The organism is Hymenobacter sp. M1-2 (assembly GCF_057808495.1).
Genome location: NZ_JBTYZO010000005.1, coordinates 171,908 through 229,578, shown reverse-complemented (window position 1 = coordinate 229,578; position 57,671 = coordinate 171,908). Strand labels below are relative to the sequence as shown.

The 57,671-nt window shown below is 58.0% G+C and carries 40 protein-coding genes (2 of these 40 running past the window's edge); 28 read left to right on the top strand and 12 right to left on the bottom strand.

The window, feature by feature from the left end:
• On the top strand, nucleotides 1–993 hold the end of the coding sequence (locus tag ACYSMN_RS07195; protein ID WP_488923175.1) for a DEAD/DEAH box helicase. It extends 1,977 nt beyond the left edge of the window; only the last 993 of its 2,970 coding nucleotides appear in the window; its start codon lies off the left edge, out of view; its stop codon occupies nucleotides 991–993.
• A gap of 60 nt (nucleotides 994–1,053) precedes the next feature.
• Here ACYSMN_RS07195 and ACYSMN_RS07190 read toward each other — a convergent pair whose 3' ends face one another.
• The gene (locus tag ACYSMN_RS07190) at nucleotides 1,054–2,142 is read right to left on the bottom strand and encodes an aminotransferase class I/II-fold pyridoxal phosphate-dependent enzyme (RefSeq protein ID WP_488923174.1); all 1,089 of its coding nucleotides are present in this window, start codon (nucleotides 2,140–2,142) and stop codon (nucleotides 1,054–1,056) included.
• A 134-nt stretch (nucleotides 2,143–2,276) separates the two neighbouring features.
• Here ACYSMN_RS07190 and ACYSMN_RS07185 point away from each other — a divergent pair, with 134 nt between their 5' ends.
• Entirely contained in the window at nucleotides 2,277–2,729 is a 453-nt protein-coding gene (locus tag ACYSMN_RS07185) for an SRPBCC family protein (RefSeq protein WP_488923173.1), read from the top strand.
• A gap of 202 nt (nucleotides 2,730–2,931) precedes the next feature.
• Here the strand turns inward: ACYSMN_RS07185 and ACYSMN_RS07180 are convergent, their stop codons facing one another.
• Complete coding sequence (locus ACYSMN_RS07180; protein WP_488923172.1) at nucleotides 2,932–3,906, bottom strand: Na/Pi cotransporter family protein; 975 nt, start codon at nucleotides 3,904–3,906, stop codon at nucleotides 2,932–2,934.
• Between the two features lie 165 nt (nucleotides 3,907–4,071).
• Here ACYSMN_RS07180 and ACYSMN_RS07175 point away from each other — a divergent pair, with 165 nt between their 5' ends.
• The 3 genes from ACYSMN_RS07175 to ACYSMN_RS07165 all read left to right on the top strand — a co-directional run bounded on the left by ACYSMN_RS07175 (nucleotide 4,072) and on the right by ACYSMN_RS07165 (nucleotide 8,568).
• A complete protein-coding gene (locus ACYSMN_RS07175; RefSeq protein ID WP_488923171.1) occupies nucleotides 4,072–5,259 on the top strand; it encodes a class I SAM-dependent rRNA methyltransferase in 1,188 nt (395 codons plus the stop codon).
• A gap of 1,018 nt (nucleotides 5,260–6,277) precedes the next feature.
• Nucleotides 6,278–7,780 (top strand): 1-hydroxycarotenoid 3,4-desaturase CrtD, encoded by a 1,503-nt coding sequence (gene crtD, locus ACYSMN_RS07170; RefSeq protein ID WP_488923170.1) that lies wholly within the window; start codon nucleotides 6,278–6,280, stop codon nucleotides 7,778–7,780.
• Between the two features lie 98 nt (nucleotides 7,781–7,878).
• Nucleotides 7,879–8,568, top strand: a complete 690-nt coding sequence (locus tag ACYSMN_RS07165; protein ID WP_488923169.1) for a carotenoid biosynthesis protein — start codon at nucleotides 7,879–7,881, stop codon at nucleotides 8,566–8,568.
• A 202-nt stretch (nucleotides 8,569–8,770) separates the two neighbouring features.
• Here the strand turns inward: ACYSMN_RS07165 and ACYSMN_RS07160 are convergent, their stop codons facing one another.
• The 4 genes from ACYSMN_RS07160 to ACYSMN_RS07145 all read right to left on the bottom strand — a co-directional run bounded on the left by ACYSMN_RS07160 (nucleotide 8,771) and on the right by ACYSMN_RS07145 (nucleotide 12,196).
• The gene (locus tag ACYSMN_RS07160; protein ID WP_488923168.1) at nucleotides 8,771–9,013 is read right to left on the bottom strand and encodes a DUF6952 family protein; all 243 of its coding nucleotides are present in this window, start codon (nucleotides 9,011–9,013) and stop codon (nucleotides 8,771–8,773) included.
• Nucleotides 9,014–9,026: 13 nt separating this feature from the next.
• Complete coding sequence (locus ACYSMN_RS07155; RefSeq protein ID WP_488923167.1) at nucleotides 9,027–9,344, bottom strand: thioredoxin family protein; 318 nt, start codon at nucleotides 9,342–9,344, stop codon at nucleotides 9,027–9,029.
• A gap of 292 nt (nucleotides 9,345–9,636) precedes the next feature.
• Nucleotides 9,637–10,332, bottom strand: a complete 696-nt coding sequence (locus ACYSMN_RS07150; RefSeq protein ID WP_488923166.1) for a phage tail protein — start codon at nucleotides 10,330–10,332, stop codon at nucleotides 9,637–9,639.
• Between the two features lie 43 nt (nucleotides 10,333–10,375).
• Nucleotides 10,376–12,196, bottom strand: a complete 1,821-nt coding sequence (locus tag ACYSMN_RS07145; protein ID WP_488923165.1) for a hypothetical protein — start codon at nucleotides 12,194–12,196, stop codon at nucleotides 10,376–10,378.
• Nucleotides 12,197–12,506: 310 nt separating this feature from the next.
• On the opposite strand from ACYSMN_RS07145, the gene ACYSMN_RS07140 reads away from it, so the two are divergent.
• Entirely contained in the window at nucleotides 12,507–13,091 is a 585-nt protein-coding gene (locus ACYSMN_RS07140; protein ID WP_488923164.1) for an arylesterase, read from the top strand.
• Between the two features lie 170 nt (nucleotides 13,092–13,261).
• Here ACYSMN_RS07140 and glgP read toward each other — a convergent pair whose 3' ends face one another.
• On the bottom strand, nucleotides 13,262–14,911 hold the full coding sequence (gene glgP, locus ACYSMN_RS07135; protein ID WP_488923163.1) for an alpha-glucan family phosphorylase: 1,650 nt from the start codon (nucleotides 14,909–14,911) through the stop codon (nucleotides 13,262–13,264).
• Nucleotides 14,912–15,181: 270 nt separating this feature from the next.
• Entirely contained in the window at nucleotides 15,182–15,634 is a 453-nt protein-coding gene (locus ACYSMN_RS07130) for a PA2169 family four-helix-bundle protein (protein WP_488923162.1), read from the bottom strand.
• A 360-nt stretch (nucleotides 15,635–15,994) separates the two neighbouring features.
• Between ACYSMN_RS07130 and ACYSMN_RS07125 the strand changes: the two genes are divergently transcribed.
• A complete protein-coding gene (locus ACYSMN_RS07125) occupies nucleotides 15,995–17,440 on the top strand; it encodes a hydrolase (RefSeq protein WP_488923161.1) in 1,446 nt (481 codons plus the stop codon).
• A 351-nt stretch (nucleotides 17,441–17,791) separates the two neighbouring features.
• Here ACYSMN_RS07125 and ACYSMN_RS07120 read toward each other — a convergent pair whose 3' ends face one another.
• Complete coding sequence (locus ACYSMN_RS07120) at nucleotides 17,792–18,451, bottom strand: hypothetical protein (protein WP_488923160.1); 660 nt, start codon at nucleotides 18,449–18,451, stop codon at nucleotides 17,792–17,794.
• A gap of 214 nt (nucleotides 18,452–18,665) precedes the next feature.
• Between ACYSMN_RS07120 and ACYSMN_RS07115 the strand changes: the two genes are divergently transcribed.
• The 6 genes from ACYSMN_RS07115 to ACYSMN_RS07090 all read left to right on the top strand — a co-directional run bounded on the left by ACYSMN_RS07115 (nucleotide 18,666) and on the right by ACYSMN_RS07090 (nucleotide 26,682).
• Nucleotides 18,666–20,600 (top strand): glycoside hydrolase family 13 protein, encoded by a 1,935-nt coding sequence (locus tag ACYSMN_RS07115; protein WP_488923159.1) that lies wholly within the window; start codon nucleotides 18,666–18,668, stop codon nucleotides 20,598–20,600.
• Between the two features lie 44 nt (nucleotides 20,601–20,644).
• Entirely contained in the window at nucleotides 20,645–21,079 is a 435-nt protein-coding gene (locus tag ACYSMN_RS07110; protein ID WP_488923158.1) for a GxxExxY protein, read from the top strand.
• 17 nt (nucleotides 21,080–21,096) lie between these two features.
• Nucleotides 21,097–21,804, top strand: a complete 708-nt coding sequence (locus tag ACYSMN_RS07105) for an SDR family oxidoreductase (protein WP_488923157.1) — start codon at nucleotides 21,097–21,099, stop codon at nucleotides 21,802–21,804.
• 179 nt (nucleotides 21,805–21,983) lie between these two features.
• Nucleotides 21,984–23,840, top strand: a complete 1,857-nt coding sequence (locus tag ACYSMN_RS07100; protein WP_488923156.1) for an alpha-amylase family glycosyl hydrolase — start codon at nucleotides 21,984–21,986, stop codon at nucleotides 23,838–23,840.
• Between the two features lie 121 nt (nucleotides 23,841–23,961).
• Nucleotides 23,962–25,371, top strand: coding sequence for an MFS transporter (locus tag ACYSMN_RS07095; RefSeq protein WP_488923155.1), 1,410 nt, complete (start codon nucleotides 23,962–23,964; stop codon nucleotides 25,369–25,371).
• Between the two features lie 210 nt (nucleotides 25,372–25,581).
• Nucleotides 25,582–26,682: a glycosyltransferase gene (locus tag ACYSMN_RS07090; protein WP_488923154.1), complete on the top strand. Its 1,101-nt coding sequence runs from the start codon at nucleotides 25,582–25,584 to the stop codon at nucleotides 26,680–26,682.
• Nucleotides 26,683–27,160: 478 nt separating this feature from the next.
• Here the strand turns inward: ACYSMN_RS07090 and ACYSMN_RS07085 are convergent, their stop codons facing one another.
• Complete coding sequence (locus tag ACYSMN_RS07085) at nucleotides 27,161–27,571, bottom strand: hypothetical protein (RefSeq protein ID WP_488923153.1); 411 nt, start codon at nucleotides 27,569–27,571, stop codon at nucleotides 27,161–27,163.
• A gap of 158 nt (nucleotides 27,572–27,729) precedes the next feature.
• Here ACYSMN_RS07085 and ACYSMN_RS07080 point away from each other — a divergent pair, with 158 nt between their 5' ends.
• From ACYSMN_RS07080 to ACYSMN_RS07025, 12 genes are all read left to right on the top strand, one after another.
• Nucleotides 27,730–29,562 carry a family 10 glycosylhydrolase gene (locus tag ACYSMN_RS07080; protein ID WP_488923152.1) on the top strand — a complete coding sequence of 611 codons (1,833 nt, stop codon included), beginning with the start codon at nucleotides 27,730–27,732 and terminating at the stop codon, nucleotides 29,560–29,562.
• 357 nt (nucleotides 29,563–29,919) lie between these two features.
• Nucleotides 29,920–32,955 (top strand): M16 family metallopeptidase, encoded by a 3,036-nt coding sequence (locus ACYSMN_RS07075; RefSeq protein WP_488923151.1) that lies wholly within the window; start codon nucleotides 29,920–29,922, stop codon nucleotides 32,953–32,955.
• An 852-nt stretch (nucleotides 32,956–33,807) separates the two neighbouring features.
• Nucleotides 33,808–37,227, top strand: a complete 3,420-nt coding sequence (locus tag ACYSMN_RS07070; protein WP_488923150.1) for a DUF4175 family protein — start codon at nucleotides 33,808–33,810, stop codon at nucleotides 37,225–37,227.
• A gap of 43 nt (nucleotides 37,228–37,270) precedes the next feature.
• Nucleotides 37,271–37,723, top strand: coding sequence for an ATP-binding protein (locus ACYSMN_RS07065; protein WP_488923149.1), 453 nt, complete (start codon nucleotides 37,271–37,273; stop codon nucleotides 37,721–37,723).
• A gap of 18 nt (nucleotides 37,724–37,741) precedes the next feature.
• Complete coding sequence (gene ybeY, locus ACYSMN_RS07060; protein WP_488923148.1) at nucleotides 37,742–38,227, top strand: rRNA maturation RNase YbeY; 486 nt, start codon at nucleotides 37,742–37,744, stop codon at nucleotides 38,225–38,227.
• A gap of 693 nt (nucleotides 38,228–38,920) precedes the next feature.
• Nucleotides 38,921–39,646 carry a GNAT family N-acetyltransferase gene (locus tag ACYSMN_RS07055; RefSeq protein ID WP_488923147.1) on the top strand — a complete coding sequence of 242 codons (726 nt, stop codon included), beginning with the start codon at nucleotides 38,921–38,923 and terminating at the stop codon, nucleotides 39,644–39,646.
• A 280-nt stretch (nucleotides 39,647–39,926) separates the two neighbouring features.
• Nucleotides 39,927–40,196: a hypothetical protein gene (locus ACYSMN_RS07050; RefSeq protein ID WP_488923146.1), complete on the top strand. Its 270-nt coding sequence runs from the start codon at nucleotides 39,927–39,929 to the stop codon at nucleotides 40,194–40,196.
• A gap of 61 nt (nucleotides 40,197–40,257) precedes the next feature.
• On the top strand, nucleotides 40,258–42,126 hold the full coding sequence (mnmG, locus tag ACYSMN_RS07045) for a tRNA uridine-5-carboxymethylaminomethyl(34) synthesis enzyme MnmG (RefSeq protein ID WP_488923145.1): 1,869 nt from the start codon (nucleotides 40,258–40,260) through the stop codon (nucleotides 42,124–42,126).
• A 91-nt stretch (nucleotides 42,127–42,217) separates the two neighbouring features.
• Nucleotides 42,218–43,111, top strand: coding sequence for a class I SAM-dependent methyltransferase (locus tag ACYSMN_RS07040; protein WP_488923144.1), 894 nt, complete (start codon nucleotides 42,218–42,220; stop codon nucleotides 43,109–43,111).
• A 279-nt stretch (nucleotides 43,112–43,390) separates the two neighbouring features.
• The gene (locus tag ACYSMN_RS07035; protein ID WP_488923143.1) at nucleotides 43,391–45,019 is read left to right on the top strand and encodes an Ig-like domain-containing domain; all 1,629 of its coding nucleotides are present in this window, start codon (nucleotides 43,391–43,393) and stop codon (nucleotides 45,017–45,019) included.
• A 947-nt stretch (nucleotides 45,020–45,966) separates the two neighbouring features.
• A complete protein-coding gene (locus ACYSMN_RS07030; RefSeq protein ID WP_488923142.1) occupies nucleotides 45,967–46,458 on the top strand; it encodes a DUF4385 domain-containing protein in 492 nt (163 codons plus the stop codon).
• 166 nt (nucleotides 46,459–46,624) lie between these two features.
• The gene (locus ACYSMN_RS07025) at nucleotides 46,625–47,110 is read left to right on the top strand and encodes a hypothetical protein (protein WP_488923141.1); all 486 of its coding nucleotides are present in this window, start codon (nucleotides 46,625–46,627) and stop codon (nucleotides 47,108–47,110) included.
• A 216-nt stretch (nucleotides 47,111–47,326) separates the two neighbouring features.
• Here the strand turns inward: ACYSMN_RS07025 and ACYSMN_RS07020 are convergent, their stop codons facing one another.
• Nucleotides 47,327–48,730 (bottom strand): inorganic phosphate transporter, encoded by a 1,404-nt coding sequence (locus ACYSMN_RS07020; protein ID WP_488923140.1) that lies wholly within the window; start codon nucleotides 48,728–48,730, stop codon nucleotides 47,327–47,329.
• A 295-nt stretch (nucleotides 48,731–49,025) separates the two neighbouring features.
• Here ACYSMN_RS07020 and ACYSMN_RS07015 point away from each other — a divergent pair, with 295 nt between their 5' ends.
• A complete protein-coding gene (locus ACYSMN_RS07015) occupies nucleotides 49,026–50,546 on the top strand; it encodes a glycine--tRNA ligase (RefSeq protein ID WP_488923139.1) in 1,521 nt (506 codons plus the stop codon).
• A 111-nt stretch (nucleotides 50,547–50,657) separates the two neighbouring features.
• Here ACYSMN_RS07015 and ACYSMN_RS07010 read toward each other — a convergent pair whose 3' ends face one another.
• Complete coding sequence (locus ACYSMN_RS07010; RefSeq protein ID WP_488923138.1) at nucleotides 50,658–51,074, bottom strand: hypothetical protein; 417 nt, start codon at nucleotides 51,072–51,074, stop codon at nucleotides 50,658–50,660.
• Nucleotides 51,075–51,314: 240 nt separating this feature from the next.
• Between ACYSMN_RS07010 and ACYSMN_RS07005 the strand changes: the two genes are divergently transcribed.
• Together ACYSMN_RS07005 and ileS are read left to right on the top strand one after the other, a co-directional pair.
• Nucleotides 51,315–53,747 (top strand): efflux RND transporter permease subunit, encoded by a 2,433-nt coding sequence (locus tag ACYSMN_RS07005; RefSeq protein ID WP_488923137.1) that lies wholly within the window; start codon nucleotides 51,315–51,317, stop codon nucleotides 53,745–53,747.
• 176 nt (nucleotides 53,748–53,923) lie between these two features.
• Nucleotides 53,924–57,671, top strand: the 5' portion of a protein-coding gene (gene ileS / locus ACYSMN_RS07000; protein WP_488923136.1) for an isoleucine--tRNA ligase. It continues 59 nt past the right edge of the window; the window shows 3,748 of its 3,807 coding nt (coding positions 1–3,748); its start codon is at nucleotides 53,924–53,926; its stop codon lies beyond the right edge, outside the window.

Here is a 57,671-nt window from a genome sequence, read left to right as displayed (position 1 = left end):
AACCCCGGCTCCACCACTTCGCAGGCCGTGCGGGGCCTGCACTCGCGCCATCGTCTCATCCTGACCGGCACGCCCGTGGAAAACAGTACCATGGATTTATGGTCGCAGATGTCGTTCATCAATCCGGGCTTGCTGGGCACGCAGACGTTTTTCCGCAAGGAGTTTCTCAAGCCCATTGAAAAAGGCAAGGACGAAGGGCGCACACGCAAGCTGCACGCCCTCATCAAGCCCTTCATTTTGCGCCGGCACAAAGCCCAGGTGGCCCGCGAGTTGCCCGACAAGATTGAAAACCTTAGCTACTGCCCCATGACGGAGGAGCAGCAGCATTGCTACGAGGAAACCAAGAGCTATTACCGCAACAAGATCCTGCAAAACATTGAGGAGCACGGCACGGCCAGTACGCAGTTTATGCTCTTGCAGGGCCTCACCAAGCTGCGCCAGATTGCCAACCACCCGCGCATGGCCGACGAGGAGTACTTGCACGATTCGGGCAAGCTGCGCGAGGTGATTCGTATGATTAAGAGCGTAGTATCGGAAGGCCATAAGGTGCTTGTCTTTAGCCAGTTCGTCAAGCATCTCGACATTGTGCGGGCTTCGCTCGATGAGCGGGAAATTGACTACGCCTACCTCGACGGTAACACTCGGGACCGGCACAAAGTAGTGAGCCGCTTCCAGGAAGACGAGAAACTGCGCGTGTTCTTGATTTCGCTGAAAGCCGGCGGCGTTGGTCTTAACCTCACCGCCGCCGACTACGTGTTCATCCTCGACCCGTGGTGGAACCCCGCCGTGGAGGCGCAGGCCGTAGACCGCGCCCACCGCATCGGCCAGGAGCGAACCGTCTTCACCTACAAGTTCATCACCCAGAACACGGTAGAGGAGAAGATTTTGGCTCTGCAAAACAAGAAAATCCAGCTCGTCACGGACCTCATCACCACCGACGAGGCCATCATCAAAAGCCTGACGAAAGAGGATATTGAGGAGCTGCTAGGGTAGACATTTTGGACTGTTCTAGGCGCCGCAAGCAGGAAACGCACTGTGCTTGCGGCGCTCTTTTTAGGCCTTACCGTCGAGCGTTTCTGCAAACTCTTGCACCAGCGCCGCCACTTGCGCCATGTCTTTGGTGGTGTGCAGCGCTGATAGTACGATGCGCGTGATGGGAGCATCGGTGGGCGCGGGGTAGGGAAACGACGAAATCCAGATGCCGCGCTCCAATAGGAAGCTGGTCAGCTCATTGGCGGCCGTGTAGAACACCGGAAACCCATCGAAGGACTGTAACAGGCCCATGTCAGCAGTAGCTTGGGCAAAAAGAGTGACGTTGGCGGCAAGGCGCTGGCGAGCTTCGGCGTAGACCGGGGCAGCTTGCACATAGGCCTGCAAATAGGCGGGCACCACCGGCGAGCTGGCCGCGAAAAAGGCGCTGTGTTGCAGCCTGGCTATGAATTCCGCATCCGACGACAGTACCGCACCGCCCGGAATACCGCAGGCTTTGCCCAGGGACGTAACCACCACCAACCGCACACCATCCGGCACTTGTACTAGCGGAAAGATACCGGCCCCATCCGGCCTCGTCACACCGAAGCCGTGTGAGTCGTCGATGAGCAGCGTGAGGGGCCGGTTGGAGGGCAGTTGCTGAGTCCAGCTGAAATCGTGGTGCTGCACTCGTAGCGGGTCCAGGGAGTTGCTGACGATGACCAGCGGCGCGGGCGGCTCCTCGTGCAACCGTTCCAATAGCTGCGCGGCCCAGGTATTGAAGCTCAGCGCTGGTGGCGTGTGGGCCGGAGCCTCGGCGAGCCAAGCGGCGGGATGGGTACCGGGCGCGTACTCGAAGTGGCCGGCGCCTGCCAGCGCCTTCACGGCCATTTGCCCGGCCAAATAGCCCGATGATACCGTGAGGGCCGCGGCCGCACCCGTGTAGCGCGCCAGGTAGTCCTCGGCTTCGGCGTAGATGCGCAGGCGCAGATTGGAGTTGCGGGAGCTGCCGTAGTTGGTACCGTAGCGGGCCAGTCCCTCCAGCAGTAGCGCCGCGAAATCAGGGTTGTGCGCGATGCCTAGGTAGCCGGTGCCGCTGCAATAGAGGTAGCGGCGGCCTTCGTGGTGCAGCCAGCGACCGGGCAGCTGGTCGGTTTCCCAGGCGTGTTCCATGTTGGTTTTTGGTTGTTCGTTGTTCTTTGTTGGCGCTTGTTCAATGGTTCGCCCCAAACCCAATAGTGCTTCGAGTTTATGACCAAAAACCAACAACGAAAAACCAACAGCTACACGTTGCCTGTTTAGCTGCCATGCACCTCTACCTCCGCACGCATGTGGCGGCTTCTCCCGTCGATGTTTGGGCTGGCTTCACCAAGGAGCTTTTCTTGGCCTTAGCCCCACCGTTCCCGCCGTTTCGCCTGCTACGCTTCGATGGTTCCAAGACCGGCGACGAGGTGCATATCGAGCTAGGGGCCGGGCCGGCGCGCTTCCGGTGGACCTCGCTCATCACCGACCACGGCACCACGCAAGGCGGCGTCTATTATTTCGTGGATGAAGGCCGGCAGCTGCCCCCGCCGCTGCGCTACTGGCGGCACCGGCACCTCATGCAGCCCGCCCCCAATGGCGGCACCTACATCGTGGAAGACCTGGAATACCGCAGCCCATTCCCGTGGCTCGACGCGCTGCTTTACCCGGCCATGTGGGCGCAATTCGCCTGGCGCCGCCCCATTTACCGGCGCTGGTTCGGCAAACCTTCGTCTTGACAAAGCATGGACTTATCGAGATAGAATGAGGATATTGTTGTATTAACTGTTCCTTCATTATAAGGTCCTGCGCAAACTCAGGACGACCGGCAAGATACTTCTAAGCTGTGAGTCATTAGTACCAGGATGTTGGATAGAAGGCCTATGCTGTAGATAAGGCTTCTGTTGTCTCAATGCCAAATACTTAACACCCATTACCTGCTTAAGCGGGCGTAGGCACAGCTTTAGCGGCGGGCTTATCGGGCAGGGCGGCTTCGAGTAGGCGCTGGCAAAGCGGCAGCAGGGGCGCGAATAGTAGCACCCCGGCCACGTTGAACAGCACATGGGCATGCGCAATCTGCCGAGCTACCTCGGCGTGGCCGGCCAGCGCCAGAACGAGTGTCGTAAACGGTTTGATAAGCAAGAGGCCCAGCCCAATGCTTATCAGATTGAATCCCAAGTGAAACAGGCCCGTCCGCAGAGCCGGCCGGCCGCGCCCCACGGTAGCCAGCAGCGTATCGGAGCAGGTGCCTAACTCAGCACCCAACATCACCGCCACACCGGCGGGCAGCGTCAACAAGCCCTTGCCAGCCAGCTTAATAACCATGCCCAGCGTGGCCGAAGACGACTGCACGAGCAGTGTAATGAGAGCCCCGGCTCCGGCGCCTCGCACCGGGTTTTCGAGCTTGAGCAGCCACGCCTGCACCCCCTTATACTCTTTGAGCGGCGCGGCAGCTTCGCCAATCAGGTACAGACTAAAGAACAAGAGGCCAAAGCAAAACAGCGCCCGGCCCACCGTACGCCCGTTGCGCTTCTTGCTGAGCGAAAGCAGCAGCAAGCCCGGCAGCATGGCCAGCACCGCGTACTGCCCCAAATCAAAAGCGAAAAGCTGGCTGGAAATGGTGGTGCCAATGTTGGCGCCCAGCACCACGCCCAGCGAATTGCGAAACGGCAAGGCCCCGGCACTCACCAGCGCAATCACGAGAATGATAACCACCGACGACGAATCGAGCAGCGTGGTGACGACGGTGCCGGTGAGAATAGCGGCCGGAATGGATTTGGTGAAGCGGTGCAGGATGTCTTTGGTTCGCTCACCGGCCACGTGGCGCAAGGCCAGCGCCAAACGGCTCACAGCGTACAGAAACAGCACGAGGCCGGACGCAGCCAGTAGGCCAATAGAAAGCGGCGAAGAAGCCATGTTGAAAAGCTAAATCTTTCGTTATCAATACGAATCAATATTATCCATTCAACGCAGAGGCATAAGCCGACGGCAAGTTTGAGCCGTGAACAAATTGTTACGCCCCGCGGCCACCCGGCTTTGCCGTACCTTTGGGCATTCTCGTTTCGTTTGAATTTTTGCCTTATGCCCGCCATCATCACGCTCAAACCCGGTAAAGACCAGTCCCTTCGTCGCCGCCACCCGTGGGTGTTTTCGGGGGCTATTGGGCGGATGCAGGGCGAGGTGATAGAGGGTGAAGTGGTGACGGTGCAGGCGCCCAACGGCGAGGTGCTCGGCGTGGGCCATTACGCGCCGGGCTCCATTGCGGTGCGCATGCTGGATTTCGGCCCCGAGGCCCAACTACCCGACGCGGCTTTCTGGGAAGCCCGCCTCCGCAATGCCTACCAGCTCCGGCAGGGCCTGGGCCTCACCGGCACCGGCAACACCGACGTGTACCGCCTCACCCACGCCGAGGGCGACGGTCTGCCCGGTCTCATCATCGATGTGTATGGCTATACGGCCGTGGTACAGGCCCATAGCGCCGGCATGTATAAGGCTCGGCCGCTCATCGCGGCGGCCTTACAGGCAGTGGTGCCGGGTCTGCGCGCCATCTACGACAAGAGCGCCGAAACCGTGCCCGTCAAAGCCGCTCCCAGTGCGCAGAATGGCTATCTATTCGGTGAAAGCAGCGGGCAGGAACACGTGGTGCACGAAAATGGCCACCCGTTTGCGGTGGATTGGGAAACGGGCCAGAAAACCGGCTTCTTCATCGACCAGCGCGACAACCGCAGTCTGCTGGCCCGTTACGCGCCTGGCCGGCGCGTGCTCAATACGTTCTGCTACACGGGCGGCTTCAGCTCCTACGCCCTGCAAGCCGGCGCCGAGCTGGTGCATTCCGTTGATTCGAGCAAGAAGGCCATTGAACTGACCGAGCGTAACGCTGCTCTCACCGGCCTCGCCAGCAAGCACGCCGCCTATGCCGAAGACGTGTTCAGCTTCATGAAAGCCAGCCAAGAACAGTACGACCTCATCGTGCTCGACCCACCGGCCTTTGCCAAGCACCTTTCGGCCCGCCACAATGCCCTTATGGGTTACAAACGCCTCAACGCGGCTGGCATCCGGCAGATTGCACCAGGCGGATTGCTGTTTACCTTCAGCTGCTCACAAGTAGTTTCGGCCGAATTGTTTGAGGGCGCCGTGCTGGCCGCCGCCATCGAAGCTGGCCGCCCCGCCCGCATCCTGCACCGCCTCACCCAGCCCGCCGACCACCCGGTGAGTCTGTTCCACCCGGAAGGCGAATACCTGAAAGGGTTGGTGCTGGCGGTGGAGTAGGCGCCCGTAAAAGCGGCTATCCTCATTCAGCAGCGCTTTTCCGCAACACCTAGACTTGATCTTTGTCCTGCGCTCAGCTTACTTCACGCAAGCCCGCAGCCGCGTTCAGCCAGCACTACCAGATTTTGCGTGGTAGGGGCAGAGAGTACAAAGCTTCTTCGGCCAGATGATCGGCGACGTAGCCAGAACTCGGATATTTATAGTTCGGTACCCCTCGCTCACTGCGTTTCCAAACCACTTCACCGTTGGCCTGGTACAAGGTTAGGTCGACACTAAGCTCTTCCGTGTAGCCGGGCCCTAATGCCGCAGGAACAGTAACCACTGTGCCGGGTGCAGTGGCTTGTGCTACAACAGTTTGGCCTTGCTGTGCCCCCACAGTTGAATAGAATACTCGCTGGTGATACAAGTGCGTGATAAGTACTAGTTCGCACTGCTGGCTAGCCGCTAAAGCCCGCGCCCAAGCAGCATCGGACTCAGTGGGAGCAGCGGCTTTGGAAACTTGAGCAGGCAGCACCAAGCGAGTAGTGCGAGCATACCGTAGCAGCCATGTATGCAGCGTGTTATGGAGCTGACTGGCTTCCGCGGTGGCGACGGCAGCCTCAGGTGGCAGGGTAGAACCATCGGCTCTAACAGCTACGTAGGAGACAATGGGCTGGGGAAGAGCAAGTGTAGGCTCCTTTTTGTTGGCCACCGAAGACTGCGGCGTACGGACACAACCACTCAGCAGGGTTACGACCAGAAGAGTGGCTAGTAGTGGCGGGCACGTACAAGATGAAAACATAGGGCAGTTGGTAATGGTAGAACGATACGCCTATTTTCAGGCCTTACCGCCAGAATGATGCCAGTACTAGCCTTTTGCCTATAGCAACCACATTCTAATTGCTCTATTTGAAAGCGCCGTTCTCTCCCAAGCTGAGTTAACCATAATTGCCCTAGGGCTGGTTGGCAGGTGGATAGTAAGTTTGGGCGAATGGAAGGCCCGCAAAACTTTGTTTGGGTCTTTCGCGGTTATCTGCCCATGTCACGTTCCCAAACTGCTTCCTCCTCTATTCATCCTGCCGTCGCCGTCATCGGAGCGGGTATTGCGGGCATTGCTACGGCGGTGCGGCTGGCCGTGCGGGGGCACCGCGTCACGGTATTTGAGGCGCAGGAGAGCTTTGGGGGAAAAATGCACCAGCTGGAGCTGCCTGGCGGCTACCGTTTCGACGGCGGCCCTTCCTTATTCACGCTGCCCCACCTCGTGGATGAGCTGTTTGGGTTGGCGGGCCGCGAACCGCAGGACTACTTCCGCTACCAGCGCCTCGACCCTATCACGCAGTATTTTTTCGCTGATGGCACCCAGCTCACCGCTTGGGCTGATGAGGAGAAGTTCGCCGAAGAAATAGAGACCAAGCTGCGCGTACCCGCCGCCGATGTGCTGAAGTTTCTGCGGCGCAGCGGCCAAGCCTATGAAGCTACGGCGGGCACGTTTCTACAAAAATCCCTGCACAAAGCCAGCACCTACCTAAGCGCCGAGGTGCTGAAGGCGCTAACTGCCTTGCCCCAGCTTGGCCTCACCAGCACCATGCACCAGCGCCACGCCGCGGCCTTCCCGCAAGACCCGCGCCTCGTGCAACTCTTCGACCGATTCGCAACCTACAACGGCTCGGACCCCTACCAAGCCCCGGCCACGCTCAGCCTGATTCCGCACCTGGAGCACGGCCTGGGCGCCTATTACCCCGAAGGCGGCATCTACGCCATTGCGCAAAGCCTCGTGCGGCTGGCCGAAGAGCTGGGCGTGCAGTTCCGCTACCAGGAGCCCGTGGGGGAAATTCTGACCGCCGAGGGGCGCGTAACCGGCTTGCGCACAGCCCACGACGTGTACGACTTTGGTTTGATAGTGAGCAACATGGACGTGGTGCCCACTTACCGGCATCTGTTGCCCAAACAGCCCGCACCGGAACGCACTCTGGGCCAGCCTCGCTCGTCGTCGGCCCTCATTTTCTATTGGGGCATTGGTCGGCGCTTCCCGGAGCTGGGCGTGCACAATATCTTCTTCTCCGCCGACTACAAGCGCGAGTTCGAGGCCATCTTCCGGGAAAAAACTGTGGCCGACGACCCCACGGTGTACGTCAACATCACCTCCGGCCACACGCCTACTGATGCCCCGGCGGGCCACGAAAACTGGTTTGTGATGGTGAACGTACCCCACGACCAGGGACAGGACTGGCTGGCGCTAGTGGCGCGCACCCGCGCCGCCGTGTTAGGCCGTGTGAGCCAGGCGCTGGGCACCAACGTAGAAGCCCTTATTCGGGCCGAGCACGTGTGGGACCCGCCGGGCATTGCCGCGCGTACATCATCGTTTGGCGGAGCGCTGTACGGTAGCTCCAGCAACAACACGCTGGCAGCTTTCCTGCGACACCCCAACTTCTCGCAGAAGCTGGAAGGGCTGTACTTTTGCGGCGGCTCGGTGCACCCCGGCGGCGGCATTCCGCTCTGCCTGCTTTCCGCTCGTATTGTCTCTGACTTAATTAGTAAATGAGAATTAGTAATTAATAATTGGACCCTCCTGCCGCTGAATAACCAGGAGCAAACTAGGTCAGTCCTAATTATTAATTACTAATTGCTCATTCTTTCCCTATGCCCGAACCCACTCAACAACTTCCGGTAGAGCCTGCTACTGAATATGCGGCAGCAGTTCAGCGGCGGCGCCTGCGCGTGGCGCAGGGTATTCTCTTGCTATTCCATGTCACGGGCTTTCTGGGGCTAGGCTTTTCCGGCGACCCTGATTTCTACCTCCAGTTCGTGCCGCTCAACTTGCTGCTCACAGTGGGGCTGTTAGTGGCATTCCAGCCCGAGCGTACTCCTACTTTTTGGTGGTTCTGCCTCGTCACGATGGCTGTGGGTTTCCTCGTGGAAGTGGTGGGCATCCAGACTGGGCTGCTCTTCGGCTCTTATAAGTACGGCGCCACGCTAGGGCCTAAGTGGCTGGATGTGCCGCTGCTTATTGGCGTCAACTGGCTGATTCTCACGTACACTACCGGCGTACTGGTCCGCTACCTGCCGCTTCCCGATTTTGTGCGGGCCGTGCTGGCCGCCGTGCTCATGGTGGGCCTCGACGTATGCATAGAACCTATGGCCGTGCGCTACGACTTCTGGCAGTGGCAGTTCGATGTCATTCCGCTGCAAAACTTCAAGGGCTGGTTTGCAGTGGCTCTAATTTTGCAAGTATTCTTCAACCGCACCGATTTCGTGAAGCGCAACGCGTTGGCACCCTTCATCTTCATGCTCCAGCTACTGTTTTTCTTTGGGCTAGGCTTGCTGCGCTAGATAGAGAGAGGCAATACATTAGAAGTGAGCTAGATGTACAATTATCAGAAGCTTACATAACAGGGCCCGTATTTTACTTTTGCTCACCACTCACACCGAATTACTGCTCAGGCCAACATCAAAACGGCCCGGCTCCTAAAAGGAACCGGGCCGTTTGCTTGAAAAAGGCTGCACTATTGGTCGGCGACAGCCGAGCCCAGTGCTAGCTGATGGACACGCGCACTTTCTTGGTGTACTCGCGCAGGGCGGTTTTGAAATCGGAGCCCTGATCCTGCATGTGGTTGAGGATGAAGATAGCGGCAAACACGTGGGTGAGCTTTTCGCCTTCATCCTCGCCTTCTACTTCAAATGCCGGCTCTTGCTCTTCTAGCAAGGCTTCTTCGGCGGCTACCAGGGCTTCGAGCGTCTGCGTTTCTACGAGGCGCTTGATGACGGGCATCTTCATGAGGCGCGGTGGCTTAGTTGAGGCGCGAAATGAGAGCCGCTACGGCTTCTTCCTTGCTGGCTGCTACCGTGTCGAGCAGCTCGCCGTTGCGGAACACGGCGAAAAATGGCAGGTTCGTGACGCTGGCCAGCTTGCGGGCTTCGGGGCTGGTTTCGGCGTTTACGTCCAGAAACTTGATGCCTTGGTCTTGCATGGCTTCGGCCATGCGCTTGAACTTAGGCGAAAACAGGCGGCAGTTGCCGCACCAGTCGGCGTAGTATTTCACTACTACTTTTTCATTCGATTCAAGGATCTGCTGGAAATCGGTGTCGGTTGCTTTCGTAACGGGCATCGTGAAAAGGTTGGTTGAAGACTAAGGCTCCAGATAAGAATCATTCTTGTCTGGGCACCAAAGGTAAAGCAGGAAGCCGGCAAAAAGGTTTGTTGAATCGTAAAATCCACCCATTAACATTCTGCTATCCCGCATCTAGCTCTGCTGATCTGTTAGTAGCTGATTCTCGTTGTTCTGGCAAATAGAGCCGTTGTCAGGTCTGGGTAGGGGTGTCATTCCTCGCTCTGCTCGGAATGACACTGGCACCCCAATGTGAAACCCGCTGTAGGTTGCCATGCTATTAACTTCTTTACTATTCGCGCGACGGAAAAACACCTTCCAACGCAATGCAAAAGTTGACCGCCAGGTACGGTTGCATGACGTTATGCGGCTGGCTGCTACCAGCAGGCCCAATGCTTGTTGGTGCCATGGTGCCCGAAGGAGCATCGTGAAACTGCGGCAGCCCGGAGCCATCGGCGGCTAGTATTTTGCCGCTCGGATTGTTGCTGTTGCCTTGGCCCGTCTGGATGTTCAGGGCATGCGTATGTGCCGGCATCTCACCGGAAGATAAGGTGTGTCTTTCCTCCCCACCATTTTGCCCTAAATTGTAGCTGGACAGCCCGGGCCCCTGGCCGAAATGAAGCGGCACCCGGCTCCGAAGATCAGGCAGGGCGAAGGTGGTTTGCCCGTTACCTCCGTAGGTGACACCTATGAGCGCAAACAGGACTGAGTTTTGCGCAATAGACAGAATTTGTCCGTTGCAAAGCGCCCAGCCACGTGGCGCGAAGTTGAATCCCACCATCATGATTTCGCCAATGAAGGGCTCGACGCTTTGCGGGGCGTAAGCGGCCTGCGCGCGGTGCGGACCAACCACGCTGGCTAGCAGACCGCTGCCTAGCGCGGCTCCCAGCCGCTTAAGCCAGCCGCGGCGAGTGGGCTCGGTAGGAGTGGAAGGCTGTTGGAAAGTATCAACCGGCTCGATGCCGTTGGGAGTCAATATCTGGCGCATCTGAAGAGAGTGTTATGTCTTTGAATGATTTATAGTCAGCTGCTTAGGAGATGCGGCGCCAAGCCCCTTCCACAAACACAAATTGCGCGCCGTAGCCCGTCAGCAGCGTGTGTGATATGCCGCTGGCACTCACTACGGTCAGGGGCTGGCTATCGAGGTTGGTGAGGATGAGCAGTTGGCCGGCAGTACCTGTTGCCAGCGTCACGGTACCATTGGTGGAACTGTTGTCGGTGTAGGCGACTATGGTGGTACTGGCCGTAAGCGTGGTGGCACTGGTAGGCGTGGGAATCGAGGCTGTTGAAAACACGGCCGTCCCGTTGCCAAGCACGCCGGGCGGTCCTTGTGGCCCTGCCGGACCCGCGGGACCCGTAGCCCCGGTGGCGCCCGTAGCGCCTTGCGGGCCAGCAGGCCCGGTGGGTCCGGCAGGACCAGTCGGTCCAATTTGTCCTCGGGGGCCAGCTACTCCTTGTGGGCCAGTTGGTCCGGTAGGACCGGCCGGGCCCGTTGCGCCCGCTGGCCCGGCCGGACCAGCGGGGCCAGGGGTACCGAGCGTCCAGGAAGCCAAGCCTGTAGCATCCGAAGTCAGTACTTTGCCGGCGCCGGGAGTGCCTCCCGTGATCTTCACCCGGCCCGCCACTTCCAGCGCCGCCGCCGCATCGATGGTAGAGGTATTAATGCCCACGCCCGTAGTTGCGAATGTCACAACCCGACCAGTCACGCTTGCGCCAATGTCGTTCGCGCCATATCGGAAGATGAGTTTGCCGGCACCTTCCGCGTTTACCTCGCCTGTCGAAATCAGGTGCCACGCTCGGCCACCCACCGATGTATTCTCCATCTTCAGCCAAGTGCCAACGTTGCTGTTGCTGGTTAGGCTGAGTGCAACAGCCTCCGTGGTACCCACGTGCAACGGAAAGCGGGGTGCCGGCAGACCAATGCCCACGTAACCATTAGCATCAACGCGCATGCGCTCCAAACCACTGGTAACGAGGCGCAGGTCGGTGCGCAAGTTGTTGCCGTTGCCACGGTAGTAGCTGCGCAGGTGCGAACCGGTGAAACTCAGCCCACCCCCGTAGCGGGGCACGAAGCTAACCTGGCCCAGCATGGTAGCGGTGGCATCATTGGTGCCGTCGGGCAGGTTGAGGGGCGCGGCAGTGGTACCGCCTGCTTTACGCATGATAAGCCCTTGATCACCAATACCGTACTCGTCGAAAAGATAGTCGTCAGCGGTGCCGCTTCCGCCGCCATCGTTAAGAATGTGCAGGCGGCCGGCCGGGGCAATGGTACCAATACCCACGCGGCCCTGATTGGTCCAGCGGAGCGTGGTGAGTTTGGTGCCATCGGAGTTGGAACCCAGCGCGCCGCCGTTGAAACCGTAGAGAACCGGCCCGTTGATGTTCTGGTTCAGCCAGTTGTTGCGGTTGGCGCCGTAGTAGCCGAGGCCGTGGTCATCGTCGGGGCCGCCGGATAGGTTGGGGCGCAAGAACAATTCCCGGTCGTTGAGCACCAGGTTTTGAGTGGCCAGGTGGTTGCCGAGGTTGTCGCCGCCGGTTGGGCTGTTGGGCGGCATATAATTCCACTGCCCGCCGTAGTAATAATAGAAGCCTGGTCGGGTGCCGTTGGTCTGGAACACCAGCAAGCCGTTGGGCAGCGCAGTGGCTGGCGCTACCGGCTGCATGTCAGTACGTTGCGCCTCCGTGACGCGCGGCACCAAGAGCCCTTTATCATTGGTGGCGGCCTGAATATCGAGGGCAGCATTAGGAGCCGGCGAGGTAGTGCCGATGCCCACATTGCCAGTCTGGGCGCGAGCCGCGGCAGCCGTCAGAACGGTGCCCGCCAACGCGGAGTAGCGTAGCAGTTTGTTCATGCAGTAAGAAGTGAAAGGAGAAGCGGGAATGGAGAGGGCTTAGCTGAGCAGCTAGCAATTCAAAAATATCTGGCTATTCTTAAATATCAAAGCACTTATCGTAAATCACCTATATAAGTAACCCGAAACTGCTTGCCGTCAGTATAGCCTTTCGGGTCCGAGTAGGGCTCAGACTGATTTCTCTCTTCCTGTTATGATGCTTCGCCTCTCCGCTGTTTGGCTCTGGCTGTTAGCCGCGGTGTTTTCAGGTTGCCCTTCAGGAGCCAACCACACTACCCCCAACGGCTCGGCCAAACCGCTGCCTCCTCGTATGCAAAACATTATCTTCTTCGGTAATAGCCTCACCGCCGGCTACCAGCAGCCGGCCAGTGCTGCCTTCCCTAGCCTCATCCAGCAGCGAATCGACTCGCTCAAACTGCCTTACAAAACCTTCAACTACGGCGTGAGTGGCGAAACCAGCGCCGGCGGCCGACAGCGCATTCCCAGCGTGCTGGCCCGCCAACCCGTCGATGTATTCGTGCTGGAGCTGGGCGCCAACGATGGCCTGCGCGGCATTCCGGTTCGGGAAACCACACAGAACCTGCAACATATCATCGACCAGGTGCGGCTGAAGTATCCGCAGGCGCGCATCGTGCTGGTAGGCATGGAGTTTCCTTTCGACCTGTCGGCTTTGGGGGGCCATCAATACGGCCGCTACGCCGCCGAATTCAAAGCTCTGTTCCGCCAACTGGCCGAGAAAAACAGCCTGCCGTTCGTGCCTTTCCTGTTGCAAGGCGTACTCGGCCGCCGCGAGCTAAACCTGTCCGATGGCGTGCACCCCAACGCTTCCGGCTACCGCATAGTGGCCGAAAATGTGTGGGCCGTGCTAGGCGGGGTTTTGGAAGCTGGGGCTTAGGACTACAACTAAAAGCACCCCTCCTTTTTCAAGGAGGGGTGGCCGCAGGCCGGGGTGGTTAACTAGAGCTAAAAAATTAGATCTAGATGTCGTTCAACGACTTTACCACCCCGGCCTACGGCCACCCCTCCTTGAAAAAGGAGGGGACCTTCTCGTTCTAGTTTCTTACTCTACGCGTTGTACAGCTGCTGGTAGTACTCCGTAGCCATGCGGCCCGATTCGAACTCGGGTTCCACTTCGCGCATGGCGGCTTTGGCAATGGCCAGATACTGAGCGGGCTGGTCGTAGTAAAGCGGAATGATTTCCTGCTCTAGCACGTCGAGCACGCCTTTGGCTTCGGCATCGTCCTTGATTTGCTCGGGCTCGTGGAGGTTGGCGATGGGAATGAGGAAGCCGTTTTCGCCATGGCGCACGAACTCCGGAATCCAGCCATCGGCGATGCTTAGGCTGATGCTGGCGTTCATGGCGGCCGTCATGCCGCTGGTGCCGCTGGCCTCGCGCGGGAAGCGCGGCGTGTTCAGCCAGATGTCGGAGCCTTTTTTCAGAGCCGCCGACAACCCTAGCTCGTAGCCCGTGAGGACGGCGCAGGTTTTCAGGTTGCGGGTTTTCTGGATGATGTCGTTGAAGAGGCCGATGGCGCTGTAGTCTTTCGGGTAGGGCTTGCCGGCCCAGATAACCTGCACGGGCCGGTCGGAATTGCTGACCAGCTGCTGGAATCGCTCGAAATGGCGCAGGATAAGGTCGGCGCGCTTGTAGCCGGCGAAGCGGCGAGCCCACACCACGGTCAGCGCGTCGGGGTCGAGCAAGGTGCCGGTTTGATCGGCTACGATGTCGAAGAGGGCCTTTTTCAGCTCGCGCTTACGGGCAAGCAGCGCCGCGTCGTCGTTGGCTTCCAGCGCCTCGTGCAGTTGCTTGTCGCGCCAGTAGGTGCCGTTTTGGGAGTTGGTAATGGCGATGATGGGGCAGATGCCCGCGTTGGCGCCCCACATTTGGTTGGCCACTGTGCCGTGTACTTTCGATACGGCGTTGGCCTTACGCGCGAAGCGCAACGCCGTGAGCGTGTAGTTGAGCCGGTCGTTTTCGACGCCGGCGGCGCGCCGTATCTCTTCCTCCGGCACCGAGCCAAAGAAGGTCATTTCGGTGAGCAGCTTCATCGGATGCTCTTCGTTGCCGGCTAGTTCGGGCGTGTGCGTCGTGAACACGAGGCGCTTCTGTACTTCTTCCAGCTTGCGGCCGTGCTTCTCGTAGAGGTAGAACGCCAGCGGCAGGCCGTGGCCTTCGTTGAGGTGATACACTTCCATCGGCACGCCTAGCAAATCGAGCAGCTTGCCGCCGCCCACTCCTAGCAGAATGCTCTGCGCCACGCGGGCCGCCGTATCGGCGTCGTAGAGGTGGTGGGAAATGGTGCGGGAGATGAAGTCGTTTTCCGGAATATCGGTGGTCAGGAAGAACATGGGGGCCGTGCCGAACGTGTCGGGGGCCAGGTACATGGCCTTCACTTTCACCTCCGTCCCGTGAATGGTGATGGGGAAAATGAGGCCGGTGTCTTCGAGGAAGGAATATTGCTTGAGGCGGAAGTCGCACCGCATGGTTTGGTCCTCGTTGCGGCCCTGGTCGTAGTAGCCGAAGGTCCAGAGAATACCAATGCCGATGAGGTTTTGCTTCAGCTCGTAGGCGGAGCGCATGTGCGAGCCAGCCAGAAAGCCCAGGCCACCGGAGTAGGTTTTCAGGGCTTGATCCAGGGCAAACTCCATGGAGAAATAAGCCGCCTGCGTCGTGAATTCGGGAGCGGGAGTGTAGGGTTGAAACGTAAAGGCCATGTAGAAAAAGTGGAAGTCGAAGAAAGGGAAAGCCCGGCAACGAAAAGCGGCCCGGCCCCAATGCGGCGGCCAAGGTCAGCATTCTACCGCAAAAAACGGAAGCCCAACCCAAGGTTAAGCTTCCGCTTTCGAGCTTCGCGCCGCAATGTTCAGTAGTGAGATACTAGAATTGAGAAGTTAGAACTGAGACACTCGTTTGTGTATCTGATGCTTACACAACCTGTCTTGCAACAGCCGTTCCTGGTCGACTATTCAAGCTGCCGCTGGCGCCTAATGGCTGTTTTCCAGCTTTTTGAGTCTCTTGTACGTCTTCTCGGCGTGATGGAACTGCCGCTCCACCGCGGGCCGGATGGAGGAAGGCAAGTCGGTATCGTTCAGTGCTTCCTGGTAGGCCTTCAGGGCCCATTCCTCGCCGTGAATGTTGGAGCCAAGGATGGACTTCTCGTTGTGGTTGGTGAGTAGCGCTTTAGCATCCATCCAGCTACGGTAAATCTTGCCTTTGAGCGTGGTGCCGGTTTCGGGCTCTGCCCCTTGCTTGCGCAGGTAGGCGTTCAGCTCGTTGGTGAACTGCTGGCTTTGGCTCACAAGCTGCTTGTAGAAGCCTTGCAGCTCATGGTCGTTGCTTTCTTCGATGGCCTTTTTGTAGCCTTCTACTCGGTCGTTGACGAAGAGGAGCAGTTCCTGAATGGTGTCGGTGCCGTCGGTGCTGTGGTCGGTAGCCATATGCGTGGGGTTGAGAGGATGAGTAGCTGGCCGGGTCTAGTGCCGGAGCCCACTCTAAAAAACGGGCCGAGCGAAGAAAGAGTTGGCCGAATACGGGCGAAAAGCAGGCTGAAAATGGCGGCTGGTTGAGCTTCGCCGACTCAAGCCCAACCGTGGTTAACTGCTTCTACAGTGTGCTTTTGCGAGGCTGCGAAATCTAAATAGCTATTGAACACAAGCAAGGTGTCTAAGTCCTTCATTCTAGGTTCTTGGCTCTATCACTTAGTAACGCAACCATAACGAAACGGGGGACAAGGTGACGACCTGGGCCCGGTAGCTTTGCCGCTTCGCTCATTCTTCCCAACCACAACCAACTCCCCTATGAAATTCAACCGTGTACTCGCGGCGGCTGTGCTGCTGCTGTCGGCGGCCTGCGCCAAGCAGGAACTCACGCCAGCTACTCCGGTAGCTACCACAGTTACTACCAATGTGTCGGCCGCTGGCTTCCCCGAAGGCTTCGAGACGGGCACCAAAACCTCCTACGCCGCGGGCACTATCACGCTCGGCTCCGGCTCCTGGACGCTCACCGACGCCCTGCTCGGCAACAGCAGCGCCGACGCCAAAACCGGCAGCCAGTCGGTACGGGTGCGCAACACGGGCTCCATCACTATGAACTTCAACACCACGGCCGGCGCCGGCGTCGTCACCATTGGGCACGCCGTGTACGGCTCTGATGCTAGCTCACAATGGGAGCTGTGGGCCAGCCAGAACAGCGGCTCCAGCTACACCAAGGTGGGCAGCACCATCACGAGCAGCAGCGCCGTCCTCAGCACAGCGTCGTTCACCGTGAATCTGAGCGGCGCGGTCCGCCTGCAAATCCGCAAAACGTCGGGCGGTACCAACCGCATCAACCTCGACAACGTGACCGTGGAGCAGTACGGTGGCACCGATGGCGGGGGTGGCACGCCACCTCCAGCCACGGGCGGCAAGAAATTTCTCTTCGACGGCTCGCATGGCGAACTGGCCGGTAACGCCGATTGGGTGCTGGACGTGAACAGCGGCGTGGCCTCGCGCTTTCCTTCGCCGGCGCAAAGCGGCATCACGAGCAGTTCTTCCGAAACCTTCTGGACCGGCGCCATCTCGGCTTGGGGCGTGGCTCTGGCCAAGCAAGGCCACACGGTAGAGCAACTCCCGACCGGCACCGCCATCAGCTACGGCAACTCTTCCAACCCGCAAGACCTGAGCAACTACCACGTATTCGTAGTCGATGAGCCGAACATTGTGTTCACGGCCGCCGAGAAAACGGCCATTCTGCGCTTCGTGCAAAATGGCGGCGGGCTGTTTATGATTTCCGACCACAACATCTCGGACCGCAACAACGACGGCTGGGACTCGCCCGAAATCTGGAACGACTTGATGCAGAACAACTCGGTGCAAACCAATCCCTTCGGCTTCTCCGTGAACCTCGACAACATCGTGGAAAACAGCAGCAACGTGCGCGGCGGCAGCAACCCCATCCTCAATGGCTCACAAGGTGCCGTATCGCAACTCTCCTTCCACAACGGGGCTACTATGACGCTCAATCCCACGGTCAATAGCATGGTGCAGGGCCTCATTTGGCGCAGTTCGGCCAGCCAAGGCAATAGCCTCGCCATGGCTGCCAGCAGCACTTTTGGTTCGGGCCGGGTCGTGATTATTGGAGACTCCTCGCCGGCTGACGACGGCACCGGCTCACCTGGCAACACGGTGTATGATGGTTGGGGCGAAAACGTAAGTCACCCGCGCCTGCACCTCAACGCCTCGCTCTGGCTGGCGAAGCTGCAATAGTTACCGCTTAGCACCTACACTTTGTGTCATAAAAACTAAGTCTCACGACTTCCACAATGTAAAGGGCCGGTTCCACCTGCATAAAAGCAGCGGAGCCGGCCCTTTTAGTTAGGAAACGTTGCGTCAACGCTCAGCGGCGTTAGCGGGCATTGCGTTTCAAGCTGTCATACTCAACTATCCGAATGCGGGGAAGACCAAGCCCCGGCGGGGCGGCATATTGGTAGAAACAACGACTATACCGTTGGGTAAAGCTCCAGCGGAGCGACACTCGGTAGGGTAGGTGTTGCTCTGCTGAAGCTGTTTTTGCCATGGTTGCACTAGCCACATGCCTGCTTAGTCTACCACCCTACACTAAATCACCAGAGCTAACGGCTCAAAGATGGACGGCAATGCCTTATAGCCAGGGCCTAACATCGTTTTCACGGCTACCTCATCCGTGCATCTTTCAATGAATTGATATAGATCTGAGGCTCCATAACGAATGCCTGCCAGGCGAGCAGCAAGCACATAAATAGGAAACTCATTATCTGCACCACGATGGGCAGCATCCCACGCCAAATACTCGCCGTTTTCACTCATGGCGAAAGGAATCAGCGTCCGCTCGATGCCTTCGTGTCCATCTGGCTCCAGTAGAAAAGGGTCGTGCGTCATCTCTTCGTAAAACTCCTCCATGTACTGCCTAATCTGAGTGCTTCGCACCAACCAGGAATCGGGGTGTTGACTGAGGGGCACATATACCAGGAACAGCCCGCATAAGTTGCCCCATCCCAATTGCGTGGCAAAAGCAAAATACGAAGGCGGAAAGCCCTTGCCGTCAGCAAATTCATGGCTCAGCAAATACTCAGTATCAACCGGTACAATGGCAGGCTTCTTCTGGAGATATTCAAAAGTGCGCACGAATAGAAGGTAGAGTGTGATAGCCGGACCTACGGCGGGAAGTCGTTTGCTGCAATTCTTTATAACCGAGTAATTGACAAGCATACTGCTATTTGTATAGTGGAAGTCGAGCAAGGGAAGCGGAAGAAAGCATAACTGACTATTGATATTAGGCCCAATACTAACGCATAGCAACATAGCTGCGGATCAAGCGTCACTTTGCTCGGTAATCTCGCTCACAGCGCAAAAATCAGTCAATACACCACCATATCCGTGCAGTTTAGCATTATATTCTCATCTTATTCCGGCCGTAACTTGGCGGCATTCTGACTCAATTCCCACTGCTCCCATGATTTCACCCCGATTCCTGCCTTTGCTGGCCGGCGCGTTGCTGGCTGCTGATGTACTGGCGGCACCTGCCGCCCAGGCGCAAAACCCCGCCACGCTGGCCCGGCTGGGCGCCAGTGCTGCCGTGCTGGCCCCCAATGCCGCCAAACCCGCAGGCATTGAGCGCATCGACCCGGCCTTCTGGTGGGTGGGCATGAAGAATCCCAAGCTCCAATTGCTGGTGCACGGGCCGGGCATTGGGAGCAGCCAGGTGAGTCTGCGCTACGACGGCGTGACGCTGGACGGCACGCAGAAGCTGGAAAACCCGAACTACCTCATCGTCAACCTCACCATTAGCCCCACAGCTAAGCCGGGGCAGTTGGCACTAGAATTCAAAGGCGCCAAAAAGGTAACTTATAAGTACGAGCTGCGCGCCCGCACCACGCCCCAGGACCCCACCAAAGTGCAGGGCGTAAACACCGCCGACTTCATCTACCTGCTGATGCCGGATCGGTTTTCGAACGGCGACCCGAAAAACGACGTCATCAAGGGCATGAAGGCGCCCGGCGTGGCCCGTGACTCTATGTACGCCCGCCACGGCGGCGACCTGAAGGGCATAGAGAACCACTTTGACTATCTCAAGCAGCTGGGCGTAACGGCTATCTGGCCCACGCCCATCGTGGAAAACGACCAGCCCAAAGCCAGTTACCACGGCTACGCCCTCACCGATTTCTACGCCGTCGACCGCCGCTACGGTACCAATGCCGAGTACGCGGCTTTCGTGCAAAAAGCGCACCAGCAGGGCCTGAAAGTGGTGCACGACGTAGTGCTCAATCACATGGGCACCCAGGGCTACCTGGTGAAAGACGCACCCGCCAAAGACTGGTTTCACCAGTGGCCCGCCTTCACGCGCAGCAACTTCCGCGACGCCGCTTTCAATGACCCGTACGTGTCGGGCTACGACCGGAAGCAGTTTGGGGAAGGCTGGTTCGACACCACCATGGCCGACCTCAACCAGAGCAATCCGCTGGTGAGCACCTACCTGATTCAGAATTTCCTGTGGTGGGTGGAGTACACTGGCCTCGATGCCTATCGGGTGGATACCTACACGTACTCCGACCGTAAGTTCTTGATGGATTGGGGTAAAGCCATTCTGGATGAGTACCCCAAGCTGGGCATGTTTGGCGAAACCTGGGTGCAGGGCACGGCGCAACAAGCTTACTTCGCCCGCAACGTGCTGCCCGAAATTGACGGTTTCAAGAGCAACCTGCCCAGCGTGCTCGACTTCCAGAGCCAGTATGCCATCAACGAGGCCCTGACCAAAGATGCTGGCTGGACGGAAGGCATCAACAAGATGTACTATACTCTGCAAGCCGACTGGCTCTACGAAGACCCCATGCGCAACGTGGTGTTCCTCGACAACCACGACATGAGCCGCTTCTTGTCGGTGATAGGGGAGGACCTGGCCAAGTACAAGATGGGCATTGCGTGGCTGCTCACCACGCGCGGCATTCCGCAGCTATACTACGGCACGGAGGTCCTGATGAAGAATTTCAGCAACCCCGACGGCAAAGTGCGTGAGGACTTCCCCGGCGGCTTCCCCGGCGATAAAAAGAACCTGTTCACGACCCGCACCGGCGCCGAAGCGGAGGCTTTCAACTACGTGAGCAAATTGGCACAGTACCGCAAAACCCACCCGGCGCTGCACGCGGGCAAGTACATGCACTTCATCCCGGATGCCGGCGTGTACACCTACTTCCGCTACTCCGACGCGGGCACGGTGATGGTGATGATGAACTCCGGCAAGGACGAGAAAACCGTGGACATGGCGCGTTTTGCGGAGCGGCTTAGCGGCTTTTCTTCGGGGGTAGAAATTACTTCTGGGGCAGCTATTTCAGACTTGAAGACGGTGAAGATTCCGGGGCGGACGGCTTGGGTGGTGGAGTTGAAGAAATAGGTGCTTTTGTTTTTGGCCCGCAGAGGGCGCAGAGGTTTACGCAGATGACGCAGAAGCACGAGAATGATGTTTCTTATTTGGTTCGGAAAGCGGCTTTCACTATTCATACTGAGCTGGGACCGGGGTTATTGGAGTCGGTGTATGAAACGCTGATGTGCCATGAGTTGCGCAAGCATGGTCTGGATGTGCAAGCGCAGGTTCCGTTGCCGGTGATATATGATGGGCTGAAGCTTGAAAATGGTTTCCGCATGGATTTGGTGGTTGAAAACAAAGTAGTGGTGGAGTTGAAATCCGTTGAAACCCTGCTGGAGGTCCACCACATGCAACTGTTAACCTACCTCAAACTCTCCGGCCACAAACTGGGCTTGCTGATTAACTTCAACGTACCCTACATTAAAGCCGGCATTTTCCGCAAAGTCAACGGCCTGCCAGAACAATCTGCGTCCTCTGCGCCTTCTTCCGCGCCCTCTGCGGGCTAAAAAACAACTGAACAACTATGACCGACCTAACCGACCAAGTAGCCATTGTAACCGGCGCCAGCCGCGGCATCGGGCGCGCTATTGCCTTGCTCCTCGCCATGCAAGGCGCCAAAGTGGTAGCCGTGGCCCGCTCCGCCCAAGAGCTGGAGGAAGTAGCTTCCAAAACCCAGGGCCTCGCCATCCCCGCCGACGTATCTGACGCCGACGACGCTCAGAACGTAGTGGATGAGACCCTACGCCGCTTCGGCCGCCTCGACATCCTCATCTGCAACGCCGGCGTAGGCTCCTTCAACCTACTAGAACACTTCGACGCCGCCGAATGGGACCGAATGTTCGATGTGAACGTGAAAGGCACTTTTCTGCTCTGCAAAGCCGCCGTACCGCATTTCAAAGTCCAGAAGAAAGGCCACATCATCGGTATTGCCTCCGACGTGAGCAAGCGCACCTTCGCGCACGGCACGGTGTACGGGGCCAGCAAATACGCCCAGGACGCATTGCTCGGCAGCCTGCGCAAGGAAGTTCGCCCGCACGGCATCAAAGTGAGCACCATCTACCCCGGCCTCGTCGATACCTATTTCAACGATGCCCAGCCCGGTGCGCCAGAGGTCGAGAAAACCCACCTCAAGCCTTCTGATATTGCTCAGGCCGTGCGCTACGTACTCGAAGCCCCGGCTCATGTGGTAGTGGATGAGCTAATGCTGCACCCGCTCACGCAGGAGTGGTAAGAGCTTGACGTGCAGTCGTATGTGAGGATACAGCACCTAACATCAAGAGGCTAAAGCAGGAAACAAGATCGGGCTCTACATCTGGGAAATATCATGGATGAAAACCCGGCTGATAATCTTTTTGCGTTAGCTCTCCGCCATATCAACACATCTGCACATTAAGCCTATATTGCCCTATTATGAGAAAACTGCTACTGCCAGCCGCGGCCCTTTCCCTGGGCTTAGCTTCTTTTTCGTCTCTTCTTCTGACCTCACGAATTCCTTCTGCTGTGGCCGAATCCGTTTCCCTGCCGGACCCGAACACCACCGACGAGGTGCCCAAGGACAACAAGATTGTCGTCTACCAACTGATGACGCGTTTGTTCGGCAATAAAACCAGCCTCAACAAGACCTACGGTACCGCCCAGGAAAATGGGGTGGGCAAGTTTAATGATGTTACCGATAAGGCGCTGCAGGAACTCAAGAAGATGGGTGTCTCGCACGTGTGGTACACCGGCGTGATTGAGCACGCCACCATGACCGACTACACCAAGCTCGGCGGCCCCGGCCCCGATGATGCCGACGTGGTGAAAGGCCGCGCCGGCTCGCCCTACGCCATCCGCGACTACTACGACGTGGACCCCGACTTGGCCGTGAACGTGAAGACGCGCATGCAGGAGTACGATGCTCTCATCAAGCGCACGCACGCCAACGGCCTCAAGGTGCTCATGGACTTCATTCCGAACCACGTGGCCCGCACCTATAAGTCGGATGCCAAGCCGGCTGGGGTGCTGGACCTGGGGGCCGCCGATGAAAGGAGCAAGGCTTTCGCGCCCAACAACAACTTCTACTACCTGCCCGGCGAAAGCCTGACCGTGCCGAAAGCGGGCAACCCGCTGGGTGCGGCCCTCGGCCCTAAAGAAGACGGCAAGTTCTCGGAAATACCCGCCAAAGCCACGGGCAACGACGTATTTACGGCCGCGCCGAAAGTGGACGACTGGTACGAGACCGTGAAGCTGAACTACGGCGTCGATTACCAGCACGGCCGCAAAACCTACTTCTCGCCCATCCCCGACACGTGGAAGAAGATGCGCGACATTCTGGTGTACTGGGCGCAGAAAGACGTGGACGGCTTCCGCTGCGACGTGGCCGAAATGGTACCCGTGGAGTTCTGGGCCTACGTGATTCCGGAGGTGAAAAAGATAAACCCCGACATCATCTTCGTTGCGGAGGCCTACAACCCCAAGGAGTACAAGCGCTACCTCACGCAAGGCAAATTCGACTTTCTCTACGATAAGGTTGGCCTCTACGATGCCTTGCGCCGCCTGATGCGGGGCGAAGGCAACACCGAGGAACTCACCAAAGTGTGGAAGGAAGAAAGCAACGGCTTCTCCTCGCACATGCTGCGCTTCCTGGAAAACCACGACGAGCAGCGCATTGCCTCCAAAGATTTCGCCACTGACCCGCGCACGGCCATTCCGGCCATGACGGTGGCCGCTACGCTAGCCTCGGGCCCCGTAATGCTGTACATGGGCCAGGAAGTGGGGGAGCCAGCGAATGGCGTAGCGGGCTTCAATACCGGCGACGGCCGCACCACCATTTTCGATTACTGGGGCGTGCCCGAGCATCAGAAGTGGATGAACGGCGGCAAGTTCGACGGCGGCAAGCTCGACGAGAGCCAGAAGCAGCTTCGCGACTTTTACGTGCGGTTGCTCAACCTGTCTAGCACCAACGAGGCCATCCGGAAAGGCAAGTTCTACGAGCTCCAGGACGCCAACAACCTGAGCAAGAACTACGACCAGAAGGTGGTGTACACCTACCTCCGCTACACCGACAAGCAGCGCCTCCTAGTCGTGGCAAACTTCAGCCGTGACAAAACAATGACTCCGACCATCGAAATTCCGCGGGAAGTACGGCAGCGTATGGGCCTCGACCCCAACTTCTTCTGCACCTACACCGATATACTCAACAATACCCCGCCCACCGAGTATTTAAATCTCACCCTGGCTCCACTCAGCGCCTACGTGTTTGAAATCAAACCAAAAGGCGAGAAGTGAGATTTCTAAAGTAGTGAGTAGGAAGTACTGAGTATTGAGACGCCGCTCTTTTATTGTCTCAATACTCAGTACTACCTACTCACTACTAACAAAACGTTCTACCTCATCCCCCAATTCCCACATGGCAATTAGCGTAGCAGCGCCTGCGAGTAGCACCCGCAAAAAGCCCCGCCTGAGTTTCTGGCAAATCTGGAACATGAGCTTCGGCTTCATGGGTATTCAGTTCGGTTTTGCCCTCCAGAACGCCAATACCAGCCGCATTTTCTCCAATCTGGGCGCTAACGCCGACGACATTCCGATTCTGTGGGTGGCCGCGCCGCTTACCGGCCTGCTGGTGCAGCCCATTATTGGGTACATGTCGGACCGGACGTGGAGCCCGCGCTGGGGGCGGCGGCGGCCGTTTTTCCTGGTAGGAGCTATTCTGGCCTCGTTGGCCATGCTCATCATGCCCAATTCGCCTACCCTCTGGATTGCGGGCGGCATGTTGTGGATAATGGACGCCAGCATCAACATTTCGATGGAGCCTTTCCGCGCTTTCGTCGGGGATAAGCTGCCGGGCGAGCAGCACACCAGCGGCTTTGCCATGCAGTCGTTTTTTATTGGGATTGGGGCGGTGGTAGCATCGTTGCTGCCTACCATTCTCACCAAGTTTGGCGTGGCCAATGAAGCGCCCAATGGCATCGTGCCCAATTCCGTGAAGTACGCCTACTACCTCGGCGCGGCGGCCTTCTTACTGTGTGTGCTCTACACTGTGTTTACGACCACCGAGTATCCGCCAGAAGACTTGGAAGCTTTTGAGCGAGAAAAGAACTCCGTGACGTTTGGGCAGGGAGTGAAGGAAACGTTTTCGGGGGTGCTGCACATGCCTAAGGTGATGAAGCAGTTGGCCTCGGTGCAGTTTTTCACCTGGTTCGGGCTGTTTTGCATGTGGATTTTCACTACGCTCGCCGTAACCAAGCACCTCTACGGCACCACCGATTCCAAGTCGGCGGCATTCAATGAGGGCGCCAATTTTGTGGGCGAAGCCTTTGCCGTCTACAATGGCGTATCGGCGGTGTTCAGCCTAATGCTGCCCTGGATTGCGCGCAAAGTGAGCCGCAAGCTCACGCACATGCTCTGCCTGACGGCTGGCGGTTTGGGTTTGGTGTCGGTGGCCTTCATCACGGAGCCCTGGATGCTGCTCATCTCGATGGTGGGCGTGGGCGTGGCCTGGACTTCCATTCTGTCGGTGCCGTACGCCATGCTGGCGGGCTCCATTCCTTCGCATAAGATGGGCCATTATATGGGGGTTTTCAACGCCTTCATTGTAACGCCGCAGGTGTGCGCCTCGCTGGGTCTGCCGGCCATCATGCGGCAGTTCCCGAGCCTCGACCCACTGAACGTGGTAGTACTAGGTGGCGTGCTGATGATTATTGGCGGCCTGCTGACCCTACGCGTCGCCGATGATGAAAAGATTCGGTTGCCGCTCGTGCCGGAGCCGCCGCTTACGCCCGCTTACGACCCTGGCACTACGCCTAATCCGCGCGTCTGAAACGCTTGATACTCATTCATAAAAAAGCCCCGGCTGCCGTTGCAGCTGGGGCTTTTTTATGGCCTTATCCGTATTTCCATCAAGCTCAACTGTGTTAAAATCAGCATTTAACACTGCAACAGTTGGCGGGCTGCTATCCGTATCCCTGTTACCTCGGGCTTCTCGTCTCTCTGCCGGAAAGTGCCACCGCCGGGGTATCACCCGTTGCTTATGCTCTTTCTGACGCTGTTTTTCACGCTGTTTTTCGGCTTATTCCTTACTGTATTAGCGCTGCTGGTTTTCTCCCGGCGAGCCCCAGCTCCGCTCCAAGCCCGGCCACGAGTGAGCATTCTGATAGCAGCCCGCAACGAGCAAGCTACCATCGAGCGGTGCCTGACTTCGCTCACCCAGCTCAACTACCCGGCTGAGCTGCTGGAAATTCTTATTGCCGACGACGACTCCACCGACAACACGGCGGCCGTAGTGGCGCGCTTCATTGCCGACAAGCCTCATTTTCGGCTGCTGCTGGTGCGGCACCGGCTAGGCACGGCCCGCGGCAAAAGCAACGCCCTCGCTCACCTGAGCCGGGCCGCCACCACCGACTATTTCCTCTTCACCGACGCCGACATGGCCCTGCACCCCGACTGGGTACAGGCCATGCTAGGCGCCACCACTGACCCACGCGTGGGCATCGTGACGGGCATCACTACGGCCAACAGCAGTGTATTTGGCCGGCTCCAGGGGCTCGATTGGCTTTTCGGCCTCAACCTCATTCGCCTGCTCTCCGATTTAGGTCTGCCCGTCACGTCTGTGGGCAACAATATGCTCGTGACGCGCGCGGCCTACGAATCCATTGGGGGCTACGAGGCATTGGCCTTCAGCATCACGGAAGACTTGCAGCTCTTCAATAAAATTGTAGCGCAGGGCTGGGACTTCCGCAACCTCTGCGCCGCGCGCGTGCTAGGCGTTACGGTGCCGCAGCCCACGGCTCTGCACCTACTGCGGCAGCGCAAACGCTGGATGAAAGGCACCGTGCGGCTGCCTATGCACTTATCGCTGCTATTCGGTCTGTATGGGGTGTTTTACCCGGTGCTATTCTGGCCCGGCTTACTGCCAGTCACGGTTGCGCTGGGGTTATACGGAGTCAAGATCATCTGCCAAACTCTGTTTCTGCACCTTACGCTCCGGCAAGTCGGCCGCCGCGAGTCCTTGGGCGTGCTGCTGCTTTACGAGCCTTATCTGTGCGTGATGTCGTTGGCGGTGTTGGGCTACACCATCTGGCCTAGCTACATCTGGTGGAAAGAGCGGCAGTACCAATGGGCCGAGGGTTGAAAAATTATTCCTGACTAGCTGCTTCCGAGCAGTTATGATGGTGCGGGCTTCCGTCTGCTGCTCTCAAACTTCTCCAACCGCCGATGTTGGGTGTAGTCGAAGGAGCAGCCGGTGGGAGCCCGCGCTGCTCCCATTCGGTCCACATTCAGTTTCAGAAACGGTAAATAACCTCAGTTGCGGAGTCGATCAATGAGCCCCAGCGGGGCGGCATATCAGTAGTTATAGTGTATCCCACCGTTCTCAAGCCCCATCGGATTGACACAAATTGTTGGACGATTTGTGTCGCCCCGATGGGCCCTGAGATGCCTTTATGGTCTGTATTTCTACCTATATGTCGCCCCGCCGGGGCTCATTGATCGACTCCGAAATCGGAACAGTAATCGAAGACTATGTCGTCTGGCTCCCCTCTCCCTTAGGTAACGCGCATAAAGCGTTTGCAGGGGGCCGGGAGTGAGGCCCCTAACAGAACGACCTCTGATTAACCCTTGCCCTGCAGCCACTCCTGCGCCGCCTGCTCTTCGGTGAAGGCGCGCACAGCCACGGCGTCTACCAGGTCAGTGGCCATTTCTTCGGCCAGGCGCTGGTTGAGCAGCTCGGAATGATAAGGCGTTACAAGGTAGGCCAAGCGGGGGCGGGTGCCGGGCAAAGCCGCCGCCAATGAGGCCCGGAAGCTGTGCATCAGCCACCGAAAATCTGCCGCGCTGGCTAGGCCCCGACTACGCAAGTCGATGAGCCAGCGACCTACTTTCTCGCGACCAGCCAAGTCCAGCGCTACTCGATAGCCGTGCCGGTGCTCCTCCGACGTTGCTGGCCGCGTCCAGCGCAGCACCAGCTGCCCTAGATCGGGACGGTGCGTGAGCAGTAGATATTCGAGGTTAGCAACGAGCATAGCGTAAGGGCAGAAGATGCGTAAAGATAACCAGCGGCGGCTGTCGAATAACTATCAAATTGATGAATATGATGTGAAGCTGGCACCGTAGAAAGCACTAGATTTAGCTCACCGACATCATCGGAAACGCCATTCTCATCACTCTCTCCCACCTTTCTATGACAACACTCTACCTTTCGCGCCGTGCCTTGGGGCTGGCCATCTTCCTCCTACTGACCGTGGTCGCCCGCGCCCAGTCGCCGGCTCCGAAGCGGGAATTACGCGCCGCCTGGGTGGCCCACGTTTTCAACCTCGACTGGCCCAGCAACAAAACCCGCACGCCTGAGCAACAGCGTCAGGAGTTTCGCGCCCTGCTCGACAGCCACCGCCAAAACGGCATCAACGCGGTGGTAGTCCAGATCCGGGCTGCTGCCGATGCGCTGTATCCGAGCACGCTGGAGCCCTGGAGTGAGTGGCTGACCGGCACGCAAGGCCAGGCCCCGAACCCACCTTATGATCCGCTGGCCTTTATGGTGCGCGAAACGCACCGGCGGGAAATGGAGTTTCATGCTTGGCTGAACCCGTACCGCGCCCTCACCAACGCCACCACGGCCAGCGTGGCGCCCAACCACGTCACGGTGCTGCACCCGGAATGGGTGGTGTCCTACGGTACGCTGCGGGTGCTGGACCCCGGCCTGCCCGCCGTGCGCCAGTACCTCGTGCGCGTGGTGCTGGACGTGGTGCGCCGCTACGATGTGGACGCCATCCACTTCGACGACTATTTCTACCCCGCCCCTCAAACGGGCCTCACCTTCAACGACGACGCTTCCTTTGCGCAGGACCCGCGCGGCTTCACAACCAAAGCCGCCTGGCGCCGCGACAACATAGACTTGTTCGTGAAAATGGTGTCGGACAGCATCCGTGCCGTGAACCCACGGGTGAAGTTCGGCATCTCGCCGCCCGGCGTGTGGCGCAACGGCACCAGCGTAGGCGGCACCGCCACCACTGCCTTCCAGAGCTACTCCGACATCTTCGCCGACTCGCGCAAGTGGCTGCGCCGCGGTTGGGTGGATTACCTGGCACCGCAGGTGTATTTCGCCATTGGGCAAACGGCCGCCAACTACGCCCTCATTGTGCCGTGGTGGAGCCAGCAGGTGAACCCCGATACCGCGCGCCACGTGTACATCGGGCAGGCGGCCTACCGCATAAGTGCCACGGCCACGGAGCAAGGTTTCCGCTCGCCGAGCCAGTTGCCGAGCCAGATCCGGCTGCTGCGCCAGCAGCCCAATATCCAGGGCAGCATCTACTACAAAACCACCGACTTGCGCGCTAACCCGCTTGGCTTTACTGACTCATTGCGCCAGGACTTCTACCGTTACCCGGCGCTGGTGCCCACCATGCCCTGGAAAGACAATGTACCGCCCACCGCGCCAACAGGCGGTATCTGGTTCGATCCATATGGTCTCTTCGACATATCAATTGAGTGGCGGCCCGGCCCCCCGGCCGCCGACGGCGAGCGAGCCCACCAGTACGTGGTATACCGCATACCCTACCACCCTGGCCCGATTACGGCCGCCGACCTTGCCAACCCGGCCCACATTCAAGCCATTACGGACACCACGGTCTACCACGCATTCGTTACATCCACAATACCTTACCTGTACACCGTCACGGCTCTGGACCGGTTACACAACGAAAGCGCCCCGGCCAACCTGTTGGTTCTGTTGCCCACCACGCCGGCCGCTCGCCTCGCGCCGCAGCTGGAGCCGGCTCATCCCAACCCCTTCGCCTCCGAAACCCGCCTGGCTTTCACGTTGCCCACCGCCGGCCCCGCCGACCTGCGCCTGCTCGATCTGGCTGGTCGTGAAGTCATGGTACTGGCCTCTGGCTCCCGCAGCGCCGGCCGCCACGAGCTGATGCTACGCGCCGCCGATTTGCCCACTGGCCTCTACGTAGTGACACTGCGCACAGCCAGCGGAGTGGCGCGGCAAAAGGTGCTGCTGGCCCGGTAGTCCACCGGTCTGCTGGCTTTTCGCCGGCTGACCGGTCGCCGCATGCTGAGGTTGTTACGTTGGAGGCGATAGTGTGCCGCCGTTTATCTTGTTGAGCAGTTCGCTTATCCTTTGACCTTGTTCTGGGGGCGCGGGCATCAGCTGGCGGCGACCCCAGAACAAGGTCAAACCACAGTTAGCCTCCTGGCAAAACATAGCACCGCCTCATCAAAACTAACGCTCAACAACTTCAGCACGCGGCGACCGGTCAGCTGGCGGAAAAGCCAGCAGACCGGGGCAGAAACTCGCGTGCGTCTTTTTGGGTTGAGGGTGCGTCTGTTGGACGTATTTTCCGCTTCTCATCACTTCATTTTTCGCATGACCTTTAAACCGTTTTGGCTGCTTGGCCTGGGCCTCGCGCTGGCTGCACAGCCGCTGGCCGCCCAGCAGAAACCCGCCGCCAAACCTGCTGCTACGGCGGCCACGGGCACCCGCCTCGTTGAGAAAGTGACCCGCAAGGGCAACGAGCTGGTGATTCCCTACGAGAAGTACGTATTGCCCAATGGCCTCACGCTGCTCATCCACGAAGACCATTCCGACCCTATTGCCCACGTCGACGTGACGTATCACGTGGGTTCGGCGCGGGAGCAGATTGGCAAGTCGGGCTTCGCGCACTTCTTTGAGCACATGATGTTCCAGGGCTCCGACCACGTGGCCGACGAGCAGCACTTCAAGCTGGTGACGTCTTCGGGCGGCACGCTCAATGGCACCACCAACCGCGACCGGACCAACTACTTCGAAACCGTACCCAGCAACCAGCTCGAAACCGCGCTCTGGCTCGAAGCCGACCGCATGGGCTTCCTGCTGGATGCCGTGACGCAGAAGAAATTTGAGGTGCAGCGCGCCACCGTGAAAAACGAGCGGGGCCAGAACTACGACAACCGCCCGTATGGCCTAGCTGGCGAAAACATAGCCAAGGCCCTGTATCCCTACGACCATCCGTACAGCTGGCTCACTATCGGCTACCTCGAAGACCTGGACCGTTCCGACGTAAACGACCTCAAAAACTTCTTCCTGCGCTGGTACGGTCCTAACAACGCCACCGTAACCGTGGGCGGCGACGTGAAGCCGGCCGAAGTAGTGAAAATGGTGGAGAAGTATTTCGGCTCCATCAACCGCGGCCCGGCCGTGCAGGAGATGAAGTTGCCCGCGCCGGTACTAACCCAGGACCGCTACGTGAGCTACCAGGACAACGTGCGCTTCCCGATGCTGCAAATGGTGTTCCCGACGGTGCCCCAGTACCACCCCGACGAAGTACCCCTCGACGCGCTGGCCAACATCATCGGGGGCGGCAAAAACTCGCTGCTCTACAAGAACCTCATCAAGACGCAGAAGTCGGTGCAGACGCAGGCCTACCATCCCGCGTCGGAGCTGGGCGGCGAGTTTACTATCGTGGCGTTGAGTTTGCCCAGCAAGGGCCTCGATAGCACCGAAGCCGTGGTGCGTGGCACGCTGGCCGAATTTGAGCGCCGGGGCGTTACCGACGACGATGTGGCCCGTTTCAAAGCCAGCCGCGAAGCCGACATCGTGAATGGCCTGGCTAGCGTGAGCGGCAAGGTGAGCCAGCTGGCCGCTTACCAGACGTTTGAGGGCAACCCCAACCGCCTGCCCCAGGAGCTGAAAGCCCTGCGCGCCCTCACCAAAGCCGACGTGCAGCGCGTCTACAACCAATACATCAAAGGCAAAAAAGCCGTGGTGCTGAGCGTAGTGCCCAAAGGCAGCAACGCGCTGGTAGCCAAAGCCGACAATTTCACCGTCTCGAAAGAAGGCTACAAGGCCCCCGCAAAAGACGAGTACGCTGGCCTGCAATACGCTAAAGCCACGGACAGCTTCGACCGGAGCGTACAGCCCAAGGGCGGCGCTAACCCAGTGGTGCAGGTGCCCGCCGTGTGGCGCCAAGAGTTCGACAACGGCTTGCGCATCATCGGCAATAAGAACACTGAAATTCCGACCGTAACCATGCTGCTTACCATTCGGGGTGGGCACCGGCTGGAGCAAACCAACCTCAACAAGGCGGGTGTGGCTTCGCTCACGGCGGCCATGCTGGACGAGGGCACGCAGAAGTACACCGGCGAGCAGTTTGCGGGGGCGCTGGAGAAGCTAGGCAGCGAAATCCAAGCCTATGCCACAGACGACAACACGACCGTAGTAGTGCGCAGCCTCACCAAAAACCTGCCCGCCACGCTGGCGTTGCTGGAAGAGGCGCTGCTGCGTCCGCGCTTCGACCAGGCCGATTTCGACCGGATCAAGAAGCAGACGCTGGAAGGCATTGCCAACCAGAGCACCCAGCCGGTGGCCATTGCCAACAACACCTACGCCCGCTTGCTCTACGGCCCCGGCGACGTGATGAGCCTGCCGGTGGCTGGTTCTACTACCACGGTGCAGGGCCTCACCTTAGACGATGTGAAGCAGTTTCACGCCCAGAACTACGCGCCCAACGTGAGCTACCTCACCATCGTGGGCGACGTGGATGAGAAGGTTGTGCTGCCGCGCCTGGGTTTCCTCAAAACCTGGGGCCGCAAAAACGTGACCTTGCCGGCCGGTAACCCCGCCCCGCAGCCCGACAAGACGCGCATTTACTTCGTGAACAAGGACGGCGCCGCGCAGTCGGAAATCCGGGTGGGCTACCTCACGCCGCTCACCTACGATGCTACCGGCAGCTACTACCGCGCCTACCTGGCCAACTACATTCTGGGCGGAGCCTTCAACTCGCGTATCAACCTGAACCTGCGCGAAGACAAAGGCTACACCTATGGCGCCCGCTCCAGCTTCCAGGCTTCGCGCTACGTGGGTCCCTACACGGCGCAGGCCGGCGTGCGCGCCGATGCCACGGCGGCTTCGGTGAAGGAATTCGTGAAGGAAATCACGGATTACCGCAACGGTGCTACCGATGAGGAGCTACAGTTCTTGCAAGCCTCAGTGGGCCAGAGCGACGCGCTCAAATATGAAACCGGCCAGCAGAAAGCCGCTTTCCTGGGCCGCCTGATAGAATACGATCTGCCCACCGACTACGTGAGCAAGCAGAGCGCCATCCTCAAAAGCCTGAAGCGCGAAGATCTGCAAGCCAGTGCCCAGAAGTACCTGCCCATCGACAAGATGTACATCGTGGTAGTCGGCGACCGGGCCAAGGCTTTTCCGGGCCTCGGGGAGCTAGGCTACGAAGTGGTGGAGCTGGACCTTGATGGCAACCGCGTAGCGGCGCCGGCCGCACCCGCCGCTACGGCTGCCGTAGCACCCGCTCCCGAAACAACTCCTGCCCCGCAGAAGACGAAACGGGTCAAAAAGGATAAGGAGGGCAAAGAGAAGCACAAGCAGAAAACCAGCGAAGACGGTACCTCTGGCAAGGGGAAGTAGATGGTGCCTAGTGCCTAGTGCTTAGTGCTTAGTATGATGGGATGATAATGAGATAAGTGTTAACTCCTTCTTGTTTGATCAATCCTGCTGCATATCAGCTCTTCCATTTGAAAGCCCGGTTCGAGGTTGAACCGGGCTTTTCTTTTTGAGCCGTAGAATAGCGAGGGTAGCCCCAGCGGGGCGGCATGTCGGTAGCCGTGGTGTACCTGCTACCGTTAAAAGCCCCATCGGGGCGGCACTCGGTCAGGCAAGTGTCGCCCCGATGGGGCTTTATCCAATCTTATGGACGATAGTTCTACCGATATAGCGCCCCGCCGGGGCTACCGTGCTTATTACTTCGTAGCGTAGTTCTCATAATAGCAAGGTCTCTCCCGACCTTGCTATTTGTGCTTTTCTAATGCAGCCAAATGTTAGCCCGTATGCAAGGCATAGAGTAGTCATAGACTAGTTTCGGACTTCTCTCGGACTCGGCCAAAAAAGTATTTTGCACCTAACCAGGAAAATCTCTGAAGCAGCGCTGGCTCCTGCTGATGGCGGCGGGAATACTTTTACCAGCGCACGTAGCCGGGCCGATGTTTAGGCAAAACCAAGCGTTGCAGGCGCCGGCCCCGGTCTGCGCCGACAAAGTCGGCAAGACCGGCGGCCCCCAACCGCCCCGGTCTCCGACCGGAGGACGCGTAGCGGCCACGCGGAACCGCGCCACCTGCCATTCTCCACCGCGCTATCAACTTTCGGTTTTCGCGTAGAAGCGCCGGAACCGCTCGGCGGTAACGCCGGTTCTATCGGCGGCGGGTATGCAGCCCGCGCCGCTTAATCCGTATCTTTCCCCGGAGGCCACTAGGGCCATTGGATATGTCTGTGACGCACGAAAACTCTTCTACTTCCTCGGCCCTGCGCGAAGTCCGGGCTCGGCTGGAAGCCTTCAAACGCAAATTCTACCTCTCGCTGCTGGTGCGCGGCGGGTTGGTGGCCGGGGGGCTGCTACTGAGCCTGTTTCTGGTTCTGAACCTGCTCGAATACTTCCTCTACCTCCCTACCTGGGTGCGCGGCGGGCTGCTGTTCGGCTTCCTGGGGCTGGCCGTCTACGCCTTCGTGCGCTGGATTTGGCAGCCGCTGGCCGCCCTCACCAACCTGCGCCGCCTGCTCAGCGACGAGCAAGCCGCCCAGCGCATCGGGCAGTTGTTTCCGGATGTGCAGGACAAGCTCTTGAACGCCTTACAGCTCCAGGACAAGGCCCAGGGCAACGCCCTAATTGCCGCTAGCCTAGAGCAGCGGGCCGGTCAGCTGGCGGGCGTGCAGTTTGAAAACGGCATCAATATCCGGCAGCAAACCCGGCCGCTGTGGAAGTTTGTGGCCGTGCCGGCCGGCGTCATTATGGCCGTGCTGCTGATTTATCCGGCGTTTTTCGTGCAAGGCACCGAGCGGATTCTCAACTACCGCCAGAAGTACAGCCCGCCCGCGCCGTTCCGCTTCATCATCGAAAACAAGGACCTCACGGCTTTCCAAGGCGAAGATTTCAAGCTGCAGGTGAAGGTGGAAGGGCAGGCCGTGCCCAACGACGTGACGATAGAATACGGCGGCCGGGAGCGGCACCTCGTGCAGGACCGGCCGGGCCACTTCAGCTACCAATTTCAGCAGCTGCAAAAAGGCATACAGTTCCAGCTCGCCGCCGCCAATATCACGTCCGACGATTACGACCTCACGCTGCGCCAGCGCCCCAATCTGCGCGACTTTCAGGTGGACGTGACCTACCCGGCTTACCTGGGCAAGCCCGCCGAAACCATCCGCAACACCGGCAACCTCACCGTGCCCGAGGGCAGCACCGTGCGCTGGCGCTTCGCCACGCAGGCCACCGACCAGCTGCAACTGCTCTTCAAGAGCCCCGACGAAACGCTGACCGCGACGCCCGCCGACGAGCAGTTTACGGCGTTGCGGGTGGTGTCCCGCACGCAGAGCTACGCCGTGCGCCTTCGCAATCCGGCCAGCCTCAACCGGGACCCCATCGAATACCAGCTCACGGCCATTGCCGACCAGCTGCCCGAAATCAGCCTCGAAACCTTCCCCGACACGACCTCGCTGCGCTACCTGGCGCTGGGCGGCAACCTGCGCGACGACTACGGCCTCTCGCGCTTGCAGCTGCATTACCGTATCGCAAGCAAGGCGCGGCCTAGCGCGGCGTTTCAGGCGCGGGCCTTGCCGCTGGCGGCGGGACCGGTGCAGTCGTACGCTTACCAGTGGGATTTGCGGCCCTTGAAAATGCAGCCCGGCGACCGGCTGGAATACTTCGTGCAGGTGTGGGACAACGATGGCGTGCACGGCCCCAAAGCCGCCCGCACCCGCGCCGTGGAGTTTCGGCTGCCGAGCCGCGCGGAGCTGCGCGAGCAGCTGAATTCGCAGTCGGAGTCGGTGCAGAGCCAGTTGAGCAAATCGGCGGAGCAGAGCAAGAAGCTGGAGCGCGAGCTGGCCAAAAGTCAGGACAAGCTCAAGACCAAGCGCGACCTGAGTTTCCAGGACCGCAAGCAGCTCCAGGACATGCTGGAGCAGAAGCAGCAGATGGACCAGCAGCTCCAGGACATGAAAAAGATGTTCGACGAGTTGACCCAGAAGCAGAACGAGCTGGACCCCAAGAGCGAGGAGCTGGCCGAGAAAGCCAAGGAGCTGCAAAAGCTGATGGAAAACCTGCTCGACCCCGAAACCAAGAAGCTCTACGAAGAGCTGCAGAAGTTGCTGGAGCAGCAGAAAGACATGAACCAGCCCGACATGCAACGGCTCATGCAACAGCTCGAAAACAAGGAAAACACCATGCAGAAAGAGCTGGAGCGCGCCCTCGAAATGTTCAAGCAGTTGCAGTTTGAGCAGAAGCAGGAAGCGGCCCTCGACAAGCTGGAGCAGCTAGCTAAAGAACAGGAACAGCTAGCCGAGCAGACCCAGAAAAACGACAAGGAAAACCCCGACAACAAGCTCAGCAACGAACAACAAAAAGCGAACAACGAAAAACTAAAGGAGCAGCAGCAGGAGAAGCAGCAGCAGTTTGAGGAGCTGAAGAAGGACTTGCAGGACCTGAAGAAGATGGACGAGCAGCTCGGCAACGAAAACGGGGCCGACGAGATGAAGCCCGAGCAGCAGCAGGTAGACGAGCAGATGCAGGAGAGCGAGCAGCAGCTGGGCAAAAACCAGAACAAGAAAGCCAGCCAAAGCCAGCAGAAAGCCGCCCAGAGCATGAAGCAAATGGCGCAGAAAATGAAGCAGGAGATGAGCGAGGAAGAGCAGGACCAGCAGCAGGAGAATATCGACGACCTGCGCGACATCCTCGAAAACCTGCTCAAACTCAGCTTCGACCAGGAAGGCCTGGCCAAAGATTTCCGCCGGGTAGACCAGAGCGACCCGCGTTTCGTGCAGCTCGGCCAGCAGCAGCGCAAACTCAAGGACGACGCCCGCGTGGTGCAGGATTCGCTGTACGCCCTGGCTAAGCGCGCCTTCCAGATTCAGAGCTTCGTTACGCGCGAAGTAGGCGAGATGAACGGCCGCATCGACGAAAGCCTGGACCATATCCGGCAGCGGGAAGTGGGCCGCGCCACCGCCAGCCAGCAACAGGCCATGACCAGCATGAACAACCTGGCGCTCATGCTGAACTCAGCGCTGCAGCAAATGCAGCAGGAGCAACGCGAAAGCCAGAACCAGCAGCAACAGGGCGACGGCAAGTCCGGCAAGAAAAAGAAAAAGGGCAAAGGTAGTTCGGCCGGTGAGGGCCAGCTCGGCAAAATGCAGCAGCAACTCAACCAGCAAATTCAGCAGCTCCAGCAGAGCGGCAAGCAGGGCCGCGCCTTAAGCGAAGACCTGGCCAAGCTGGCTGCCCAGCAGCAAATGCTGCGGCAGGCTTTGCAGGAACTGGAAAAGCAACAGAAAGGCACTAAGCCCGGCCAGAAAGAAGGCAAAGGGGAGCTCGGCGGTGGCGGCACCGGCGAAGCGAAAAAATTAATGGAACAAACCGAAACCGACCTCGTAAACAAGCGGCTGACGGAGCAGACTATCATGCGGCAGCGCCAAATCCTGACTCGTTTGCTGGAAGCCGAGAAATCGGCACGCGAACGGGACCAGGATGAAAAGCGCGAAGCGCAGTCGGCTCAGAACCTCCCACCTGTTTTTCCGCCCGCCTTTGAACAGTACAAGCGCCAGAAAGACCGCCAGACCGAGCTGCTCCGCACCGTGCCGCCGGCCCTCACGCCCTATTATCAGCGGGAGGTAAGTGAATATTTTCAAAAAATGAAATAGCGTCTCGCTAAGTTTGCGCCCCGCCGCCCCTCACCTCTACCTAATGAAGCAGGTTAAAATCCAGATTCCCTCTCTCGTCGAGAACATCCGCGTAGTGGAGAGTTTTATCGATAATTCGAAAGACACCTTCCACATCGAAGACGATATTTACGGCAATATCATGGTGGCCGTCACCGAAGCCGTCAACAACGCCATCCGGCACGGCAACAAGTTCGACAAGGATAAGAACGTGTATTTGTCGCTGTACGTGAATGAGGACCGCGTAAAGTTTGAGGTGGAAGACGAAGGCCAGGGCTTCGACTATACCAACCTCATTGACCCTACCGCGCCCGAAAACCTCGAAAATCCTGGTGGCCGCGGCATCTTCCTCATCCGTCACCTCGCCGACGAAGTGGAGTTTCACAAGGATGGGCGCAACGTGCAGCTCACGTTCATGCTGCCCACACCGTCGGCTCCCGAGTCGGCCGTTAACGACCTTGAATCGACTTCCTTCTAGTCTCTTTTTTTCGCGGCAATGAGCGACCTGCCTACCACTCCCCATGATCAGGAAGAAGATGATTTCGGGCGCGACGAGGGCCTGGGCATCGAGTTTTTGGTGGAAGACGTAGCCTTCGAGTTGTCCGATGCCGAAGAGCTCACTTCCTGGATTGAGCGGGTGGCGGCCGTGCACGAACACGAAATCGTGCAGCTCACCTACATCTTCTGCTCCGACGAATACCTGCACAAGGTGAACGTGGAATACCTCGACCACGACACCTACACCGACGTCATCACCTTCGACAACGCCGACGACGCCGACATCATCGAGGGCGACATTTTCATCTCCGTAGATCGGGTGCGCGAAAACGCCCAGCTCCACGGCGTCACGTTCCGCGACGAGCTACACCGCGTCATGATTCACGGCGTGCTGCACCTGCTCGGCTACGCCGACAAGGACCTGCTCAGCCAAACCGCTATGCGCAAAAAGGAAGACGACTGCTTGTCGTTGCGCACGTTTTAGCCAGGCGCAAGTCTCGCCTCTGAAGCTGGTTTCAAGAAAACGCCCGCCCAACAGCGGGCGTTTTCTATGTCATGCTGACGACAGGAAGTATCTGATGAACAATCACGAATCCGCTGCCCACCAGCGCATACGGCGGCCCAACATACGTTAAGGGCACTCTCACGACTCATAAACTGGCTGCTACCCCGCGTTCAAAGGCTTTGCCAGCCGTTGTAGCGTTTGCTACACGCGTCGCGACGACACCTACAACCGTCGCAACGGCTCTTACAACCGTTGCAACGACATCTACAACCGTTGTAAACACAGTCACAACCGTTGCAAAAGCAGCTGCAACCGTTGTAGAACAGCTTACATGCGTTGCAAGCCAGATGCAGACGTTGCAAAAGCAGCTACAAGCGTTGCGAACGACCTCGCAACTGTTGCAAGACTGCTTACAAGCGTTGCAAACGACCTCGCAGGCGTTGTAGGACTGCTTACAAGCGTTGCAAAAGGCCTCGCAACCGTTGCAAAACCTGCCGCAACCGTTGTAGAAGGACGTACAAGCGTTGCAAACAGCCTCACACCCGTTATACCTCGCACACTATGGCCGCTGCCGAGGGCCGCATCCCTTGCACGCCGTGCAACCTATTTCGGAATAGGTATCCCTATCTTTCCAGAGAAACTATTTGCTCTGCTTTACCACCGACACCTTTTATGTCTGCCACTCCCACTCACCCACCCATTATCAGGGGCGAGGTGCTGGATTATTACCTGAGTCAGGGATACTACCGGATGCACCAGGATTTATTTACCTGCCGGTTTCTGCCCGTCAACGATGCCTATTATACCGTGCACTGGCTGCGTATCGTGCTGGCCAACGTGAGCTTCGGCAGCGAGCAGCGCCGGCTGCTCCGTCTCAACGCTCAGTTTTCGACTACCATCCGGCCATTCCGGCTTACTGCCGAACTGGAGTCTCTTTACGCGCTTTACCGAAGCTCCATATCCTTCGATGCTCCCGCCACAGTTGAAGAGTTTCTGCTCAATGGCGCCACCACTAACGCCTTCAACACTCAGGTTATCGAAATCCGGGACGGGGCGCAGCTGATTGCAGCTGGCATTTTCGATAACGGCGCCCGCAGCATGGCAGGCATCATGAACTTCTACCACCCCGACTACCGCAAACACAGCCTGGGCAAGTACCTGATGCTGCTGAAAATCGACGAGGCCCGGCAGCAGCAACACAGCTACTACTACCCCGGCTACCTGGTGCACAACTACCCCAAATTCGATTACAAGCTGTTTGCCTGCCAAGCGGCCACCGAAGTTTTCGACAGCGCCAGCGGCTTTTGGTTTCCGTTTTCGTGGGACACAGTAGCCGCTCAATCCGCGAGCCTAATGGCCGACTGGATAGCGGAAGATTTAGCTGATGACAGGGAGTAGCGCGAAGCTCCCGCTTCGCGCATCGTTGCTGATGTCTGAGCCGTAACAACGCTTGTCGTTCAACGATGCGCGAAGCTCCCGCTTCGCGCTACAGAACTTCAACTATCTGGATGCTTTAGCTACCGCAGATAGAAACCACGCAGACACTGCGACTCATCCCGCGCAAAAAACAGCACGACTGCCTATCTTTGCGCACGTTCTGAGAAGGTTAGACCTCGTTTCACTCGAAATACGAAACCGTTTCCGCCGAGCGTGGAAACGGTTTTTACTTTCTGCTTGGATGGAAAAGCAAGTCGGCACATTTGCAGTGGAAGACGCCTTCCGCATCACCGGGCGCGGCTGGATGCTGGCTGGCGCGCTTACGGGTGAGGTTTCAGTTGGCCATCACCTCGCCTTTGCCAGTGGTGCGGTATTGCGCGTGAATGGAGTTGAGATGATCAACACCCTGCGCACTGGCAAAGCGGCCTTGCTGATTCCTTCTCAGTTCAACTCCCGGCAGGAGCTGGTTGACCAGAACATCATCGGGGCTACGGCCCGGATTCTGGAATAACCGCCGGCCGGGCACAATTCGACATTCTTATCTGTTGCTCATCCTCGAACAACTTTCCGCCATGTTTCAGCAAGAAGAGTACGACGTCATTGTAGTAGGAGCCGGCCACGCCGGGTGCGAGGCCGCCGCCGCCGCCGCCAACCTGGGCTCCAAGGTCCTGCTCGTGACGATGAACATGAACACCATCGCGCAGATGTCGTGCAACCCGGCCATGGGCGGGGTGGCCAAAGGGCAGATTGTGCGCGAGGTGGACGCGCTGGGCGGGCAGTCGGGCATCATCACCGACAAAACCATGATTCAATTTCGGATGCTGAATCGCTCCAAAGGCCCCGCCATGTGGAGCCCGCGCGCGCAGAGCGACCGAATGCGCTTTGCCGAAGAGTGGCGCCTCACGCTGGAACAAACGCCCAACGTGGATTTCTGGCAGGAAGCCGTGACAGGAATCGTGGTGGAAAACGACACTGTAGTGGGCGTCAAAACGGCCCTCGGCATCGAGTTTCGCGGCAAGTCCGTGGTGCTTACCAACGGCACCTTCCTCAACGGCCTTATCCACATCGGCGAAAAGCAGTTTGGTGGGGGCCGCGCCGCCGAAAAAGGCAGCACCGGCATCACGGAGCAGCTGCTGGAGCTGGGCTTCGAAGCGGGCCGCATGAAAACTGGCACCCCGCCCCGCGTGGACGGCCGCAGCCTCGACTACTCCAAAATGGAGGCCCAGCCCGGCGACGAAACGCCCAGCAAGTTCAGCTACCTCGACACCCCGGCTTTGGTGAAGCAGCGCCCCTGCTACATCACGTACACCAACGCCGAGGTGCACGAGATTCTGAAGGAAGGCTTCGAGAAGTCGCCCATGTTCCAAGGTCGTATCAAGGGACTGGGGCCACGCTATTGCCCATCGGTGGAGGATAAAATCAACCGTTTTGCGGACAAGGACCGGCACCAGATTTTCGTGGAGCCCGAAGGCTGGAGCACGGTGGAAGTGTACGTGAACGGCTTTTCGAGCAGCCTGCCCGAAGACGTGCAGTATCGCGCCCTGCGCAAAATCGCGGGCTTCGAAAACGCCAAGATGTTCCGGCCCGGCTACGCCATCGAGTACGACTTTTTCCCGCCCACGCAGCTGCAACTCACGCTGGAAACTAAGCGCATCAAGAACCTGTACTTCGCGGGCCAGATCAACGGCACCACGGGCTACGAGGAGGCAGCGTGCCAGGGCCTGATGGCCGGCATCAACGCCCACAACCGCGTGCACGGCAAGGAGCCCTTCATCCTCAAGCGCAGTGAGGCCTACATCGGCGTGCTCATCGATGACCTCGTCAACAAAGGCACCGACGAGCCTTACCGCATGTTCACGAGCCGCGCCGAGCACCGCTTGCTGCTGCGCCAGGACAACGCCGACCTGCGCCTCACGCCGCTAGGCTATGCCCTGGGCCTGGCTTCGGAAGAGCGGATGGAGCGCGTGCGCGAGAAGGAGCAGCAAACCGCCGAAGTAGCGAAGCTGCTCAAGAACTTCGGCATCGAGCCCGCAGAAATCAACGGTTGGCTGACGGAAATCGGCTCGGCAACTATTCACGAGAAAACGCGCGCCGTGAACCTGCTGCGCCGCCCTAACGTGGACCTGCCGGCTCTGGCCCGCGTGCTGCCCGGCCTCACGTTGGCCTTGGCGCCGTACAGCCCGAAAGCGTTGGAGCAGGCTGAGATTCTGGTGAAGTACGAGTCCTATCTGGAGAAGGAGCACCAGCAAGCCGCCCGCGTGCAGGAGCTGGAAAACTTCACCATCCGCGGCCGCCTCGACTACCACGCCATGCCGGCCCTTTCGCACGAAGCCCGCGAAAAGCTGCTCAAGATTCAGCCCGAAACGCTAGGCCAGGCCAGTCGCATCAGCGGCGTCTCGCCCGCCGATGTTTCGGTATTGATGGTGTACCTTGGCCGGTAAAATTTCAGAAGTGAGAACCTAGAAGTGAGAAGTGAGACCCAACCGGTTTTGCTTCTCACTTCTCACTTCTTACATCTAACTTCTAGTTTTTGTGTCTTACGAACGATTGGATAAATGCCCGGTGTGCGGGAAAACGGAGTTCCGCAACAAGCTGGTAGTAGAAGATAAATCGGTGAGTAGGGAGAGTTTTGCCATTCAGCAGTGCGTGGCGTGCGTGTTCCAATTCACCAACCCCCGGCCCGATTCCAGTAGCATTGGCCGCTATTACGAGTCCGACGAGTACGTGTCGCACAACAGCGCGGCCACAGGCTTCATCAACCAGGCATACCGTCTGGCCCGGTTTTTCACGATGCGCCGCAAGGTTGCCTTGGTCAGCCGGCTGGCGCCGCGCAAAGGGCTATTATTCGATTACGGCTGCGGAACCGGCCACTTTTTAGCAGCGGCCAAAGTCAATGGGTGGAAGGTGGCCGGTGTGGAGCCTAATGCCCGAGCCCGCGAAGAAGCCACGGCCCGCGTAGGTCAGCCCATCGGGAGCGGCAAGCTGATCGACTTCGAGCTGGAAAGTTTCGACGCCATTACGCTTTGGCACGTGCTCGAACACGTGCACACGCTCAACGATACGCTCAACCAGCTCGTGAACCGGCTCAAGCCCGACGGTGTGCTGCTCATTGCGGTGCCCAATGTGGAAAGTCTCGACGCCCAGCACTACCGCCAGGAGTGGGCTGCCTACGATGTGCCCCGTCACCTCTACCATTTCAGCCCCCAAACCATGACGCAGTTGCTCAAAAAGCACAAACTGAAGGTGCTCGAAACGCTGCCCATGCCGCTGGATGCCTACTATGTGAGCATGCTGAGCGAGAAGCGTCGCGCCGAACGGGGCGGAGGCCTGCTCTCGGTGCTTAAGGCCGGCTACAAATCCAACCAATACGCCAAGCAGCACAATGGGCAATATTCCAGCCTGCTGTACGTGGCCGTCAAACGCTAGCAACATGCCTACGCAGGCGGCTTGGAGTCTGGAACTGCTGCTGGCTGCCGGGCCGACGTTATCGGCAAGTGTTAGTGGGGTAGGGGAGATGCCTACGCCCGCCGTTTCCATCTCCAATGTTGCTGCGTTAGTTCAGCCTCATGAGCCGGTAGCAACCGCCAGGTACATACCAAGCCAGTCCCCACGCACGTTTCCGCCCAGCCCGACACTACCGCAAAACGGTGTTGCTCCCGGTCCTCGCCATAATGGTGCTGACCATTTCTACGCTCTTGCTTTATAATGTCCGTTCGCGCTAATCTTCTGCTTCTGTTTTCGGCCGCGGCTGGCATGGCCGGTTGCGCTTCCATTAGCTCGCCGCAAGGTGGCCCGCGCGACGTTACGCCGCCCAAGCTGGTCAGCACTACTCCCGCCAACGGCGCCCGCAACGCCCGCACCCAGACGGTGCGGCTAGTATTTTCGGAGCCCGTGCAGCTGAAAGACTTGCAGAAAAACCTCATCATCGCCCCTACTATTGGCGACGATAACAAGTACAAGGTGCGCGAAGAGCGCAACAGCATCGCGTTGCTCTTCGACAAGCCGCTGGAGGAGAATACCACCTACTCGTTCAATTTCGGCAACGCCATTTCCGACATCACCGAAAGCCTGCCGGCTCCCAATGCTATTGTGAGCTTTAGCACCGGCGCGGTACTCGACTCGGGGGCCGTGCGCGGTACTGTCCGGGACGTACTCACGCAGAAGCCCGCCGATGCGGCTTCGGTCTTGCTCTACCCCGAAGCCGACACGGTAGGCGTGCGCCGCGGCAAGCCCTACTATCTGGCCCGTACCGACAAAACCGGCGCCTACAAGCTGCAAAATCTGAAAGCCGGCCGTTACCGCCTTTACGCCATCACCGACAAAAACCAGAACACGCACTACGACGAGGGCGAGAAAATAGCCTACCTGCCCGAGTTATTCACTGTCGGCCCTGAGCCCGATACCGTACGCCTTGAACTGACACGTCCCGATGCGCGGCGTCCCATCGTGAGTAGCCGCCAGGCCGGGCAGGGGCAATTCCGCATCAGCTACAACGAAGGCCTGCGCACGGCCGCCGTTTCGCCCTTAACTGGTCCTGCTTCGCCCGCTTTGTCAGAAGTGGTGCAGCTCACGGAGCAAGGCCGGACGGTCACGCTATTTCGCAGCAACGTCCTCACCGAGGGCAACTACCTGCTCGCCGCCACCGACAGTGTTGGCAACCTTAGCCGCGATACTATTGCGGTGAAATTTCAGGATCCACCAAACAAGGCTCCAACTCGCCGCGCCCCGGTGTATGCCGTGGAAGGTGCTCCGCGCGAGGTGTACCGGCAGGGCGAAGTGCGGTTTACGTTCACGGAGCCCGTACGAGTGACCCCAGGCAAGCCCTTTGCGGCGTTGCAAGAAGATTCCACCCGCACCCGCCCGCTTCTGCTAGGCCCCGATGGCACGCTCAGCCCCGACCGGACCAAGCTCACGGTGCTGCTCAACACCAAAGCCAAGTCCACCGTTACGCTGCGGCTCGATACGCTCAACCTCACTACCATCACGGGGCAACGCCTCGGCGCGCAACCACTGCGCCTGCGCGTAACGGAGCAAGCCACCACTGGCAGCCTAGCCGGCAGCATTCAGACCAAGTACAAGCGCTACGAGGTGCAGTTGCTCGACGATAAAGGTATTCCGGCCGCCATCCTCAACAGCCCCCGCAATACCTTTCGCTTCGAGCGTCTGGCACCCGGTACCTACACCATTCGCGTGTTGATTGACGCGGATGCCGACGGGCGTTGGCGTGGCGGCGACCCTAAGTTCGTGCTGCCGCCCGAGCCGGTATATCTGCTACCCCAGCCGGTACAGGTTCGCTCCAATTGGGAAGTGGAAGACCTTCGCCTAACGTTCTGAGGTAAGAACCAGCTTTGCGCTCTGCTTATAGCCCTGTGTACATCTGCTACGAATGTGCACAGGGTTTTTCGTGCGCTTCATTTTACTGCCTCTACGTAGCTGCTTTCAGCTGTTAGCTAACTTCTGCAGTTACTTCCAGTAACTAAAAACGGCCTTAGTTGCTTCCTTTCGCTGATTTTGAGGTTAAGGGTGCGCATTATTACAAATCGTGCGCGCTCAGCTTTTGCTCAAAGGCAACGGAAATAGCGGTGATTGGTGGGCTTTCCACATTTGGTCAACCGCAATTCAAGTTACTGAGCGGTGTTTCGGGCCATTTTCCACAGCTATTCCACAGGGTTTTCCACTTTTCACTCGTCTGGGCGCGTAACCTGTGGATAATATTGCGGCAACGTGGGGATAACCCGTGGAGAAATAGAGGATAAGTTTTTTTGCGTTTCTAACGGGCTTCACAGCTGCCTCCGAGCAGTAGTCGGCGGTGGATAAGCGTGGACAACTTCCCCTGCTTTTCAAGACAATCCACAACGGCCAAAACTGTGAATTGTGGATTAGTGGATAAGCTATGTGGATTGTGAAAAACCTACTTAAGTTTTTATTCATCAAGTGGTTACTATCAACACACCCTGTTGATAGACGGTGCATAAGCGCGGAGCTGTACACAAGTTATCCGGACTGTGGATTACCAACCAAGATTGTCCACTTATAAACAGCCCCGATGACTGAGATTAAAAAGACTTCTTAAAATTTCTTCTTTTAAAAAGTTATTAACTCTGTGGACAAACCGGAAATCGAAAAAATATCTAACTCCGGCTTCGCACACCTCGGCCGAAGAGACGCTCGGGCCCAGCCATGCTGTTCGGGCCCACCGATTCGTCCGCTGGCTGAAACACCAGCCAAATTAATCCTGCCGCAAAAACCAGCGTATACAAGACAGCCCAATCGCGCTGCTTATGCCATTCAACTATCAACAGGATTTCCACACGCTCGACTTTCGCCAGCACCCCGAATGCTACCGCGTGGGCAAAGGCGAACAGGGAGTGCTGTTGGTGGAGCCCTATAAAGCCGAGATTCTGCCCCACTGGCGCTTCCGCACGCCCGAAGTGGCCCGGGAATCTTCGGCGAAGATTTACGGCTTGTTTGAGGCCTATCTAGAAGCGCACGACTTCGTGGGCGCCGACATGGCCCGTAAGTTTCTGCAAATGGGTTTCACCAGAGCCCGCCGCTACGCCAACCACCAAGGCGGCAAGAAGTACGCCGGCCCAGTCCCCGACGACAAAAAAGGCCAAAGCGGGGCCCACGGCCGGGCCGAATTGCCTCGCTCTCCCGAAGACCCGATCAAGGCCGAGGCCGCGGCTATTTTCAAGCGTAAGTGGGACGAAGCCAAGCAACACCCCGAGTACCTGCGCCAGCGAGCCGAATTTGAAGCGCGCTACGGCAAGTAACTTGAAGGTAGCAAGGCATCAGTAGCAAGACATTGGACAAAGGGTTGGGCATTGTACGTCAATAGCTTGTTATCTCACGACCAACTACTCCCTGCCTGCTACCCACGCAAGTGATTTTGCTTTGTCTACCTTTACTTTCTCCCAGCATCACCCCAATCACGACCCTATGAAACCGGTAAGTCAGATTCCCTCCAGCACTGATGAGAATGAAATTAAGTTAGGGGTAGGCATGGGCCCGCTCCGCTTTGGCAGTACCATGGACGAGGTACGCGCCCTAATGGGTGAACCCGAAGAAATTGAGGAGTCGGAAGAGGACGACGAATTTGAACACCAGGCGTGGAACTACCTCGAAGAAGGCTACTCGCTCTACTTCGACCGCGAAGACGACTTCCGCCTGAGCTGCATCGAAACCGACCATCCCGGCATGCGCCTCTATGGCGAGAATATCCACGGCAAAACCCCCGAGCAGATTCAAGAGCTGATGCGTCGCAACGGCCACGAGCCGAGCGAAGTAGAAAAGATGGACACCGGCGAAACCCGCGTCTCCTACGAGAAGGAGATGATTGACCTTTACTTCGATGAAGACGAGCTACAGTTTGTCAACTTCGGAGTGTTTATATCCGAGGACTTGGACGTGCAGTGGCCTGCTTAAGCTCGAGGTTATCCACAAAAAGCCCGATTTTGGTTGTGGATAAGTGGATAAGTAGCTGATTTGTCAAGTAGTTGACTTGTTCTATGTATGGATTGAAGCTAGTTATCCTCATTTCCACGGCTGCTTAGGCCCTGAAAACAAAAAAGCCGCTCCTGTAAGAGAACGGCTTTTTTGTGTTTAACCAGGAGACCTGACTGCGAAACAATCTAAGCAGTGCTAGCCTAATACTGTCCGGAACAACAGGAACAAGCCCCCCGCCAGTACCATCGTTACGGGCAACGTGAGCACCCAAGCCAGCGCGATGTTGCGCACCATCTGCGGGTTCAAATTCTTGATACCGCGGTTGGCTACCATCGAGCCCGCAATGGCCGAGGAGAGCACGTGCGTGGTGGACGAGGGCAACCCAAAACCCGTGGAGGCTCCAATCATGGCCGCGGCTACTAGCTCCGACGAAGCGCCTTGCGCATACGTAAGGTGCTCCTTGCCAATTCGCTCTCCAATGGTTTTCACGATGCGCTGCCAGCCAATCATCGTCCCGAGGCCCAACGACACGGCCACGACCAGCGACACTTCCCAAGGAGCGTAATCGGTGAAGGTGCGCATCTTGGCGATGTTGTCTTCATACTCCTTACGGTCGGCGGCGCTGAGCGGTATTTTTTCGCTGCTCGTGAGCTTTTTGGCCCGATTATAAAGCAGCAGGATAGCCTTACGGATTTCAAAGCGGGCCTGCGGAGGAAGTTGCTTCACGTCCGTCTTGCCCGCGAAAATTCGGTCCAGGTTTGAAGTCTGCGCCTGAACTTCCGTCAGCAGCTTCCGGTCGGCCTCGTTCAGCGTGGCCCCGTTTATTTTCTGCATCACTTGCTCCACCCGCGTTAGCGACTCGCGCATGTCGAGCGGGTTCAGCTTTTGGTTGAGGGCAAAATGAATGGGCACAATCCCGATGAGGATGAGCATAATCAATCCTACGCCTTTTTGCCCATCGTTAGAGCCGTGGAAGTAGCTCACCAGCGTACAGGTCGTAACCAGTATCAGCCGAATCCAGAGTGGTGGGGGCTTGTGTTTGTGCGGCTCCTTGAAGATGGTCTTGTTCTGCACGAAGCGGCGCAGCAAAAACATCAGCACAATAGTAAGCGAGAAGCCAAACAGCGGGCTAATGAGCAACGCCAGCCCTGTTTCGCCGGCTTTGCCCCAGTTGACGGCAGAAGCATTGGCGCCCGGCAACAACGAAAAGGCAATGCCCACGCCCAGAATAGAGCCAATGAGCGCGTGCGAGGAAGAAGAGGGCAGACCGTAGTACCAGGTGCCCACGTTCCAGATGATGGCCGCCATAATGAGCGCGCCAACCATGGCAATGCCGTGGTACACGTTTTGGTCGACTAGGCTTTCAACGGGCAGCAGGTACACAATACCCATTGCCACACTGATACCACCAGCAATTACCCCAATGAAATTCCAGAACGCCGACCACACCACGGCTACCCAGGGGCGCAGGGAATTGGTGTAGATAACCGTTGCTACTGCATTGGCCGTGTCGTGGAAGCCATTAACAAATTCGAACGCACAAGCTGCTGCCAAACACAAGACGAGCAGCAGCAGTACGTGAGGCTCTAAGCCAAACATAAAGAGGGAATTGGTGAGAACTCAGTTTTCATTATCCAAAGGTAGAGTTACCCTCAGGCGGGGCAAGATTATGAAATTGTTATGGAAGAGGCCGATTTGCTGACGACTAGTAGCTAAATCGCGGCAAATTCAACAAGTTGGCTGCTAAGGCCACACAAGCCGGGGCATCCGTTACTTTTGCCCCTTGGTAGAAGTGAGAAGCGAGAAGTAAGACTTGAACGGGTAGTGCCTGTGTCTTTCATTTCCATATCCCTTCCATCTTACTTCTCATCCTTAGTCTTTCACTTCTCTTCTTATGAGTAATACTTCGCAGAAAGCGGCAAACACGGCCGAGAATACGCTGGCCGACATCGTTTCGCACGCCAAGGAATACGGTTTCGTGTTTCCGTCTTCTGAAATCTATGATGGCCTAGCTGCCGTGTACGACTACGGCCCAAACGGGGTGGAGTTGAAAAACAACCTCAAGCAACTGTGGTGGCGGGCCATGACCCAGCTCAACCAAAATGTGGTGGGCATCGACGCGGCCATCTTCATGCACCCCACCACCTGGAAGGCTTCCGGCCACGTCGATGGCTTCTCCGATCCGCTCATCGACAACTTGGACAGCAAGAAACGCTACCGCGCCGACGTGCTCATTGAGGAGAAAGCCGCTGAGTACGAAAACGCCGGCGACAAGCCTCGCGCCGATGCGTTGCTGGCCGAGTTGGGCCGCCTGCTAACCGACAACGACCTGGCCGGCGTGAAGCAGCTCATTCTAGATGAGAAAATTCTCTGCGCGATTTCCAAAACCGCCAACTGGACCGACGTACGGCAGTTCAACCTCATGTTCTCGACGCAAGTAGGCGCCGTAGCGGGCGAGTCGAGCGAGATTTATCTGCGGCCAGAAACGGCACAGGGCATTTTTGTCAACTTTCTGAACGTGCAGAAATCGGCGCGGCAGAAGGTGCCGTTTGGCATTGCCCAGATTGGCAAGGCGTTCCGCAACGAGATTGTAGCGCGGCAGTTCATCTTCCGGATGCGGGAGTTCGAGCAGATGGAGATGCAGTTCTTTGTGCGCCCTGGCACCGAAGGCGAATGGTATCAACACTGGAAAGAAACGCGCCGCCGCTGGCACGAAGCCTTAGGCTTGCCCGCCGATAAGCTCCGTTTCCACGACCACGAAAAGCTGGCTCACTACGCCAGCGCCGCCGTTGATATTGAGTACGAATTTCCTTTCGGCTTCAAGGAAATCGAGGGCATTCACTCCCGCGGCGACTTCGACCTGACCCAGCACCAGGAGTACAGCCGCAAAAAGCAAAACTACTTCGACAACGACCTGCACCCCGAAACCGGCAAACCCTACGGCAACTACGTGCCTTTCGTGGTGGAAACCTCGGTGGGTGCCGACCGCCTATTCCTGGCCACGCTCTGCCAAGCTTACACCGAAGAAACCATCACGGAAGGGGAAGGCGAGCAGCAGCAAACCAAAACCCGCACGTACCTGAAGCTGCACCCCGCCGTGGCACCCGTGAAGGCGGCCATCTTTCCGCTGGTACGCAAAGACGGCCTGCCCGAAAAAGCGGAGGAGATTTTCAATGCCCTACGCTACGACTTCCGGTTGGTGCTGGAAGAAAAAGACGCCATTGGCAAGCGCTACACCCGGCAAGACCTTATCGGCACCCCGTTCTGCATCGCCGTCGACCATCAGACGCTAGAAGACAACACCGTGACGGTGCGCCACCGCGACTCCCGCGAGCAAACCCGCATGCCTATTGCGGAGCTTCGCAACTATATCAGCGAGGCCGTTAGCTTGTCAAGAATTTTTGAAAAGCTGTAAAATTCTTGACAAGCTAAAAAAGCTGGCCGGAAGGTTTCCGCTAAGTGCTGGTCAGATTCGCTCATAAAAAAGCCCTGGAATCGTCTTCCAGGGCTTTTTTATGACAATTTGCTACTTGCTGTTGATGTTGTCAAGCCAATCGGTGGCTTCGCGTCGGGAGGTGAAGTAGTTGAACTCGACGTGTGCTGGGGGCATGGTGGTAGAACTGGCGGCCAGCAAATTGCCAATCTGGTACTGATACTGGCCTTCCGATACCACCGCGGCAATGAATACGGGCCGAAAAAAAGACGACGATAGCAGGGCCGCGAGTGGTTCTAACAGTTGCTCGTTTTCGTCGTCGGTGGGTGGGGCGTTGCGCTTCAGATCCAGCAAAAGCTTGCCGACGTTCCGTTCCAACATTTGCTCCAAAGCTTGCTGATACGCCACTCCAAACGAGAGGGAGAGTCGCGTGGCGCTGTAACTGAGATACAAAATCTCAGAAGCGGAGTTGTAGGTGAGCGAAGATTCCGGCGTTTGGAAAAGAGTCATTGGCAAGGCAGAAAAAAGTATAGTCGGCCCTAGGTAAAATTCAATTATCTGTAATGACAATGCATTGAATGTGCGTGGTTTACGTACGGTTCAGCATTTAAAGTTGCCTATATTTATTGAAATATACAGCCATTGCAGAAAAGTTCTTGGCAGAAACCTTGATATTCTGTGGTTTGCTTTGTGTTACCTGGTCGGGTTAGCTGCGCGGGGTTGCGTACATTTGCTGCATTTTAGCAGCCTATGTGGAGAAATCTTGCTTTGTTCGTCATCAAAAACCGCCGGCTCCTGATTGGGCTGCTGGCCGTTATTACCGTGTTTATGGGCTGGGAGGCGCGCAAAGTCGAAATGACCTACGACTTTGCCCAAGTGGTGAGTCCCACCGATCCGGACATGGTGTACTTCCAGCAGTTCAAGAAGACCTTCGGCGAGGATGGCAACGTGCTGGTGCTGGGCTTGCAGGACAGCGCCGTGTACCGGCTCGGCAACTTCAATGAGCTGGCCACCCTTACCGACACTTTGAGTAAAGTGCGTGGCGTGAATGGCATCCTGGGCGTTTCGCGCCTGCCGCGGCTAGAGAAAGACACTGCCACGCACACGTTCCGGGCCGTACCCATTTTTAAGCGCGCTCCGCAGACGCAGCCCGAGCTAGACTCGCTTATGCGGGTGGTGAACGCGCAGGAATTCTACAAAGGCCAGCTGATTTCGCCTACTACGGGTGCCACGCTGCTGGCTCTCACCATGGACCCCAAGTACCTAAACTCCTCGAAGCGCGAGGGAGTGATGAAGGTAATTCTGGGCCATGCCGAGCAGTTTCAGCGCAAAACTGGCATCAAAATGCACTACGCTGGTCTGCCCTACGTGCGGGCTACTATGACCACTAAGGTGGCTTCCGAAATGAAGTTCTTCGTGGCTCTCACCATCGCCATGATGGCTCTCACGTTGTTCATGTTCTTCCGCACGTGGTCGGCGGTGGTATTCCCGCTGCTCATTGTGTTGGTAGTGGTGGTGTGGTGCCTGGGCAGCATGGTGTTGCTGGGCTACAAAATCAACCTGCTCACGGGGCTCATCCCGAGCATTATCATCGTCATCGGCATTCCCAACTGCACCTACCTGCTTTCCCGTTACCACTACGACTACCGCAAGTCTGGCAACCAGGTGCTGGCTATGGCGCGGGTGGTACGCAAGATTGGCCTCGTAACCCTGATGAACAACACCACCACGGCCATTGGCTTCGTGGTGTTCTGTTTCACCAACATTGCCATTCTCTACCAGTTTGGGGCGGTGGCCACCATCAACATCTTCGTGGCCTTCCTGATATCGTTTATCCTGATGCCCATCATCTTCATGCTGCTACCGCCCCCCACGCCCAAGCAGTTGGAGCATCTCGAAGCCGCGCCGCTCACCAAACTGCTGGAGTTTTTCGACTACCTCGTGCTGGAGCGCCGCGCCACGGTGTACCTGACGGCTGGGGTCTTGATGGTGCTGGCTTCATTTGGCGTGGCGAAGGTGAAGGCTGTGTCCTACATGGTCGACGACTTGCCCAAAGAATCGTCGGTGAACTCAGACTTGAAGTTCTTCGAGGAGCACTTCAATGGGGTGATGCCCTTGGAAATGGTGGTAGACACCGGCAAGCCAAAGGGCCTGTTGAAGCTCAAAAACCTGGAGCGAATTGACCGCCTGGAGAAGTTCCTGCGTACGCAGCCAGTGCTCACTACGCCCGTGAGTGTCGTCACGTTCCTGAAAGGCTCCACGCAGGCGTTCTACAACGGCAACCCCGACTATTACCGCCTGCCCGACAACTCGGAGAAAAACTACGTGTTCAGCTACCTGGCCCGCTCTCAGCAAACGAAAGGCAGCGAAGGCGAGCTTACCAACAAGCTGCTGCGCTCCTTCACCGACAGCTCCATGCAGCAGGCGCGCATCTCGCTCAAGATTGCCGATATCGGCTCCCGCAACCTCGATACGCTGCTCAGCAACCAAATTCAGCCCCAGATTCGGAAGATTTTCAACGGCACGGGCATGGACGTGAAGCTGACCGGCACCACCATCCTCTTCACCAAAGGCAACGAGTACCTGATTAGCACGCTCAAAGAAAGCCTCATTATTGCCTTCGTGCTGGTGGGCCTGGTGGTGCTCATTCTGTTCCGCAGTATCCGAGCGGTGTTTTTCACGTTGCTGCCCAACTTCTTCACGCTGCTGCTCACCGGCGGCCTCATGGGTTATTTCGGTATCCCGCTCAAGCCCAGCACGGCCCTCATCTTCAGCATCGCGCTAGGTATCGATGGCGACAATTCCATTCACCTGCTGGCGAAATTCCGACAGGAAATGGCCGCCAATGGCCGCCGCGTACGAGCCGCCATCAGCACCACGCTCAGCGAGGCCGGCACCAGCATGATTTACACCAGCATTGTGCTCTTTTTGGGCTTTTCGGTGTTTGCCTTCTCGGAGTTCGGCGGTACCAAGGCTCTGGGTTTGCTCATGTCGGCTAGCCTGCTGATAACTAACTTCTCCAACCTGATTTTGCTCCCGGCTCTGCTTGTCACCTTCGAACACGGTAAAGACGAGGAAATCATCAACCAATCCGGTATTCGGCACTACGACGACCAATACCACGAGGAAGATGACGACTTGGAGCTGAACCTCAGCCGGATGAAGAAAGGCCTAACCGCGTAGACTTGCTCCAACAATTGGCCTCACCCCCTAGCCCCCTCTCCAAGGGGAGAGGAGGAACTAGCACTAAAAGGCTAGTTCCGATTAGGGTGAAGGCGACATCTACATTTTAAAAATCTACAACTAGTCCCCCCTCTCCGCGGGAGAGGGGGCTAGGGGGTGAGGCCCCCGCTACCACCATGAACTACCCCGAATACAAGCAGCCGCTCAACTACGGCCAGGTTGGCACCGATATCCTGGCGTGGTGGAAGCAGAACGGCATCTTTGAGAAGAGCGTGAGCACCCGCGCAGGGCAGCCTACGTTCGTGTTTTATGAAGGCCCACCCTCGGCCAACGGTGCCCCCGGCATTCACCACGTGATGGCCCGGACGGTGAAAGACATCTTCTGCCGCTACCAGACGCTGCTTGGCAAGCAGGTATCGCGCAAAGGCGGCTGGGACACCCACGGCCTGCCTATCGAGCTGCAAGTGGAGAAGGAGCTGGGCATCACGAAGGAGGACATCGGCAAGAAAATCAGCATCGCGGAGTACAACCAGCGCTGCCGTGAAACCGTGATGCGCTTCAAGGCTCAGTGGGACGACCTCACCGAGAAAATGGGCTACTGGGTGGACCTCGACGACCCCTACATCACCTTCGAGCCGGAGTACATCGAGAGCTGCTGGGCGCTGCTCAAGAAGCTCTACGACAAGGGCCTGCTCTACAAAGGCTACACCATTCAGCCCTACTCGCCGGCCGCCGGCACGGGCCTGAGCAGCCACGAGCTAAATCAGCCCGGCACCTACCGCGACGTGAAAGACACGACCATCGTGGCGCAGTTTAAGGTAGTGCGGGATGAGAAGTCGGAGAAGCTGTTTGGTGCAATAGTGAAGGGTCTAGAAAAAATAGACTTTGAGAAAAATGAGGGCGAGAAAAAACAGCCCTTTTCCTCCAATGAAGCAGAGGATATCCACATCTTAGCTTGGACAACTACGCCTTGGACGCTGCCTGGTAACACAGCCTTGGCGGTGGGCAAAAATATTCCGTACGTGCTGGTGAATACTGTTAACCAGTATACTGGTTTACCAATCCACGTGATTTTAGCCAAGGCGCGCTACGATTATTATTTCCCCAAGAAGAAGAATGATTTGCTTCTGCTGGCTAAGGCAACCCAAGCATCTGCTCAGGTTCAGAGTCTTATTGCAGCAAACGAACAGGCCAAAAAAGCAGAGGAAGAGCAAACTGGCCCTAAAATTCTAGCGGAATTCACCGGCGCCGACCTCGTTGGCATACGCTACGAGCGGCTGTTCGGCCAGGACAAAGGTTTCCCCGTTTTTGAGGGCGAAGAGCGGGCCTTCCGCGTCATTGCTGGCGACTTCGTGACGACTGAAGACGGTACCGGCATCGTGCATATCTCGCCTACGTTTGGTGCAGACGACTTTAAGGTGGCGCAGCTCAACGATGTGCCCGCTCTGCTCGTGACCGATGCCGATGGCAAGCTCAGCCCCATCGTGGACCGGACGGGCCGCTACGTGCCGCAAATGGGCGAGTTTGGGGGTCGCTGGGTGAAAAACTACGACGGCCACGACCAATCCGGCGCCGACTACAAGACGCTGGACGAAAGCATTGCCATCCGCATGAAAGGCGACGGTACGGCCTTCAAAGTGGAGAAGTACGAGCACACCTACCCGCACTGCTGGCGCACCGATAAGCCCGTGCTCTACTACCCGCTGGACTCCTGGTTCATCAAAACTACGGCGGTGAAAGACCGGCTCATCGAGCTCAACAAAACCATCAACTGGCAACCCGCCAGCACCGGCACCGGCCGCTTCGGCAACTGGCTGGAAAACCTCGTGGACTGGAACCTAAGCCGCTCGCGCTACTGGGGCACACCGCTACCCATCTGGCGCACCCAGGACGGCTCCGAAGAAATCTGCATCGGCTCGGTGGAGGAGTTAAGCGCCGAAATTGACAAGGCCGTGGCTGCAAACATCATGACTCATAATCCATTTACCAGAAATGTGATTTATGGATTGATTCTGCGTGACTTAGGATGGGTATCGTTCAAGGATAAAGAGGGCAAAGATTACGAGGGATGGTTCCTAAGTAAGCCTAAGGTATTTGATGAAAACAGGGTAAATCTAAAAGACAAAAGTCTATATGGCGGCGTACACACGATAGATGTTGCCTCAATCGATTTTTCTACTTTGAAGCATCATATTCAAGATTCTGATGGCGAGGAAAAAGTTAAATCTGTACCGCTAACATTAGACGCAGACTTGCACCGTCCCTATGTGGACGACATCTTCCTGGTGAGCCCCTCCGGTCAGCCCATGTTCCGGGAGCCGGACCTCATCGACGTGTGGTTCGATTCCGGCGCCATGCCGTACGCGCAGTGGCACTATCCGCTGGAAAACGGCGAGAAGTTCAAGCAGAATTTCCCAGCCGATTTCATTGCCGAAGGCGTGGACCAGACCCGCGGCTGGTTCTTTACGCTGCACGCGCTGGCCGTGATGTTGGAAGACTCGGTGGCCTTCAAAAACGTGATGGCTAACGGCCTCGTGCTCGACAAGAATGGCAACAAGATGAGCAAGCGCCTCGGCAACGCCATCGACCCGTTCCAGACTATCGAGCAGTTCGGCCCCGATGCCACGCGCTGGTACATGATAGCCAACGCCCAGCCTTGGGACAACCTCAAGTTCGACCTCAACGGCATCACGGAGGTGCAGCGCCGCTTCTTCGGCACGCTCTTCAACACGTACTCGTTCTACGCCCTCTACGCCAACCTCGACGGCTTCCAGGTTCGCGAGTCGGAGCGGGTGCCGCACGCCGAGCTGAGCGAGCTGGACCGCTGGATTCTGAGCAAGCTCCAGTCGCTCATCCTCGAAGTACGCGGCCACTACGACTCCTACGACCCCACCAAGGCCGCCCGCGCCATCCAGGACTTCGTAACCGATCAGCTTTCCAACTGGCACGTGCGCCTCTCGCGGCGCCGCTTCTGGAAGGGTGAACTGACCGCCGACAAGCGCGCCGCCTACGAAACGCTCCAGGAGTGCCTCGTAACGGTAGCCCAGCTCATGGCTCCCATCGCGCCCTTCTTCGCCGAATGGCTCTACAAGAACATGACTGACGGGATGCGTGACAACGCAACCACCTCGTCTGGCATCCCTCCCTTTTGGGGAGGCGACGAGGGAGGGGTCTGGGCCGCCGAATCGGTGCACCTCACGCTGCTCGTGGAGGCCGACGACGCCCGTATCGACAAGGCCCTGGAAGAGCGAATGGAGCTGGCGCAGCGCATTTCCTCGCTCACGCACTCCTTGCGGAAGAAGTCGGTGCTGAAGGTGCGCCAGCCCTTGCATCGCATCCTGGTGCCCGTGCTCAACGACACCACCCGCGAGCAGGTGGGCAAAGTGGAAGACCTGATCTGCGCCGAAGTAAACGTGAAGCACGTGGAGTTTCTAGACGATACCAGCGGCGTGCTAGTGAAGTCGGTGAAGCCTAACTTCAAGCGGCTGGGCCAGCAATACGGTGCCCGGTTGAAGGCTGTAGGCGCCCGGATTCAGCAGATGACGGCCGAGGAAATCAGCACCCTCGAAAAGACCGGCCAGCTAGCCGTAGAAGTCGAGGGCCAGCCCATCACGCTCGCCCCCGACGACGTAGAAATCCGCACCGACGACCTACCTGGCTGGCTGGTAGCCACCGACGGCCCGCTCACCGTGGCCCTCGACGTAACCCTGACCGACGAGCTGCGCCAGGAAGGCGTGGCCCGCGAGTTGGTGAACCGCCTTCAGAACCTGCGCAAAGACAGCGGCCTCGAAGTGCAAGACAAAATCCGCGTCACGCTAGGCCAACAGCCGGAGCTGGAAGCCGCCGTGCACTCCTTCGGCGACTATATCCGCACCGAAGTGCAGGCGTTGGCGCTGGATTTTGCTTCGGACGTAAACGGCGGTT

Excerpts from the sequence above, each read along its gene's own strand:
- ACYSMN_RS07185 (WP_488923173.1), top strand. The coding sequence starts at position 2,277 with ATGCACCTCTACCTCCGCACGCATGTGGCGGCTTCTCCCGTCGATGTT.
- ACYSMN_RS07025 (WP_488923141.1), top strand. The coding sequence starts at position 46,625 with ATGAAACCGGTAAGTCAGATTCCCTCCAGCACTGATGAGAATGAAATT.
- ACYSMN_RS07125 (WP_488923161.1), top strand. The coding sequence starts at position 15,995 with ATGAAATTCAACCGTGTACTCGCGGCGGCTGTGCTGCTGCTGTCGGCG.
- ACYSMN_RS07075 (WP_488923151.1), top strand. The coding sequence starts at position 29,920 with ATGACCTTTAAACCGTTTTGGCTGCTTGGCCTGGGCCTCGCGCTGGCT.
- ACYSMN_RS07180 (WP_488923172.1), bottom strand. The coding sequence starts at position 3,906 with ATGGCTTCTTCGCCGCTTTCTATTGGCCTACTGGCTGCGTCCGGCCTC.
- ACYSMN_RS07030 (WP_488923142.1), top strand. The coding sequence starts at position 45,967 with ATGCCATTCAACTATCAACAGGATTTCCACACGCTCGACTTTCGCCAG.
- ACYSMN_RS07160 (WP_488923168.1), bottom strand. The coding sequence starts at position 9,013 with ATGAAGATGCCCGTCATCAAGCGCCTCGTAGAAACGCAGACGCTCGAA.
- ACYSMN_RS07100 (WP_488923156.1), top strand. The coding sequence starts at position 21,984 with ATGAGAAAACTGCTACTGCCAGCCGCGGCCCTTTCCCTGGGCTTAGCT.
- ACYSMN_RS07090 (WP_488923154.1), top strand. The coding sequence starts at position 25,582 with ATGCTCTTTCTGACGCTGTTTTTCACGCTGTTTTTCGGCTTATTCCTT.
- ACYSMN_RS07020 (WP_488923140.1), bottom strand. The coding sequence starts at position 48,730 with ATGTTTGGCTTAGAGCCTCACGTACTGCTGCTGCTCGTCTTGTGTTTG.
- ACYSMN_RS07065 (WP_488923149.1), top strand. The coding sequence starts at position 37,271 with ATGAAGCAGGTTAAAATCCAGATTCCCTCTCTCGTCGAGAACATCCGC.
- ACYSMN_RS07035 (WP_488923143.1), top strand. The coding sequence starts at position 43,391 with ATGTCCGTTCGCGCTAATCTTCTGCTTCTGTTTTCGGCCGCGGCTGGC.
- ACYSMN_RS07130 (WP_488923162.1), bottom strand. The coding sequence starts at position 15,634 with ATGGCTACCGACCACAGCACCGACGGCACCGACACCATTCAGGAACTG.
- ACYSMN_RS07015 (WP_488923139.1), top strand. The coding sequence starts at position 49,026 with ATGAGTAATACTTCGCAGAAAGCGGCAAACACGGCCGAGAATACGCTG.
- ACYSMN_RS07095 (WP_488923155.1), top strand. The coding sequence starts at position 23,962 with ATGGCAATTAGCGTAGCAGCGCCTGCGAGTAGCACCCGCAAAAAGCCC.
- ACYSMN_RS07070 (WP_488923150.1), top strand. The coding sequence starts at position 33,808 with ATGTCTGTGACGCACGAAAACTCTTCTACTTCCTCGGCCCTGCGCGAA.
- ybeY (WP_488923148.1), top strand. The coding sequence starts at position 37,742 with ATGAGCGACCTGCCTACCACTCCCCATGATCAGGAAGAAGATGATTTC.
- ACYSMN_RS07140 (WP_488923164.1), top strand. The coding sequence starts at position 12,507 with ATGCAAAACATTATCTTCTTCGGTAATAGCCTCACCGCCGGCTACCAG.
- ACYSMN_RS07110 (WP_488923158.1), top strand. The coding sequence starts at position 20,645 with ATGACGCAGAAGCACGAGAATGATGTTTCTTATTTGGTTCGGAAAGCG.
- ACYSMN_RS07155 (WP_488923167.1), bottom strand. The coding sequence starts at position 9,344 with ATGCCCGTTACGAAAGCAACCGACACCGATTTCCAGCAGATCCTTGAA.
- ACYSMN_RS07105 (WP_488923157.1), top strand. The coding sequence starts at position 21,097 with ATGACCGACCTAACCGACCAAGTAGCCATTGTAACCGGCGCCAGCCGC.
- mnmG (WP_488923145.1), top strand. The coding sequence starts at position 40,258 with ATGTTTCAGCAAGAAGAGTACGACGTCATTGTAGTAGGAGCCGGCCAC.
- ACYSMN_RS07080 (WP_488923152.1), top strand. The coding sequence starts at position 27,730 with ATGACAACACTCTACCTTTCGCGCCGTGCCTTGGGGCTGGCCATCTTC.
- ACYSMN_RS07165 (WP_488923169.1), top strand. The coding sequence starts at position 7,879 with ATGCCCGAACCCACTCAACAACTTCCGGTAGAGCCTGCTACTGAATAT.
- ACYSMN_RS07055 (WP_488923147.1), top strand. The coding sequence starts at position 38,921 with ATGTCTGCCACTCCCACTCACCCACCCATTATCAGGGGCGAGGTGCTG.
- ACYSMN_RS07150 (WP_488923166.1), bottom strand. The coding sequence starts at position 10,332 with ATGCGCCAGATATTGACTCCCAACGGCATCGAGCCGGTTGATACTTTC.
- ACYSMN_RS07050 (WP_488923146.1), top strand. The coding sequence starts at position 39,927 with ATGGAAAAGCAAGTCGGCACATTTGCAGTGGAAGACGCCTTCCGCATC.
- ACYSMN_RS07145 (WP_488923165.1), bottom strand. The coding sequence starts at position 12,196 with ATGAACAAACTGCTACGCTACTCCGCGTTGGCGGGCACCGTTCTGACG.
- glgP (WP_488923163.1), bottom strand. The coding sequence starts at position 14,911 with ATGGCCTTTACGTTTCAACCCTACACTCCCGCTCCCGAATTCACGACG.
- ACYSMN_RS07005 (WP_488923137.1), top strand. The coding sequence starts at position 51,315 with ATGTGGAGAAATCTTGCTTTGTTCGTCATCAAAAACCGCCGGCTCCTG.
- crtD (WP_488923170.1), top strand. The coding sequence starts at position 6,278 with ATGTCACGTTCCCAAACTGCTTCCTCCTCTATTCATCCTGCCGTCGCC.
- ACYSMN_RS07010 (WP_488923138.1), bottom strand. The coding sequence starts at position 51,074 with ATGACTCTTTTCCAAACGCCGGAATCTTCGCTCACCTACAACTCCGCT.
- ACYSMN_RS07085 (WP_488923153.1), bottom strand. The coding sequence starts at position 27,571 with ATGCTCGTTGCTAACCTCGAATATCTACTGCTCACGCACCGTCCCGAT.
- ACYSMN_RS07190 (WP_488923174.1), bottom strand. The coding sequence starts at position 2,142 with ATGGAACACGCCTGGGAAACCGACCAGCTGCCCGGTCGCTGGCTGCAC.
- ACYSMN_RS07175 (WP_488923171.1), top strand. The coding sequence starts at position 4,072 with ATGCCCGCCATCATCACGCTCAAACCCGGTAAAGACCAGTCCCTTCGT.
- ACYSMN_RS07115 (WP_488923159.1), top strand. The coding sequence starts at position 18,666 with ATGATTTCACCCCGATTCCTGCCTTTGCTGGCCGGCGCGTTGCTGGCT.